The organism is Acidovorax sp. 62 (assembly GCF_002754495.1).
Classification (GTDB): Bacteria; Pseudomonadota; Gammaproteobacteria; order Burkholderiales; family Burkholderiaceae_C; genus Acidovorax.
On record NZ_PEFJ01000001.1, the window covers coordinates 680,414 to 734,152 of the forward strand.

Below are 53,739 nucleotides of genomic sequence, written 5' to 3' on the forward strand. Positions count from 1 at the left end.
TGCTGCCCTTCTGATTGAAGCCATGAACACAACTGCCATTCGCAACCGTTTCGACAGCGCAAAGAATGTCGATTCCATCGCCTTCCGGCAAGACCGCGTGCTGCAGTCTGCCGAGCTGAACGAAGTGCAATCCCTCTTTGCCCATCGCCTGCGCGGCCTGGGCGATTCCTTGTTCAAAAACGGCGACGTGCTGCGCGGCGCCCGCATCATCGTCAACCCCACCACCGGCGAGACCGTGGCCGAGGACGGCGCCATCTGGCTGGCCGGTGCGCTGCGCGGCGTGCCCCCGGCATCCTTTGCCGTGCCTGTGGTGGGCGTGGTGCATGTGGGCGTGTACCTGCAGTCGCGCCTTGTCACCGAGCTGGAAGACCCCACGCTGCTGAACCCCGCCGCTGGCACGCCAAGCTACCAAGAACCTGGCGCCGCCCGTTACGTCATCGACCCGCTGTGGGGCACAGCTGGCGACGGCAAGGCCGGGGACTTCTACCCCGTGTGGGTGGTGGAGAACGGCTACGTGCGCGCCAAAGAAGCGCCGCCCAACATTGACGCGGTTTCTCGCGCCCTGCAGCAGTACGACATCGACAGCACCGGGGGCAGCTACGTTGTGCAAGGCCTGGAAGTGGCCATGGCCGCCGACCTGGCCAGCGGCGAGCAGGTGTACACCGTCACCGAGGGGCGCGCCCGCGTGCGTGGCGTGGGCATCGAGCTGCAGGCATCGCGCCGCCTGGTGTACGCCACCGGCCCCGACCTGCTGACAATTGACAGTGAACCCCACCTGTCCACCACCGAAGGGGCGCAGCGCATCAACATTGGCCGCCCCCCATGCAAGGGCGTGCCTCAGGTGCGCATCACGGCCCGCCGCACCGTCACGCTGGTGCATGGCGGCTATGGTGGCGCGTCTGATCCATTGCCCAGCGCCAGCGTGGTCCAGCTGGAGAAGGTCAAGCAAGGCGGCACCACCTACACCCAGGGCACCGACTTCAAGCTGACGGCGAGCCAGGTGGACTGGAGCCCGGCCGGTGCCGAGGTTGCGCCCGGCTCCAGCTATGACGTGACCTTCATCGAAATCGCCAACGTTGCGCCCACCGATGTGGACCCGCGCGGCTTCACCGTCACGGGCGCGGTGGTGGGTTCCACCACACTGGTGAGTTACGAGCAGCAGCTGCGCCGCATTGATCGCCTGTGCATGACCAGCGAGGGCGGGTTTGAATGGCTGCGCGGTACATCGAGCGCCTGGACGCCCACCGCCCCGGTGGTGCCCGACGACATGCTGCACCTGGCCAGCATCTACCAAAGCTGGGACGACACCCGCCGCGTGGTGCAAGACGCCGTGAAAACGGTCCCCATGCATGAGCTGGTGGGCGAGCGCAAGCGCGTGGACGCGGTGATGATGGACCTGGCCGAGCTGCGCCTGGCCTTGAACGCCCAGGGCATGGATTCCGGCGTCAAAAAAGGCATCTTTGCCGACCCGTTCCTGAGCGACAACCAGCGCGACGCAGGCCTGGCCCAAACGGCCGCCATCGTCAAAGGCGCCTTGCAACTGCCCCTCACGCCCACCGTGCACCAGCTGGGCAAGAACATCAGCGAGCGCCAGGCCCCCGCCCATGGCTACCGTGTGGTGCTGGCGCAGTCCATGCGCACGGGCTCCATGCTGGTCAACCCTTACCAAGCGTTTGACCCCATCCCGGCCGCCGTCACGCTCACGCCCAACGTGGACCGCTGGACCGAGACCAAGACCACCTGGGCCAGCGCCATCACCGAGCGGCTGTACACCGGCTCGGGCGCCATTCAGAACATCACGGGCGTGACCAACACCACCCGCACGCTGTCGGAAACCACCAGCGCGCTGGAATACCTGCGCCCCATCCCCGTGCGGTTTGACCTCAAGGGCTGGGGGCCGGGTGAGCCGCTGGGCGCCATCACGTTCGACGGCATCGCGGTGCCTGGCCAGGCGCTGCCAGGCGGCACCCTGCAAGGCACCCCCACGGGCGAGCTGTCGGGCACCTTCACCATCCCCGAGAACGTCACGGCGGGCACCAAAACCGTGCTGTTCACCGGCACCCTGGGCAGCACCGGCAGCCAGACCTTCATGGGCCAGGGCACGGCCGTACTGCGCACCCAGCAAAGCGTGCGCACCGAACAGTGGGTGCAATACGACCTGCCCGTGACGAATACGGGCAGCGGCGGCGCTGTGTTCGGGCCTGCCGGGGCTGGCAGCTCCACACCACAAAACAGCAGCCAGTGCAGCAAATGGCTGTACGAGGGCTACTACGACCCGCTGGCGCAAACCTTTGTACTGGACGTAGCCACGCAAACCGCTGGCATTGACCTGTGGTTCACCGCCAAGGGCGGCCCGGTGGTGGTGCAGATTCGTGAAACCAGCAACGGCGTGCCCACGTCCACCGTCGTGGTGGAGCAGCGCGTGCCGCTGGACGCCATCCAGCTGGGCCAGTTCACCCGCGTGACGTGGGTTCCGGCGATGCTGCAGGCCAAGCGGGAATACGCCGTGGTGGTGCTGTGCGACGACGCCACCACGGCGCTGGCCGTGGCCGAGCTGGGCAAGCAAGACCCTACCCAGGGCTATGTGACCAGCCAGCCCTACCAAGTGGGTGTGCTGCTGTCGTCGTCCAACGCCAGCACCTGGACCGCGCACCAAGACCGCGACCTGACGTTCCGCCTTTTGGCAGCGCAGTACACCGAAACCGAGCGGGTGATCGACCTGGGCACCGCTGATCTGGTGGACGCCACCGACCTGATGATCCTGGGCTTTGCCGAGCGGCCCTCCGCTGCTGCAAACCTCACGTTCGATCTGGAGTTCCCGCCCGCGCTCAACAGCGAGGTGGTGCGCCTCACGGATGGCCAGGTGATCTGGTTGGCCGCGCCGTTCACCGGCCAGGTCAAGGTGCGCGCCCGCATCACCGGCGACGCCACGGCCGCCGCCATCCTGGGGCCAGGCGTGCAGCTGATCGCCGCCAAGATCGAGCCCAGCGCCAACTACATCACCCGCACCGTGGCCGCCTCGGGCAACAACCGGGTGCTGGCGGTGTACGAGGGCGACATTCCCGGCGGTTCGTCCGTGCAAGTGCATGCCCAGGCCAACGCAGCGGGCGCCCCCTGGGTGCCCGTGCCCTACCTGAGCGCCAGCACCAACACCGCAGGCGTGCGCGAGATTACGCACGAGCTGACCGGCTTTGCCGCCGCCACCGGCTTGCGCGTGCGCCTCACGCTCACCGGCAGCACCACCGCGCGCCCCTACGTGGGCAACCTGCGGGTTGTCGTTTTGTAAGGGGGAGCCATGACATTGCTGGGACAACCCATTGACGAACGCACCGCCGCACTGGCGCTGCCACTGCCGCACATCGCCAACTACCAAGAAGACGACGTGCCGCGTATCCGGGCCGCGTTTGAGCTGATCGACACCGCCATGCAGCTGCTGGGGCTGGACATGGACAGCCGCGACGACGCCCTGGCCGCCCGCGCTGCGCTGCTGGAGTACGCCGCAGCCCGCCCCAGCGCCGTGGTGTATGGCTACGACGCCCAGGGGCGCGTGGCCACAGCCACCGCCACCGTGGGCGGGGTGGCCCGTGTCACCACTTACACCTACGACGCGCAGGGCCGCGTGGCCACCGTGGCCTACCCGGTGGCCGGTGGCCTGGTACGCACCGAAACATTCAACTACGACGCCCAGGGCCGCGCCAGCGGTGCCACGGCAGTGGAGAGCACCCCATGAACCTCGACCCAGTCATCCTGGCCGAACTGCAGCGCGGTGGACCACCACCGTGGGTATCTGGCCGCACCTACCTCAAGGGCTGGGAAGTGCGCAGCCTGGTCAATTTGCAGCGCTACGTGCGCAAGGTGGCAGGCGCAGGCGACACCGACCCAAGCGCCGACGCAGCCAACTGGGAGCCCTGGTCCAAGACCGTGGACACCACGCTGGCCGCCCTGGGCACCAGCGTTGCCAACGTCAAGGCGGTGGCCGATGCATTGGCGGTCACGCTGGCCAATGTCAAAGGCACCGCGGACACGATCAACGCCACGCCCAGGGGGATAAAGAGCATTCAGCGCGGGGTTACCACAGTGACTGGCGGCGCCACGTCCATCAACGTGACCATTGCAGCCGTGAACCTTGCCAAGTCTCGCCTGAGCCTGCTTTCTAGCTTCGCCTGGAATGCTGACAACGCCGTCTATTCAAAAGCCAGCCTTGCGTTTGTCAACGCCACCACGATCAAGGTGGAGGGCTTCTACTTTGTGAGCGGCATCGGGCCCTATGCGGAGTCTGTGTCCTGGGAACTGATCGAGGAATATTGAAATGCAAGCCCATTACTACGCCCAGGTGAGCGCTGCCTCTATCGTTTTTGCTGTCACGCAAGTAGCCGCAGAGATTGAGGCGCCCGACATGGTGCCCATCGAATCGTTAGATGCCTCATTGATCGGCCAACGCTGGAACCCTGCGGCTCAAGCTTTTGAGCCCGGCCCACCACCGGCAGAAACCACAGAGCGCAACGTTTCGCGCAAGGCTTTCCTGTCCCGTTTCACCGACGCCGAGGCCATCGACATTGATCTGGCATCCATCGGCGCCACACGGGAAGCCGCGACGGTGCGCCGCTACCTGTCCAAAGTGAACGCGGCCCAGCACATCGACCTGGCCGACGACGAAACCCGCACAGGCGTGCAAGCGCTGGAGGCGGCCGGGCTGCTGCAGCCTGGCCGGGCGCTGGCCATCCTCGACGCCCCCATCGAGCCCAAAGAGCTGCCCTGAGCCACCACCAACCCACCACCCATCACCCAACCACTGGAGCCATACATGTCCCTTGCCAGCTTTCACCACGGCGTGCGCGTCACCGAAATCAACGACGGCGTGCAAACCCTGCGCGTGCCTTCCACGTCCATCATCGGCCTGATCGCAACCGCCCCCGATGCCGACGAAGCAGCCTTCCCGCTGAACAAGGCGGTGCTGTTCACCAAGATCGACGCCGCCATCGGCAAGGCAGGCACCCAGGGCACGCTGGCCCGCGCACTGACCGCCATCAAAGACCAAGCCCGGCCTGTTGTTGTTGTCGTTCGCGTGAATGAAGGCATTGGCGCCGATGAACAGGCCAAAGAAGAAGACCAGTCTGCCAATGTGATCGGCACCACCGCGGGCAGCCACTACACCGGCATGCAGGCCTTGCTGGCAGCGCAGCAGCACCTGGGCGTGAAGCCGCGCATTCTGGGCGCCCCAGGCCTGGACACCGAAGCCGTCACCACGGCCCTGGTGGCGGTGGCGCAGAAGCTGCGCGCGTTCGTGTACGCAGGGGCCAAGGGTGACAACATCAGCCAGGCCGTGGCCTACCGCGACAAGTTCGGCGCCCGCGAGCTGATGCTGCTGTGGCCCAACTGGAAAGCGCTGGACGTGAACGGCGCGGGCGTGGTGGAAGTGCCCGCCGCCGCCTACGCCATGGGCCTGCGCGCGCGCATCGACACCGAGCAGGGCTGGCACAAGAGCCTGTCGAATGTGACCATCAACGGCGTGGTGGGCGCAAGCAAGGATGTGTTCTGGGACTTGCAGAGCCCAGACACTGACGCGGGCATCCTGAACGAAGCCCACGTCACCACGCTGATCCAGTCCACCGGCTACCGCTTCTGGGGCAACCGCACGGCAGAGAAGGACGGCCAGTTCTATTTTGAGACCGCCACCCGCACCGCCCAGGTGATCGCGGACACCATGGCCGAGGGCCACATGTGGGCCGCAGACAAGCCGCTGACGCCCGGCCTCATCAAAGACATCCTCGAAGGCATCAACGCCAAGTTCCGCGAGCTGAAAGCGCTGGGCCACATCCTCGACGGCAAGGCCTGGTACAGCGAAGACGTGAACGAAACCGCCACCTTGAAGATCGGCAAGCTGGTGCTGGACTACGACTACACGCCCGTGCCGCCCCTGGAGGATCTGGGATTCCGCCAGCGCATCACCGACCGCTACTTCGCTGACTTCGCCTTGCGCGTGGGCACCACCCAGTAAGCGCCACCCGCCCCACCCGTTAACTATTGGAGATCAACATGGGATTGCCCCGCAAACTGAAAAACTTTGCGCTGTTCAACAACGGCGTGGCCCACGTGGGCGAAGTGCCCGAAGTCAACCTGCCCAAGCTGTCGCGCAAGATGGAGGATTACCGATCCGGCGGCATGAGCGGCACCATCAAGCTGGACTTCGGCATGGAAGCCATGGAAATGGAATGGACCGCCGCTGGCTACATGAAGGAACTGTTCACCGCCTGGGGCACGCTGCGCCACGACGGTGTGTTGCTGCGCTTTGCGGGCGCGCTGCAGGCTGACGACTCCGAAAGCGTGGACACGCTGGAAGTGGTGGTGCGCGGCCGTCACGCTGAAATCGACCCCGGCAAGTCCAAGGCCGGGGACAACACAGAAATCAAGATCAAGAGCGCCATCAGCTACTACAAGCTGACGATGAACGGCACCACGCTGCTGGAGATCGACCCCGTGAACCTGATCGAGATGGTGGACGGCGTAGACCGATTGGCCGAAGTGCGCCAGGCCCTGGGCATCTGATCGCCCGGCAACACCAGCCATCCCACAGCGGCCCCAGCGGCCGCCCTCCCTCATTGCCTTTGAAGACCGAGACCTGAACCATGCAAACGAATCAACCCACCACCGCCATCACATCCACCGAAGCCGCTGCAGTGGCCGAAGCCGTGGCCCATCGCGACCCCAACACCGTGACGCTGGATACCCCCGTCAAGCGCGGCAACGGGTTCATCACCGAGGTGACCCTGCGCAAGCCCAACGCGGGCGAGCTGCGCGGCGTGTCCCTGGCCGAGCTGCTGCAGATGAAGGTGGACGCGCTGCAAACCGTGCTGCCCCGCATCACCAACCCCATCCTGCACAAGCAAGACATGGCCACGCTGGACCCCGCCGACCTGGTGAACATGGGGACGGTGGTGGTGGGTTTTTTGCTGACGAAGGAAACGAAGCGGGACTTTGTGACCGAGTAGAGGACGCCGTGGCCGACCTGGCCCTGGTCTTCCACTGGACGCCCGCCGATGTGGCCGAGATGACAGTCACCGAGCTGATGGAGTGGCGCGAACGTGCCCGCGAACGCTACGAGCAACGGGGCCAGGAATGAACAGCGGGGCGCCTGGTGCGCCCCGCCCTTTTGGGGGATATGCAACAATGAACCATGATCTTTACAGCCCTGTCGTACCTGCTGATCGGCGCACTGGCCATCATGGCCCTGGGCGCGCTGCTGCTGCCCGTGTACGTGTGGATGCTGGCGCGCGACAAAGCACAAGCGGCCGACCTGGCCAACGCCCGGCAGCTGCTGGGCGCAGACTTTCCCAGCTGAATAGCCGCGTAGCCATTGGCGCCCCAGTCCAAGGGGGCCGTCATGGCTGACAACCTGCGCCTGCGCGTGGTGCTGGACCTGGCCGAGCGCGTGCTGGCCCCCATGAAGCGCATCAGCTCCAGCAGCAGCGATGCCGCCCGCGCCCTCAAGGCCGCCAAAGACCGGCTCAAAGAACTGAACGCCCAGCAGGCCCAGGTGGGCGAGTTCCGCACCCTCAAAACCAACCTGCAGGAAACCGCCGCCAAGCTGACCGAGGCACAGACCAAGGTGGGCACCCTGGCCCGCGCGTTCGGCCAGGCGGGGCCACCCACCCGCGCCATGGAGCGCGCCCTGGCCAGCGCCAAGCGCGAGGCCGCCGCCCTGGGCGTGCAGCACACCCAGCAGCAAGAAAAGCTACAGCAGCTGCGCACCCGCCTGAGCGCTGCGGGCATCAGCACGCGCGAGCTGGGCACGCAATCGCAGCGGCTGCGGGGCGACATTGCCGCCACCAACGCGGCCATCACCGAACAAACGGCCAAGCTGCGCGCCAATGCCGAGCAGCAAAAGCAGCTGGCCAAGCTGCGCGACCAGCACGCCAAGAGCATGGTGCACACCGGCATGGCTGTGGCAGGCAGCGCGGCCCTTATGGCTGGAGGCAACAAGCTAGCGGGGCCACTGCGTTCGGTGGTGGGTGCATTCGTGCCCGCCGAAAACTCAGAGACCCAGCTGCGCGCGTCCATGATGACGAACACGGGCGCGGTGGGGCCTGAATACAAACAGATTCTGGACCTGGCCACGCGCTTGGGTGATCGCCTGCCAGGCACCACCGCCGACTTCATCGACATGATGACGATGTTGCGCCGCCAGGGCATGACATCGCAGGCCATCCTGGGCGGCCTGGGAGAGTCGGCCGCCTACCTGGGCATCCAGCTGCGCATGCCTGTCACGGCGGCCGCAGAGTTTGCGGCCAAGATGCAGGACGCAACCCAGACGGCAGAGCGCGACATGATGGGCCTGATGGACACCATCCAGCGCGCCTATTACCTGGGCGTGGACCCCACCAACATGCTGCAGGGCTTCAAGAACATGGGCGCCGTGATGCCCTACCTTGGAAAAAAGGGGCTGGAAGCGAGCCAACAGCTGGCGCCGCTGCTGGTCATGATGGATCAGGCAGGCATGGCTGGCGAGGCTTCAGGCAATGCCATTCGCAAGGTGGTGCAGCTGTCGCTGGATTCCGAGAAGCTGGCCAAGACCAACCGCATGCTGGCAGGCGAAGGCGTAGAGCTGAACTTTGCAACCAAGGGCGGCAAGTTCGCCGGGCTGGACAACCTGTTCGCGCAACTTGACAAACTCAAGGGCATTGACAGCGATGTGAAGCGCATCGCAGCGATGAAGAAGCTGTTCGGGGATGACTCGGAAACCCATCAGGTGTTGAACACCATGATGGAAAAGGGCATCGACGGCTACCGCGAAGTGGTGGCCAAGATGCAGGCCCAGGCCGACCTGCGCAAGCGTGTGGACGAGCAGTTAAAGACGGTAAGCGCCGCAGCAGAGGCCGCGCAGGGCAGCTTTACCAACATGCTCAAGGACATGGGCGCCACTATCGCGCCCGATCTGGTGCTGATCCTGAACAAGCTGGGCGAGCTGGCCAACGGCATCGGCGCATGGACGCGCGAGAACCAAGCGGTGGTGAAGTGGGGCCTGCGCCTGGTGGGCGTAGTATCTGTGCTGGCCGTGGGTGTGGGGGCGCTGGGCCTGTCCATTGCATCCGTGCTGGGGCCGCTGATGATTACGCGCTTTCTGATGGCCCGCCTGGCGCTGAGCATGGGCGCTGCCAGAACGGCAGCAGCTGCGGCAGGGCCTGCCCTGGGTGTTCTGGGGCGCATGGCCGCCTGGGTGGGCCGCGTGTTTGGCTTTGTGCCCGTAGTGCTGGGCTACGTGTGGCGGGCGCTGCTGGTGCTGGGGCGGGTGCTGATGCTCACCCCCTGGGGCCGCGCCTTGGGCCTGCTGGCCACTGCGGCCGTGATGATCTACCAGAACTGGGACGGCATCAAAGGCGGACTGATCGCTATCTGGGAGCAGCTGTCGGGCGCCACAGCCGCGTGGTGGAACAGCACCATCGCGGGCGCGGCGGCGCTGTGGCAAACGCTGGTGTCGCTCAAAGACCGGTTCTTTACCGCTGGCGGCGACCTGATGGACGGGCTTGTCAATGGCATCACCAGCCGGGTGCAGATGGTGCGCGATGCCATCGGCGGTGTGGCCGACGATGTGGGCGCCTGGTTCCGCGAGAAGCTGGGCATTGCCTCACCGTCCAAGGTGTTCATGCAGTACGGCGGCTGGATCAGCGAAGGCGCCGCCCTGGGCATTCAAGGCGGCCAGGGCGCGGTGCGCACTGCGGCGCTGGCCATGGCCACGGCGGCCACCAGCGCTGTGCCGATGGCGGCCGGTGCAGCAGCCCTGGGGCCAGATGGCCAGCCACCGCTGCAAGCCCAGGCCCTGCGCCTGGATACCCGCCCACCCCTCATGGCGCCAGCAATGGGGCCGCGTGCAGGCGGTGGCGGTGGGGGCAGCACCTACAACATCACGATCAACGCAGCGCCGGGCATGGACCCCAAGGAAGTGGCGCGGCTTGTTTCCGCAGAGATGGACCGCCGCGAGAACAAACAGAAGTCGCGCGTGCTGTCGTCCATGAGCGATATCGACTGAGAGGCACAACATGCAACAAATGATGGCTTTGGGGCAGTTCGTGTTCAGCCTGCCCACCCTGGCTTACAACGAATTCAAGCGCACCAGCAACTGGCGCCACCCCAGCAACTCGCGCGTGGGGGCACGCCCTGCGCGCCAGTCGCTCGGGCCTGGTGACGACACCATCACCCTGTCGGGGGTGCTGGCGCCCGAGTTCAAGGGCGACCCGCGCGCCATTGAGCAGCTGCGCGCGATGGGCGACAAGGGCAACGCCTACGCGCTGGTGTCGGGCCGGGGCGAAGTGTTCGGGGCCTGGGCCATTGAATCGGTGAACGAAACCGGCACCCTTCACATGGACAACGGTGCGCCCCGGCGCGTGGAGTTCGACCTGCAGCTGGTGCGCGTGGACGATGCCACGGCCGACGCCACAGGCGGCACGCCGGGCACGCCCGGTGTGCCTGCAACAGACGACGGCTGGGAGTGGTGGTTGTGAACACGTTCAAAGAACAGGCCTACGCAAAGCCCGACTACCAGCTGACGGTGAACGGCCGCAACATCACCCGCGCCATCAAGTCGCAGGCGCGGTTGATCTCCCTCACCCTCACCGAGTCGCGCGGGGACGAAGCCGACACACTGGACATTGAACTGGACGACAGCGACGGCGCGCTGGACATGCCCAAGAAAGGCGAAGAACTGGCCCTGCGCCTGGGCTGGGAAGGCCTGGGGCTTGTTGACAAAGGCACGTTTGAGGTGGACGAGGTGGAACACGACGGCGCGCCCGACCGCATCAGCATCCGGGCCAGGGCTGCAGAGATGCGCCGCGAGATGCGCACCCGAAGGGAAAAGAGCTGGCACGACACCACCATCGGCGCCATCGTGCAGGCCATTGCCAAGCAAAACAACCTCACCCCCCGCGTGGACCCAGACCTGGCCGCCATCAAGGTGGAACACATCGACCAAACCGGGGAAAGCGACCTGCACTTTCTGACGCGCCTGGCCAAGAAGCACGACGCCGTGGCCACGGTGAAGAAGGGGCACCTGGTGTTCTTGCCCATCAACGGCACCAAGAGCAGCAGCGGGCAAGAGCTGGGCGCCATCACCATCACCCGCGCAGCGGGCGACCGGCACCGGTACCACAGCGCAGACCGCAACGCCTACAGCGGCGTGCGCGCGTATTGGCACGACAAGAACGGGGCCGAGAAAAAGAGCGTGCTGGTCGGCACCGAGGAAAACGAGAAGCGCCTGAAAGACACCTACGGCAGCGAATCCGATGCCATGGCCGCCGCCCGTGCCGAACAAGGCCGGGTGGAGCGCGGCAAGGCCACCATGGAGCTGACGCTAGCCCTGGCCCAGCCCGAGCTGATGCCGCAAACGGGCGTGACGCTGGCCGGGTTCAAACGCGAGATTGACGCCACGCCCTGGCTGGTGGTGACGCTGACGCACAGCATGGGCGATCAAGGGTTCACCACCCGGCTGGAGCTGGAGACCAATTTGATGTCACGTCTTGACATGTAAACAAAAATGTGTACACTTCGATTTGCTGGTGATTGAAATTTACGAATCTCAAAAACCAGCAAATTTAGACTTTAGACCTATCAGTAATTAAGGAAAAACCATGGACTCAAGATTAACGCCGGCTGCGAGTGGGCAGTCTTTATCACAGGATTGGTATGAAAAATTCGGAATTTCGCCGCAAACTAGCGGCACTTGGCGCCCAATTTAAGGAGGGGAAAAAACACACCAAAATATATTTAAACGGCGCCCAAAGCATTCTTCCAAGGCACACAGATGATCTTGGCACGGGATTGGTTAAGGCAGTTTTGAAACAGCTAAAAATATAGGAGTTAATTCAATAATGTTCAAATACCCGGCAGATATTGCTCGGGATAGTTCAGGGTATATGGTCTCCTTTCCTGATGTTCCAGAAGCGATTACATCAGGAGGGACCAAGGAAGAAGCCGTTGCAATGGGGCGCGATGCGTTGACCACTGCATTGGAGTTCTATTTTGAAGATCGTCGCCGCGTCCCCTTGCCATCGTCTTTGAAACCGGGACAGACTGAGATAGAGTTACCCACAAGTGTCGCAGTCAAGGTGCTGCTACTGAATGAGATGGTCTTACAAAATATTCGCCCTGCTGAGCTTGCGCGAAAGATGAATGTACGTCCTCAAGAGGTTACGCGCATTTTGGATCTTCACCATGCCACCAAGATAGACACGGTAGCAACCGCACTTGCGGCAATGGGCCAAATGCTCGAACTTCGCTTAGAGCCTATTTGATAGCTAGAGAGCGTCGAAAACTGACGCTGTAAATCGGTTCTTTGGACCGTTTTGGGCCATGAGCGACTCATTGTGTTGTTTGATTAATGGCTTCATCAAGAAGGAATGGGGCTTATTGAGGCTTTTTGGTTGCTTGCCGCCAGCGCCATGGAGGAATTGGGTCGGCATTGCTCCACAAACCAATGTTGCCTGCTTGAGCAGTCGCCTGAATATTGAACAGTGCTGCATCGTGAGCGCTGTGGGCGTACCGCTCGTACACCCATGCCATACCAGATGACACCAAGGCGGTGGCGGCATCTGTGTTTCTGCAAGACACGTCGGCCACCACTCGGCCATATCTGTCGTTAGCGCGCGGGGTGATCGTGGCTTGCTGATCGAAGCACAAGGCAGCCAGCTTGCGTCGGCTCGCGTTGCCAAAGGGCTGGCGACTTTCGGGCGCGTCTATGGCAGCCAGCCTCACTGTGATTTGCTGGTAGTGCCCAGGCTCGCCGCATCGGGCTTTAAGGGTATCTCCGTCGGTGATGCTGACCACCAGGCAGAGCAATATGGATGCAGGCAATATTCAGTCCCCGGACCAGTTTGTTTGCTAAGCGGCTGCCTGAAGGTTTGACGCCCCACCTAGTGCAAACAAGGCGATGAGTGACGACAGGGGCAACATGCCCTGCAGCGACAGCGTGGGAAAGCTGGTCGGTGTCAGAGACGGTGACCCGCCATCTTCCAATTCCCAGTCATTTGAAATTCTGCAATGTGCCTATTTCAGAAACACCTTCTCCCGATGGAATTGGAGGTACGGCGCATGCCTTTCGGAGAACGGTGCGCATCCTGTAGCGCAGGCCTCGGCAAGTCCCAAGCGGGTCAAATCGTTGGGGTCTAGTCGCGGCGATACCAGCACCTGACCAGCTTCTGTGAAGCTGATGAACCCTTTGTCAAACAAGCGGTCCACATGAGGGGCGAGCAATAAGCCATTGGCGCCATCAAGCCGTTCAGCTGCCGTGCTGCAAGATCTCCACGGCTTGATATGGCTTGCTATGAGCAGTGCCGGTGTACGCACATGGGTCAGTCTGCACGACTGCTCCAGCCCAAACACGCGAGAGCGGAATAAGCCCTGACCGTTGCGAGCGAGGACAACCTGCTGTTTTGTGGTGGCATCCAGTCCCGGGTCTTGAAGGACTTGGGTTGCAATGGAGTCATCAATGCTTGCAAGTGCTTTGGTTGTGCTGGCTTGGAGCACTGACTGAGGGGCTTCTGCCAGTATTTGCCCGGTCAGCTTTTCGAAAAGGGCTGCACTGATTTCTGCCAAATAGGCTTTTTGGTTTCCATTGCCTGATTCCGGGTGGATCGGGGAGTATTTGGCTGGAAGCAATGGAGCCAGTTCTTCAATGATCTGCTTTGGGCTGATGGCCGCCGGCAGCTCTTCCCACGCCACAGGAAGGAGCCAACCACTGGCGCTCCAATAGTCGCCGACGGCCCCGAAGCTATCGGGCTTGGGAGCCGGGCTGGCGAAATCGGCTACGCGGCCAAGATGCCGGATGACGCCGCCTGAAAACGACAACACAGCATCACCTGGCGTGGCGATTCTCATGTTGTCGTAGAACTGGCTACGCGCGCCGCTGGCCTCACGTATGGGCGACCACAGGTAGCCGCCCCCCAGCTCTTGTTTCGACGTTTGTTTGTGATTGACCCACCAATAGCGCATGCCCTCGACTATGCCAGCAACAGGATCTGGTGGCCGGCAAAGATGCGGTGGGGGAGGGCACGCCTGGAAGTCCCAAACAAGCTTCGCAAGCGCCTGCGCTGTGTTGATGAGTTGTTAGCTCAGAGCCGTATGCGATGCTCGAGTGCCTGTTGGCCAAAGGCCACATTGCGCTGGCCAAGGTTGAGCTCTTTCCCTACAATGGCGTACTTCTGAAAAGTACTGGGAATAATTACATGGGTTTGCGCGTTGTGTCTCTCTTCTCGGGAGCAGGTGGAATGGACTTTGGCGCGCATGCGGCGGGGTTTCGTACGGTGCTTGCGCTTGATAACTTCAAGGCCTCCACAGAGACGTTCGCTAAGCATTTCGGTGAAGGCATCGTTCGGCACACGGGCATCTTTGAGTTCAATGCCTCCAAGCCGAACCCCTATCCAGCGGCGGATGTGGTCATGGGTGGGTATCCATGCCAGTCGTTCTCTATGGGTGGGTTGCGCAACCCTGACAAGGACGACCGCTCCAACCTCTTTCTGGGGTTTGCGGACGCGGTGAACAAGGTCAAGCCGAAGGTGTTCATTGCCGAGAACGTTTCGGGCCTCGCCAAGCTGCAAAACGGCGAGTGGTTCAAGAAGCAGATCGACGTTTATGAGAACCAACTGTCTGCCAAGTACCACGTGCACCACATGCTGCTCAACGCAGCGGACTATGGCGTGCCGCAGATGCGCAAGCGGGTCATCATCGTGGGCGTTCGGCACGATGTGAGCGACACTTTCGAGTTTCCCAATCAGACTCACGCAAAGCCCTCTCTCATCAAGAAGAGTGGCTTGCTGCCCTGGGCAAGCCACGGCGAGGCCATACGCCACCTGCCGCCGAACCCTGTGGGCGAGTACTACGAGCGCCCGCACGACCCTGAGGGTAACTTTGCCTGGTACTTCATGTCGCGCAACCGCCGGCACCGCTGGGATAGCCCTGCATTTACGGTGGTGGCGAATTTCCGCCACGTCACGCTGCACCCAGCTTCGCCAGTGATGGAGCTGGAGTGGAGCGATTTGGCGAACGGCTGGAAGCAGAAGTGGCGCTTCACAGACCAGTACGACCACCTGGAGTTTGCGCCGGAGTTTCCTCGCCTTGATCCGCCCCGCCGCTTGTCATGGCGCGAAGCGGCCGCTATTCAGACCTTTCCGGCGGACTTCGAGCCCGAAGGGGATTTGGCCGAAAAGTTTGAGCAAATCGGAAATGCAGTGCCTCCGTTCCTGATGGAACAGATCATGAAGAAAGTGCGGAAGCTGCTCTAACCCTCGAACATCTTCGACGACTTTGCACGCAGCGTTTCAACAGCTGGCTTTGGCAGTGTGAACAATCCGGTGCCGTGCAGCCGCGAAGCGAGCTTGGGAAAGTACTTGAATTGACTGCCAGATAGGCCGTACCACTCGTAGAGGGCCCCGCCGTCTTCGTCATATCCGACGAGAGAACGCTCGGTGCGAAATTCCCATCGCACCGGTGGCGGCAGATTGATGGGGAATGCCGAGACCATCCACTGGCGTTCGCCATCCTTCTTGCGAGGCGGCGTGTACAGCACGGAGATGAAGATCGATTCCTTCGTGATGAAAGTTCTCTTCACGTCGGCGTCTTGTTGGGTGACGTAGTTTGTCTCCGCCTGCTCGCGGTCTGCAATTTGCCGCTCCAGGATAAGCCGCCCAAAAGTTGCCGCATGCTGCGCATCGCCAAAATCTCTCTGGCTCAGCCCATGCGCAGCGCATAGCTTCCAATCTTTCGAGTTCGAGTTGGAAATCTCCAGGTGCGCACGCATAGCTTTGCCCGCGTCCAAGCTATCTGCATCCAGCTCCAACTGCTTCGACTTGATAGATGCGCCACGGACCGCAATGCCGCCGCTCTCGTTCGACTCGATGACAAAGTCATAGAACGATTTGTTCTCGGTCGTCCTGCCGTACAGCAGCTCTGCCAAGCAACGCTCGATCTGACGCGAGTCCGCACGGGAACTGCCGTCGGCCTCACGCTGCCCGCCTGAGCCATCCCGGTAAGTTGCCAAAAAGCGTCTCAGAGATAAAAGCTCCGAATCATTCGGTGCCCGAGTAAAAAATGCTCGCTCCATAAAATCGCACCCCTTTTCTAATTTTTATTGAATCACTTCAAGCGTTAATTGTCTGGATTTACGTATTGAGTGGCATCCGTTACATAAGGCATTGCCGGGAAATCCTTCAAAGAATTGAATTGTTTTGCTAGTCGCAGAATTCGAAGGCGATCAACGATAATTGCCTGACCAATATCAGATTTTTTTGCAAAATCCCCATCCGATCGACGCAAATCAAGAGGCATAAAATAGTATGTAGCCCATGGATGCATTACGGGGAGATGGCGAATGTGCTTTGCAGGATGGGCCTCGATTTGTTTGAATGTCCAATCTGATTTTGAGCATCCGCATTGGGCAAAAGAGATTGGCATGCCATCGCGTTCATCAGACATTGGATGCCATGCAATTAAATCAATACCACCATCCCCCGTGTCTCGCTCATCGAAATCTTCGACCTTGAAATTGGCTGTACATCGAAGATCATTTGCGATGGCAAGCATCTTTTCATACAACTTGCCTTGGTAGACTGCGCCAGCCCCGGCTCCAGCCCAAGTTGCTCGAACTTCAGCTCCAACGGGCTGAAGGCCTTTAAAAACTTCAAGCGAGGCCTCTTCAAACTGTCGGGCAATGCGATGCAGTATTTCTTTCGACACTAGTCGCAACGATGAGGCAATGAGAAGCCCCACATAGGCATGGTGCTCAGGCGTTGCATTGAATTTGAAACTCAAAGTATCCTGATCATCAGAGATTTCAAATGGATAAAATTCTCCAAACGCAACTCTTCTAGTGCTTGAGAAATTTATAACATCCCTCCAAAGCTGCTCATAGTCAATATTTCTTTTTGTTGATGTCAACAGCCTTCTTGCCAATCCACTTAAATCCCCTTTGCAATAACAACGATCCGGGTGCGTGAGTGCTAGTATTTCTATGTAATCGGACCAAAGAAAAATATCTTTGCCATCAGGAGGATTTTCTAGGGATGTAAACATCCTATTGGTCCTCCAATTTGTCACGAATGGAATTGCGCAACGTTTTGCCATGGTCGAAAATTTCATTCGCCAAGTCTTCGTGGGAGGAAGTCAGATGTTTAGCATCAGGCACCATGCGCCAAGCTATCTGTATTTTTGCCAATGCCTCCTGTAGCGACTTCTCTAGAGCTTCATTTGGACCATCGGTATAGAGGTATGCGGTGCTAATACTCCCGGTTTCCTCAAGCGCAGCTATCGCCTTTTCGCTGGTAACAATTGCGGCCAAGTCACTGATATTCCGCGACTCGCCGATAATCGTTCTTCCGTGTTGGTCCTTGGCGAAAAACCAGCTGAACAATTTCCCTAAATTGCCCATCTTCAGATCTGGCATCTCCACATCCTTTGGAGTGGCGAGACCAAGCCATTCGGGAATATTTTTATAACCCAATGCTGTTGTGATATACGAAAATTCAATATCCGCTGGATCTATTCGAAGGCCATGAAAATTATTGTTATCTTTGGATTTCTCATAGAGATTAAGAGCTGTAAGTAATTTTGCTACATAATCTGCCTTGCTTCCGATGTCTTTCGCAAGATTTTTGAATTGTTCTGCCTCGTCGATGTTTGGATAGAATTCATCCCGAAGTTCTTTAAGATATCTTGCCTTGGACAGCGCATCCCACTCTTGAATTCCGGTAATATGCCGATATCCAAGATATCGCAATACATCGCGCCTATTTTCGTACACAAGGCATGGGAGTTCCGTTGGTGCAGGCTCGATGGCCTCACCTTGAATAATGGCTACGGAACGCTGACGTTTTTTTGGGGGAACAATTTCTCCATTGAGCAGCTTGACTGCGGCCAGACGCCTATTCCCCTCCACGACTGTAAATGCCTCTCCCTTCTTTTTGGGTGAGATCACCAATAAAGGCTCACCTGCAAAATAGCCTTTTTGCCCAATAGAGAGCATTAGATCTTGCGCCCCCTCTTGATCAAGCATATCTTCGATGATATTTTCTACCATCGAATGCTGGGAGTTGAGTCTGTAGAATCTTGGATTCTCGGGATCAAATATCAATTCTGTCGTCTTGATATTTACAACACTTGCAGGGGCCGGAGCCTTGGATTTTGTAACCATAAATCTCTAGCGATGTATTTAGATAATATGCAATAAGAATCAAACCTGTAGGGGCATCAAAACCGTCGCCCATTCCATCCATAAACCACCCGCCCGCAAATCCGCACCTGCTGGCTACCGTCGAGCACATCGACCGTGCGCACGCTCGGGTTGTCACTGGTGATGACATGGGCGCCATCAATGCGGCGAGTCACGCGCTTGATGAATAGCTGGCCGTTGGCCTGGAGCACGTAAACCCCGTCGATGTCGGCGACCTTGCAGTCGGTGTCCACGATGGCGAAGTCGCCTGAATTGAGGGTGCCTTGCATGCTGTCGCCGTAGGCGTGGACCAGTTGCAGTGCCTCGGGCCGGGAGCGGGGCACGTTGAGCGCCAGCCAGTGGCGCGAGACTGGTATTTCACCCATCAGCACGTCCTCTGTGATGAGGTCATTGCCTTTGCCCATGCTGCCTGTGGCGCTGAACAGGGGGATGCGGATAGTGTCTGCGCCTCCTGCTGGGGCGGGTGCTGGCCCTGTCAGAGGGCTGGCAGTGCGGCGGCCGGTGATGATGAAGTTCACATCAAGGCCCAACTCCTCCACGTCCGCGAAGAACTCTGCCGTTGGGGTGGTACGTCCTGCTTCCCAGTTGCTGACCGTGCGCGCTGACCAATCACCCAACCGGAAATAATCTTCCTGCTTCAGGCCGAGGCGCTCGCGCTCTATCCTCAGGCGCTGCCCTATGCCTGTGCGAATCGCATCGTTGGAAATTTTTTTCTGTGTCATGCAGCAATTCGGCTTGCAACCGGAAAATATTTACCGTAAGATTCGGCGCACTAACAGGTAACGCCATCTTCCAAGATGGTACACGCGCCCCTCGGGGCGGGGAGCTATGGCAATGGCTATTCATCGTGAAGTGCGGCGGGCCGCCCGCAGGGTGCAAAGCGGCAAGGCCTTGATGGAGCTGCGCAAGCTGGACGTGGCCACACGCCTGCACCAGATTGCAGGCGCTGGGCCTTGCGCTGCCAGCGGCCAGCGCTATTGGCTGGCGCAGAACGTGGGCCGCAGTGGCGCGCCGCTGTGGGTGCATTTGAGTGTGGTGGCCGAGCAGCCGGGCCAGCTGGTGTTTTGCGGCAACCGCAAGCCGCTGGAGTTCTCGGAGCGCGAGGCCCTGGAGCTGGCGCCGCAGCTGGGGGCGTTTTTGGGCGAGGTGGAGTTTCAGCCCGTGGCGGGAGGGCTGCAGCATGGCTGACCCATACCGCTGGGGCGGCATGACCCCGCCAGCCGTTGCCCTGCTGAAAAAACGGCGGGTGCAGCAAGGCAACCGCATGCGCCACCAAGCCGCCAGCCGGGGCGATGCGCAAACTGGGTTGCAAAGCCCTTGCGCGGGCTGCGCGCAGGTGGTGGCGAAGGCTGTGTGTGCGGAGCAGGGGCGCCAGGAGCGCGCGCACCTTGCCATCAGCGCCCGGATTGGTGACGTTTGACTGAAACAGAAAGTTAACAAATGGCATACGACAACAAGGAACAGCGCCGCGTTTACCGGCACACCGTGCGCTTCAAAAAGGCTGACGATGTTTTGTTGGCCGTGCTGGCGGATCGCCTGGGCGTGCAGAAGGCGACGCTGATCCAGAACATGGCGTTGCTGGCCGCTGAAAAGGAGCTGCAGAAGCTGGGTCTGGGCGGCATGGCGCAGCAGGCCACGCAGGGCGCCTTGGGCGCGGCGGCGCGCTGCTGACGCCATGGAGGGCGTGCATGCAGACCACAGAAATCCAGGTGGAGGTCTCCGCCGAAATGGAGCACCACCTGGAGTGGCTGCGGCAGGCCTACAGGCTGCCCAGCACCACGGCGGTGCTTGAGCTGCTAATCAGCGCGCAGATAGACCGCAGTGTTTATGAGATGACGGGTATCAAGCCGGGCCCAAAGCTGGCGATCGACAACACCAAAGGATGACGAAGATGCAGACCGCAAAGCAACCCGCACACAGCTTTAAGGCCCTGGTGGCTGCCAACCGTGCGGCGGGCCGTCTGGCCGAGCCCGTAGCGCCTGTGCCCCGCAAGAAGATGGAGCAGACGGGCATGCGCCTGTGGCCCGAGGAGCTGACGCTGGCCCGTGAGCTGGCCGCCAAAGAGGACCGCAGCGCGGCCAGCTTTATGCGTCGCATTTACCTGCGCGGGCTGGAGGGCTACATGGCCGAGCAGGGTGCCGGGCGTGGCACCGATATGGCAGCGCAGTGAGGGGCTGCAAATAGCTGCTCAAAAGCTGCTCAAAAGCGACTCGATAGCCGCAACCAGATGACCACAGGGGAACGCATGTTGCACACCAATGCAGAGCACGATGCGCTGCTGGCGGCCAAGCCTGCGCGCCAGCAAAGGCTGCACCAGGGCATGAAGGTGCGCTATGAGGGCACGCGCATGGAGTGCCCGCACTGCGGCGCCCAGTGCGTGATACGGCATGGCAGCAAGGTGAGCATGACGATGCGCAAGCTGGTGTACAGCTGCACCAATGCGGAGTGCGGGGCGAACTACGAAGCCATGACGGAGTTCACCAAGATGCTGAGCGTGCCTGCGCGGCCGAACCCGAAGGTGAGTATTCCGCTGTCGCAGCATGTGCGGCGGGAGATGCTGCGTGTGCTGCTGGACAACTCGCTAGAGGCGGCGCACGTGCCTATCACCCCCATCGAGCCCACCACGGGCGACCTGTTTGCCGGGGACACCAACACGTCGTAGCTGGCGCCCTGAGCCGCTGATTAGCAGCGGCACCCATCACCCACCAATCCCTGATTTTTTGCAAGGCGGTAACGCCGGGCGGGGATTTCTTTTGCCCAAAAAACCTGAGAGGACGGTATGAGCCTGTACGCCATGACCTATCGCGCGGCCAATGGGCAGCGCATTACGCAGCACCTGTTGGCCGCTGACAGGCAGGCCGCCACGCGGCTGGCGTTTGACCTTGCGGAGCGTTTGACGGGTGGCCGCTGCGGCTTTGGTATTGCGCCCTTCACGGCACCCACTAAGTCGGCACCCCGTAAGGCGGCCACGCCTTGTGCGGGTGCGTTGGCGCTGAATGTGGCTGGGTGAGCATGTCGGACGTTTCGCCCTCTGGCCCTGTGCTGTCGCCCGTTGGGCAGGCGAACTACCAGCGCCTGTTTGGTGTGGGCAATGGTTCGCTGCGCGACGAGTTTGTGACGATTGCAAGCCAGAAGCGGTGGTCTGATGCCGAGTCGCGCGAGTGGGCGCGCATGCCTGAGGCGCACCGCATGGCGCTGATGCTGCTGGCTGGGGTGGATGGCGACCTTGGCGCGCTGGCGCAGCGCAGCTGGCGCGAGCTGCCCGAGCCTGAGCGGTTGGCATTGAAGGCTGAGGCCCGGTTTGCGCGCCAGGAGTTTGCGCAGCTGCACGCACTGACGGGGCGGTGGTGATGGCCAAGCGCAATCAGTTCCAAGACTGGGGTCTGGTGGAGCGCTGGCAGGCCAACACGCTGGCGGCCAGGCTGGTGGCCACCTTGCCCAGCCAGTGGGCTGAGGGTGTGGCCGAGCTGCGCCGACCAACACAGGACACCCCCGTGTGGATGCGCAACAGTGCGTGGCTGGAGCGGCTGCTGGCGTTTAAAGACCAGCATGGCGATGCGCTGCACTGGAGCATGAGCGACGCCGATATTTGCGAGCGTGCGCAAGCGGTGGCCGAGGGCATTGCACGCCTGATGGACCTGTGGCACGAACCGGCCACTGCGGCCGAGCCTGTGCTGCTGACCGAGCAGCGCAAGAAGACACTGACCGAGGCAGAGCACGCGGCCCTGGTGGCTGACCTGCGGCACAAGCCGCTGACGGAGGCGGAGCAGGTGGCGCTGGTGCGTGCATCTTGCAGGCTGCTGGATGTGGACCCGCCCGAGGCGGACACGCCCAAGGGGGTGATTGGCAAGGGGCAGGATGTGGCGTTTTGGCGCAAGCGCCTGCGCCAGAAGGTGGCGCGTGTGCGTGAGCTGGGCGCCATCAAGCTGGGCGTGGTGAACCACCAGCGCGGCGGTTACTGCAGCAACGCCGCGGTGGAGAACCGCCAGCAGCAGCTGGAGCGGGCTGCGGCCATGATGGACAACACCCTGGTGCGCAATGAGGCGGGGCAGGTGTACCGCCTGGGCGAGCTGGCAAGGCTGGGGGTGTCTGACCGCGATGTGCGCCGGGGCGAGCTGATGGTGCGCATTCGCGGTTGTGAGGAGTACGCAGACGCGGCGGGCCATGTGGGCCTGTTCTTTACGCTGACGCTGCCAAGCCGCTTCCACGCCATGCTGGCGCCGCCCAAGGGCACGCGCCTGCCGTCGCGCAAGAACCCACGGTATGACGGATCGAGCCCGCGCGAGGGGCAGGCCTGGCTGTGCAGGCGCTGGGCCGATGCGCGTGCCGCGCTGGACAAGGCGGGCATCCGCCTATATGGCTTTCGGGTGGCGGAGCCGCACCACGATGGGTGCCCGCACTGGCATTCGCTGTTCTGGTTTCAGTCGCGCGAAGAGGCGCAGTTGGCTGTGGGCATCATCAAGCAGCATTGGCTCAAGCCTGAGGACGATGAGTTCCCTGAGGTGAAGTGCAAGCAGACCCGTGCGCGCCTGCAGACGCGCCAGCCAGGGGCCCGCAAGAACCGGGTGAATGTGAAGTGGCTGGAGGCTGGTGGGGCTGCGGCCTATATCGCCAAGTATGTGGCGAAGAACGTGGGCGGGTCGTACCAGATCAACCATCTGGACGGCGAGGCCGATGGCCATGCGCAGGGCCAGCTGTTTGATGTGGATGCGGGCGAGGTGCCGGGTTATGTGCGGGTGGATGCCTGGGCCGCGACCTGGGGCATTCGCCAGTTTCAGCCCATTGGGCAGCCTAGCGTGGTGGCGTGGCGCGAGATGCGCCGGGTGAGCCACGATCAGGTGGAGCAGGCCCGCATAGAGGGCGACACCATCGCGTGGCGCATTTATGGCGCTGTGCACAAGGTCGGCAACATCAAGGCCGACTGGCGCCGGTTTATGGAGCTGATGGGCGGGCCCTGCCGCAAGCGCGGCGAGTGGGCCATGTCTGTGGCGCACCGCCAGACCGAGACCACCAACCGCTATGGCGAGACGGTGGAAAAGAAGGTGGCCGTGGGCCTGGAGCTGAGGTCTGGCCGGTGGCTGGTTTCGCGCCGACAGGCGTGGAACCGGGTGGCCGATGGCCGCCAGGAGCCCGGTGCCCGCGCCGCGAAGGCGGCGCCTTGGACTTGTTTCAATAACTGTAGAGCCCGCCTTACTGGCGAGCTGCGCAGAGCCTTTTTAGGCCGAGGCGACCACGAAAAAGAGGACTGGTGCACACCCGAGGTGGTGGCCCATTTCCGCGCGATGCGCTCCCAACGATCTGCGGAGGCATTGCGGTGCTGAAAAAACAAGCACCCCAACACACAACCGCCCCCGAGGCGCGCAGCCGCATGGCCGAAACAGGCCGCAACCACGCGCTGCTGCAGGCCCTGGCGCTGCTGGCCTGCCTGCTGGCCACCGTTTTCACCGTGCGCGTGACACGCGCCGACCTTTGCCCACCGGACCACCACCCAACGAAAGGAGTGCAACCCATGAACGCCAAGCGAACCGAGCCGCGCGTGCATTGCTACCAGCGCCCGCTGCATGGCGGCTATGTGCCCCACGCAGCAACCACGCCCGAGCACCTGCGCGCAGTTTTTGAAGCCGAGCGCCAGCGCCTGGCCGATGCCGCCAAGCCACGCCGCAAGCGCCGCACCCCGGCTGCGCCTGCCGTGAACCCCAGGCAGGCGCAGCTGCAGCTGGTGGCCTGACGCAGTGCCAACACGAACACCACCACAAACACCATCACCAAAAGGAGAAACGAGAACATGCAACCCATTTACAACGTGCAGCCCATGCACAGCTACCGCGCCACGCTGTACCCCCCAGGCGCCCATCTGTCTGATGTGGAGGATCTGGCCGACGCGAAGCTGCTGCCCACCATCCGGCTGAAAGCCGCGACCGCGGAGCAGGCCGAGGCCAATGCCCACATCACCACGGGCAAGAACGTGTTGCGCGTGGAGCGCGTGGAAGAGAGCAGGGGGGCTGAGCGATGAGCACGAAAAAGAACGCTGCGGCGCTGGCCCAGCCTGTTGCGCCATCGCGCTGGGCGCAGATCAGGGAAGCGGAGCGGGTGGGCTACGGCACTGCCCAGCCCGTGCGCATGAGCTGGCAGACCGGGGGCACTTACCTGTGCCCCGAGCTGCGCCACCGCAGCAGCACCAACCAGCCGCCCAGCATCGTGCTGGGCAAGCGTGTGGACCGATGAGGGGCGGGGCAATGCGAATCTATGTTGCGGGCCCCATGACGGGCTACCCCGAGCTGAACTTTCCGGCGTTCCACGCCGCAGCCGCAGCGCTGCGCGCGCAAGGCCACCACGTGGAGAACCCGGCAGAAATCAATGCCGACCCCAAGGCGCAGTGGCTGGACTGCATGCGCATGGACATTGCGCGGCTGGTGACGTGCGATGCCGTGTACCTGCTGCCGGGCTGGGAGAAGTCGCGCGGGGCCAAGGTGGAGCACGGGCTGGCGCTGGGCCTGGGCTTTCAGATCATCCACGCACAGGAGGGCTGACCCATGGGCCAGATCATTTTGAACAAGGCCCAGCTGCTGGAGGAGCTGGACATTGTGGAGAACACGCTGCGGGCGCTGATTGAGCAGCGCGGCTTTCCGCCACCCCGGAAGATGGGGGCGAAGCTGTTCTGGCTGGTGGATGAGGTGGTGGCGTGGCTGCAGGGGTGCCCGAGGGCTTGGGGGGCGAATGTTGGGCCGGAGCCGGATTAACATCGCAACACGCTGGCCGCTGTCGGCCATGTCCAGCCCTCAAGAATCAGGTGCTGGTCTCCTCACTTTCGAGAAAAAGAATGGAAGCAAGTTTTGGAATCCGCCTCAACGCCTGACTCCGGCGAAACAGCAGGACAATTGTGGGCGCGTCATGACTCGATGGAGGCTGAGGCTGCCTCTCTACTAGGACAGATGCTTTTCGCGTTCTCGCGCATCGATGTGAACCTGGGACTCTGCCTAGCTTGGATGGATGATGGCAAGAGATTGGAAGCTCTATCAAAGTCAATCGAAGGGCAGACCGTCCACGCCAAGCTCCAAGCGCTTTCGAAGCAAGTTGCGGAGAAGTTTCCTGCGGGTTCTAAACGTCGCGCGGCCTATGAGCGTTGGATTGAGCGTGTGCACGCTGCTCGTGAACAGCGCAATCAGATGGTCCACGGACGATGGGGCATAGAGGCTCGGCGTAACAAGGTCGTCAACGTCGTTGGACTGCCCACCGGAACGCAACAAAGTATTGAATACACGCTTGCGGAGTTGACCGCATTCAATGACGAGTTGGGCGCGTTGGCGCGGGAGCTATCCAGGCTGAGAGAGCACTGGCCTATATAAGTGACTCACTCACTTGCCACTTGCGGCGGATGGACCGTCTCGTTTGGGCCCAAAGCGGAATTTCAGTCTCTTACCCGCCCGAGGCCTGTTGAAACGCGATCAGATACCCATTGCAATCGGTGACGGCAAATTCTCTGCTTCCATAAGGCATGTCTTGTAGAGGCCATGCAACTGACGTTTTGTCTTTGATGACAGAAAAATATCGGTCTACATCCGCGACTGCGAGGTAAATCGTTCCTGAAAAGATGGGATTCGTGCTCCACAAATCTCGGTCCGTGAAAATAAGGCGGGCGTCATACTTTGAGACGGTGATCGTGCTGTCGGCAGTCGAGGCGGTGCTGAAACCGAGCACAGATTCGTAGAAATTTCTGGTCTGCTCGATGTCAAAGCATCGCAACAAAATAGACAAACTCATGTTCACTCCAAAAGTAGTGTCGGTTGTTGGCCGGTTGCAGCCGGATGACGGCTGCGTTCTTCCCTCTGCCGGGTTAATTCGCAGTCCTACTAACCTTAGCAGCTCCGGACTGGGCATGCATGATCGGCCCATTCCTGCATGATGGCAGCGCGTTTTTCAAGCATGTCACCACGCCGGTAAGCCGCCTCTGTCTTCGTGTCGATGGAGTGGGCTAGGCATAGCTCCACGGCATCGCGCGGGTGATGCGTCGTTTCACCAGCCCAGTCCCGAAAGCTTGAGCGGAACCCGTGGGGCACGGCTGTCAGCTCGTGGCGCCGCATCAAGGCGGTGAGCGCCATATCGGACAGGGGCCCTTTTCTGTTGGACGGGAAAACATGCTCTACGTGTTCCTCTCGCGTTTGCTCCATCAGCAATTGCACAGCCTGACGTGACAGAGGCACCCGGTGCTCTTTTTTCCCCTTCATCCTGGCTGCCGGAACGATCCAAAGCGCTGCATCCAGATCGACTTCGTTCCAGACCATGCCACGCACCTCACCGGAGCGCGCTGCGGTGAGGATCAGGAAGCACAGCGCCCGCGCGCTCTGGCCCGGTATTGCCGCAATTTGCTGATACACCGCAGGCAGGTTTGCAAAGGGCACGGCCTCGTGGTGCTTGACGGGTGCCACCTTGTCCGGGTCCGCCAGGATGTGCTCCAGCTGCCCGCGCCAGCGTGCCGGGTTGGGGCCGGTGCGGTGGCCGTGGGCGGTGGCCCAGTCCAGCACTTGTTCAATGCGCCCGCGCAGGCGTGAAGCGGTTTCAGTCTTTGTCTTCCAGATAGGCGACAGGGCACGCAGCACCAGCGCCTGATCAATATCGGAGACGGGCACCTTGCCGAAATGCGGTGATGCATAAGTGGCCAGCGTGTTGCGCCACTGCTGCACGTGCTTGAGGTTGCGCCAAGTGCTTTCATGCTCTGAAATGAAGGACTCGGCGGCCGCGTCAAATTCCAGTCGCTGGGCTGCGGCCAGCCGGGCGGCCTCCCGTTCATCCCGGCGTGACTTGATGGGGTCCGTGCCAGCATCTCGCAGCCCAATCGCAGCCCGGGCCGCCTCCCGCGCAGCCGCCAGCGTCACCCCAGGGTAGCTGCCCAGCCCCATGCGCCGACGCTGGCGCATGTGCACATACCGCAGCACCCAGGTGCGTGAACCGCCTTCAATCCGCAGATACAAGCCACTGACCCCGCCCACCGCGTGCGAGCCTTCCACCCGAAGCCTGGAAACCTCCAGCGCCGTCATTTCAAGAATTCGCTTCGGCATGGCTCAATTTCTGTAGGCCATCCCGTAGGCCATAAAGTGCTGAATTGAGCATGAAAACCAGTTGGACAACGTTTGCATAAATACTGTATAAAACATCAGTATTTATAGCGTAACACGTTGTTTTATATGGGTCAACGCCAGGGTGCAGACGAAAAAAAAGCACCCTGTGCAGGGTGCTTTTTTGCGATCTGGCGGAGACTGTGAGATTCGAACTCACGGACGGTTGCCCGTCGGCAGTTTTCAAGACTGCTGGTTTAAACCACTCACCCAAGTCTCCGGGTTTGGAAGCCGCGTATTCTAGCTGGTTGCGCGAGCGGTTTTGGTGAGCATGCCGCGCGTCTCGATGAACTGGATGACTTCGGCCAGGCCTTCCAGGGTTTTGAGGTTGGTCATGGCAAAGGGTTTGAGGCCCTGGGCGGTGGTGCGCATGCGGGTGGTGTCGGCGCGCATCACGTCTAGGTTGGCGCCCACGTGGGGGGCTAGGTCGGTCTTGTTGATGACGAACAGGTCGCTTTTGGTGATGCCGGGGCCGCCCTTGCGGGGGATTTTTTCGCCGGCGGCCACGTCGATGACGTAGATGGTGAGGTCGCTCAGTTCGGGGCTGAAGGTGGCGGCCAGGTTGTCGCCGCCGCTTTCGACGAACACGATGTCGGCGTTGGGGAACTCGCCCAGCATGCGGTCGATGGCTTCGAGGTTGATAGAGCAGTCTTCGCGGATGGCGGTGTGGGGGCAGCCGCCGGTCTCTACGCCCAGGATGCGCTCTGCGGGCAGGGCGCCGCTCACGGTGAGCAGGCGCTGGTCTTCCTTGGTGTAGATGTCGTTGGTGATGGCGATGAGGTCGTAGTCATCGCGCATGGCCTTGCACAGCATTTCCAGCAGCGTGGTCTTGCCGGAGCCTACGGGGCCGCCGATGCCCACGCGCAGGGGGGGCAGGTTTTTGGTGCGGTTCGGGATGTGGTGCAGTGCGGTGGTCATGGTGTCGGTGATGACGTAATTTGCTATTAAATGGATAGCTGCTTGCGCTTGCATTGCTTGCGCTAGGAGCGGAAAAGTCTTGAATATTGCACTTCATGCTGGGCGCTCAGGATGGCCAGCATGGGCGAAAAAGCCTGGCGCTCGCTGTCCATCAGTTGCGCCGCGTGATCGGCGGCAGGCGGAATCGCATCGGCCAGCCGGGCCAGGATGCGCTGGCCTGCGCTTTGGCCCAATTGCATGGACTTGAGTGCGGCCTGCACCATGTTCTCTGCCCAGCCAAAGGCGTAGGCCAGCAGCACTTCGCGCACCGGGGCTTGGGTGACGGAGGCGGCCAGCGCAAACGCCACGGGGTAGGTGGGGGGCAAGGCGGCCAAGTGGCGCACGGCGGGCATCAGGGCCTCATCGCCCTGGTGCTGGTTGCGCAGCCAGTCGGCCATGGAGCGGCCCATTTGCTCGGTTTGCAGGCGCAGCTCGCTGGTTTCGCGGGTGTGCAGCACCCAGTCGTTGAGTTCGCGCACATGCGCCCAGTCTGCGCGCCGCCAGGCGCCCACGGCCTTGGCGATGAGGGCCATGTCGCCGCGCGCCTGGGTGATGTGAAGCTGGTCCAGCAGCCAGTCGCCCACGGCGGCTTCGCTGGCCAGGCCCGCGTTTTCAATGGCGCTTTCCAGCCCTTCGGAATACGAGAACCCGCCCACAGGCAGCGCGGGGGAGGCGAGCCACATCAGCTGCAAAAAGCTGGCGGCGGGCAGGGGGGCGGGGCGGTCGATGCGCATGGCGGCGATGGGTCAGCCCAGTGGCTGCGCGTGCGGGGGCCTGTGGGGCATGCGGCACGCCTTGGCTTCGACAGGCTCAGCCCGAGCGGTGAGGGGTTTGCGTTGCAGGCGGCCCATCGCCATTTCAGTGGTCGTGGTTGCAGTGGGGGCCGTGCACATGCCCTTGGGCGACCACCGGGATGGACACGGTGCGCCCACGGGTGGGGGCTGCGGTGGTTGCTGCGGGAGGGCTTGCATGGCTGTGGTCGTGGCTATGCCCGTGGTCGTGCGAATGGGCATCGGGGTGGTCGTGGTCATGACCGTGCTCATGTCCGTGCCCATGCCCTCCATGGTGGTGCCCACCGCCATGGCCTGCAGCGTAAGCACCGCCTTCGGGCTCAAACGGCAGGCTTTGCTCGGTCACGATGAGGTGCATGGCGCGCAGCATGTCGGCCAGCACATGGTCGGGCTCGATCTTGAGGTGGTCGGGCTGCAGCTCGATGGGCACGTGGCGGTTGCCCAGGTGGTAGGCGGCGCGGGTCAGGTCAAACGGTGTGCCGTGGTGTTGGCAGTGGGTGATGACCAGCACCGGCTGCGGCGCTGCGATCACGCGGACCATGGAGCCGTCTTCGGCCACCAGCACATCGCCGCCGCGCACCAGGGTGCCACGGGGCAGAAAGATGCCCAGCTCGCGCCCGACCGAGTCGGTGGTGGCGAAGCGGCTTTTTTGGCGCACGTCCCAGTCGAGCTCGACGGTGGAGGCGCGCTTGAGCAGCACGGGGGCCAGGCCGTGGCCTTGGGAGAGGATTTTGGAAACCTGGATCATGGTGACGAAGTAAGTAGAAGCCAGCCCGCACGGTGGGGCAAAGCTACATTGTGGCGCTACAGCGCTCTTGTCATGAAGCGGCTGTGCGGGTCTGGGCGATAGCTGCCAAACGGTGCGCAGTCGGCAAAGCCATAGCGCAGGTACAGCTGCCAGGCCGGTTCAAAAAACGGCTGGCTGCCCGTCTCCAGGCTGATGCGCTGGTAGCCCAGGTCCACGGCCTGGCCCAGGATGTGTTCCAGCACGGCACGGCCTACGCCCTGGCCGCGCACGGTGGCGGCTGTGCGCATGGATTTAAGTTCGGCATGCCCGTCATCCAGGTGCTTGAGGGCCCCTGTGCCTACCAGCCGACCGGGGGCGGGCTGGGTGGCGTCGGGTAGCCAGGCGGTCCAGAAGCGGATCTCGGGCTGACGCAGCCGGGCCATGTCCAGCGCGTGCACGCTTTCCGGGGGCGATGTGGCGCGCATGTCCCGCAGGTGCTCTTCCATGAAGGCCTCGATGCGCGGGTCGCTCAGGTCGTCCAGGCGGATGTGCAGCGGCATGGGTCGGGCGGCCTGCGTTGCTCAGAACAAAAAGTAGCGCTGCGCCATGGGCAGCACGGTGGCGGGCTCGCAGGTGAGCAGCTGGCCATCGGCGCGCACGGTGTAGGTCTGCGCGTCCACCTCCATCTTGGGCGTGTAGCTGTTGTGCACCATGTGCTGCTTGCGCACGCCGCGAATGTTGCGCACCGCGCTCAAGGTCTTGCGCAGACCAAAGCGCTCGCCAATACCCGCATTGAGGCCCGCCTGCGACACGAAGGTGAGCGAGGTCTTGGCAATGGCCCCGCCGAACGCGCCGAACATGGGGCGGTAGTGCACGGGCTGAGGCGTGGGGATGGAGGCGTTTGGGTCGCCCATGGCGGCCATGGCGATGAGCCCGCCCTTCAAGATGAGCGCAGGCTTCACGCCAAAGAACGCAGGCTTCCAGATCACGAGGTCGGCCCATTTGCCCACTTCGAGCGACCCCACCTCATGGGCAATGCCGTGCGCAATGGCGGGGTTGATCGTGTACTTGGCCACGTAGCGCTTGATGCGGAAGTTGTCGTTGCGCTGCAGGATTTCGGCCAGCTCATCGCGGCCCGCAGTGGGGGCCAGCCAGCCGCGCTGCACCTTCATCTTGTGCGCGGTCTGCCAGGTGCGCAGGATGACCTCGCCCACGCGGCCCATGGCCTGGCTGTCGCTGCTCATCATGCTGATGGCGCCCAGGTCGTGCAGGATGTCTTCGGCAGCGATGGTTTCTTTGCGGATGCGGCTTTCGGCGAAGGCCAGGTCCTCGGCGATGCTCGCGTCCAGGTGGTGGCACACCATGAGCATGTCCACATGCTCGTCCAGCGTGTTCTGGGTGTAGGGCATGGTGGGGTTGGTGGACGATGGCAAGAAGTTGTCCTCGCCCACCACGCGCAGGATGTCGGGCGCATGGCCGCCGCCCGCGCCTTCGGTGTGGAAGGCGCAGATGCCGCGCCCGCCCACGGCGGCGATGGTGTTCTCCACAAAGCCCGATTCGTTGAGCGTGTCGCTGTGGATGGCGACCTGCGTGTCGGTGGCCTCGGCCACGTCCAGGCAGTTGCTGATGGCTGCCGGTGTGGTGCCCCAGTCTTCGTGCAGCTTGAGGCCAATGGCGCCCGCGCTGATCTGCTCGTGCAGCGCATCAGGCAGGCTGGCGTTGCCCTTGCCGAGGAAGCCCAGGTTCATGGGGAAGGCGTCGGCCGCTTGCAGCATGCGCTCCAGATTGAAGGGGCCCGACGTGCAGGTGGTGGCCAGCGTGCCCGTGGCGGGGCCGGTGCCGCCGCCCAGCATGGTGGTCACGCCGCTGGCCAGGGCCTCTTCGATCTGCTGCGGGCAGATGAAGTGGATGTGGCTGTCGATGCCGCCTGCGGTGACGATGTTGCCCTCGCAGCTGATGACCTCGGTGCCAGGGCCGATGACGATGTCCACGCCGGGCTGCACATCGGGGTTGCCTGCCTTGCCGATGGCGGCGATGCGGCCCGCGCGCAGGCCGATATCGGCCTTGAAGATGCCGGTGTGGTCAATGACGAGGGCGTTGGTCAGCACTGTATCCACCGCCCCTTGTGCATTGGTGCGCTGGCTTTGCGCCATGCCGTCGCGGATGGTTTTGCCGCCGCCAAACTTCACCTCTTCGCCGTAGCTGCCTGCGCGCAGTGTGTAGTCGGCCTCGACTTCGATAAGGAGTTCGGTGTCGGCCAGGCGCACGCGGTCGCCCACGGTGGGGCCGAACATTTCGGCGTAGGCGCGTCGTCCAATGGTTGCCATGGGGGTGTGCTCCGCGAGAACGGTTAACTATACTTTTGATAGCTTCTAGCGCTTATCTATCAAGCGCTAGAGGCTGTTTTTGCTTGAAATTGCTACAGCGCGCCGTGTGTCAGGCCTTGAAAGCCAAACACCTTACGCTCGCCCGCGTAGTCCACCAGCTCTACCGTGCGCTCCTGGCCGGGCTCAAAGCGCACGGCGGTGCCGGACGCAATGTTCAGCCGCATGCCGCGCGCGGCGGCGCGGTCAAAGCCCAGAGCGTTGTTGGTTTCTGCAAAGTGGTAGTGCGAGCCGACCTGGATGGGCCGGTCGGCCATGTTGCGCACCACCAGAGTGAGGGTGCGGCGGCCGGTGTTGAGCAGGTGCTCGCCGGGTTCGGTGATGAGTTCGCCAGGGATCATGGGGGCTCCAGATCAAATGAAGGCTTAGGCCATTTGCGCCAGCAGCGCGCCACCCATCAGGGCCACGGCCACGCCAGCGGCGCGGCTGATCCACACGGTACGCTGGCGCAGCGCCCAGCCTGTCGCCAGGCCTGCGCCATGCAGCAGCACGGTGGCGGCCAGCATGCCTGCCAGGGTTTGCCAGGCGCTGCTGCTGCCTGCCAACTCCACGCCATGGGCCACGCCATGGAACACAGCAAACACGCCCGCGCCCAGCGCGGCCACGATGCCCGGCACGCGCAGGCGGGATACGACGAGCAGGCCCGTGGCCAGCAGCGACGCCGCAATCATCGGCTCCACCGCAGGCACGGCCACGCCTTGCAAGCCCAGCACGGCACCCGCCAGCAGCATGGCCGCAAAGCCCATGGGGCCCCACAGCAGTTCGCGACCAGCGCCGCGCGCGGCCAGCGCGCTCCACAGACCCACGGCCACCATGGCGGCCAGGTGGTCCAGGCCGAACAAGGGGTGCACAAAGCCGCTGATGAAACCGCTGTGGCTGTGGGCTTCCACCCCTGTATGGGCGCTAGCACTCATGGATAAAGCGCTGGCAGCTATCAGAAAGAGAGCGGATTTGGTGCGAGTGGAAAGCATGGGTGAATCTCCAAAAAAGAGGGCGGGCCGTGTCAGCGCTCTGGCTGCGGGCGGGTCGCTGTGGTGCGAGGCGCGCGGGATTGCGCCAGTGCCACCGTGGAACTGGCTTTGCCAGGCCACCGGTGGCGTCCCCCTTGAGGGGGAAGGCGCGAAGCGACGCAGGGGGTGTTCATAGGATCGGCTGGTGCACGGTGACCAGCTTGGTGCCATCGGGAAAGGTGGCCTCGACCTGGATGTCCGGGATCATCTCGGCGATGCCATCCATCACGTCGGCGCGGGTCAGCACGGTGCGGCCCTCGCTCATGAGTTGCGCCACGGTCTTGCCGTCGCGCGCGCCCTCCATCACGGCAGCACTGATCAGGGCCATGGCCTCGGGGTAGTTGAGCTTCAGGCCCCGGGCCTTGCGACGCTCGGCCAGCAGGGCGGCGGTGAAGATCAAGAGCTTGTCTTTTTCGCGAGGTGTCAGTTCCATGTCGTTTCACTCAATACTGGGGTCAATGGCTCGCCCGACCGCTGGTGCGGCCGAACGCGAGGTGTCAGTTCCATTTCGTTTTGCTCAGCCTATCTACAGTGGGTCTCATGCGAGTGGGCATGTCGCGCACGACGCAAGGCCATTTCATGGTGCACTAGCGCCGATGAATGTGGCAAGTATGTGGATAGTGGCCAGCAAGCCCCGTGCCCGCAATACGCCGTTTGGCCCACGCGGACGCGGTACGTCGCGGTGCGTGCTGCCGTGGCATGGAATCTGCACCCTGGCTCACCCATGTCCACGCCCCCCGCAACCCCTGCCGATCCTGGTCAGCCACCGCAGCAGGTCGTCAAGGTGCGCCGCGACTACAACAGCTGGGTGGCCACCGAGACCATGGAGGACTACGCGCTGCGCTACGCCCCGCAGCGCTTTCGCAAGTGGTCGGAATGGCGTGTGGCCAACACCGCGTTTGGGGCGGCTTCGTTCCTGATCCTGGAGGCCGTGGGCGCCACGCTGCTGGTGCAGTACGGTTTCATCAATGCCTTCTGGGCCATCGTGGCCACGGGGCTCATCATCTTTTTGGCGGGCTTGCCCATCAGCGTGTATGCGGCACGCTATGGGGTGGACATGGATTTGCTCACGCGCGGCGCGGGCTTTGGCTACATCGGCTCCACGCTCACCTCGCTCATCTACGCCAGCTTCACCTTCATCTTCTTTGCGCTCGAAGCGGCTGTGATGGCCTATGCGCTGGAGCTGGCGCTCGACATTCCGCCGCGCTGGGGCTACCTGATTTGTGCGTTGGTGGTGATCCCGCTGGTCACACATGGCGTGTCGGCCATCAGCCGCCTGCAGGTATGGACGCAGCCGCTGTGGCTGGTGATGCTGGTGGTGCCGTTTGGGGTGGTGTTGATGCGCGATCCTGGTGCGTTTTCAGGAGTTGTGCACTACGGTGGTGAATCTGCACTGGGAAATCGCTTTCAATTGCCCATGTTTGGTGCAGCTCTCACGGTGGGCATTGCACTCATCACCCAGATGGGGGAGCAGGCTGACTACCTGCGCTTCATGCCCGCCCCCACCGCGGGCAAGCGGGGCCGATGGTGGCTGGGCGTGCTGGTGGGCGGGCCGGGCTGGGTGGTGCTGGGCGTGCTCAAGATGCTGGGCGGGGCGCTGCTGGCCTATTTGGCGCTCACCCACATGGTGCCGGTGGAGCGCGCGGTCGACCCGAACCAGATGTACCTGGCGGCGTACGAGTATGTGTTTCCGAACTACGGCTGGGCGGTGGCGGCCACGGCGCTGTTTGTGGTGGTGTCGCAGCTCAAGATCAACGTGACCAATGCCTACGCGGGGTCGCTCGCGTGGTCCAACTTCTTCTCGCGCCTCACGCACAGCCACCCGGGGCGGGTGGTGTGGGTGGTGTTCAACACGCTGATTGCCTTCATGCTGATGGAGATGAACGTGTTCCGCGCCATGGGCGAGGTGCTGGGGCTGTACTCCAACATCGCCATCGCCTGGATGATGTCGGTGGTGGCCGACCTCGTCATCAACAAGCCGCTGGGCCTGTCGCCCAAGGGCATCGAGTTCAAGCGTGCGCACCTGTACGACATCAACCCGGTGGGCGTGGGGGCGATGGCGCTGGCATCTGTCGTCTCCATCAGCGCGCACCTGGGGCTGTTTGGCCCGCTGCCGCAGGCGTTCTCGGCGGTGATTGCCATGGCGGTGGCTTTTGTCACCGCGCCGCTCATTGCCTGGGCCACGGGCGGCAAGTACTACATTGCCCGCCAAAGCGAGCCGGTGGCCGTGCCCATGCACGGCCCGGTGTCCGGGGCAAGGGCCAGCGATACGGTGGCCGACCTGGGCAGCTACCAGCGCCTGGTGGTGCAGCGCTGCGTGGTGTGCGAGCGCGAATACGAAGCCCCCGACATGGCCCAGTGCCCCGCCTACCGGGGCGCGATCTGCTCGCTGTGCTGCACGCTGGATGCGCGCTGTGGCGACCTGTGCAAGCCCCACGCCAGCATGGCGGTGCAATGGTCTGCCGCGCTGCGCTGGGTGCTGCCGCGCGCGGTGTGGCGCTATCTGGACACGGGCCTGGGGCACTTTTTGCTGCTGATGCTGGTGATTGCCCCGCTGCTGGCCGCCGTGATGGGGCTGCTGTACCACCAGGAGCTCAACACCATCGCCCAGGCCATGACGGACACCGATGTGCTGGCCGCGCCCGAGGTGGCCTTGCGCTCAGGCTTGCTCAAGGCGTACCTCGCGCTGCTGGTCATCTCGGGCATCGTGGCCTGGTGGCTGGTGCTGGCGCACAAAAGCCGCCAGGTGGCGCAAGAGGAATCGAATCGCCAAACGGGCCTGCTGGTGCGCGAGATTGAACTGCACCGCCAGACCGACGAGGCCCTGCAAACCGCCCGCAGCGTGGCCGAGCAAGCGCGCCAGCAGGCCGAAGATGCACGGGCCCTGGCCGACCAGGCCAACCAGGCCAAGAGCCGCTACATCAGCGCCATCAGCCACGAGATCCGTACGCCGCTCAACTCCATCCTGGGCTATGCGCAGCTCATGGGCGAGGACCCCGCCGTGCCCGCGCACCGCAAACAGGCGGTGCACGTCATCCGGCGCGGCGGCGAGCATCTGCTCTCGCTTATCGAGGGCACGCTGGACATCGCCCGCATCGAGTCGGGCAAGCTCACGCTCGATGTCGCCCCCATGCGCTTTGCCGATGGCCTGCACGAAATGGCGGGCCTGTTCGAGCTGCAGGCCGCCGCCAAGGGGCTGGCGTTTCAGTTCGATGTGCAGGGCGTGATCCCCGAGGTGGTGCGGGCCGACGACAAGCGCCTGCGGCAAATCCTCATCAACCTGCTGGGCAACGCCATCAAGTTCACCGCGCGCGGCACTGTCACGCTGCGGGTGCGCTACGCCCGCGAGATGGCCCGCATCGACGTGCAAGACACCGGGCCGGGGCTGACGCCGCAAGAGATCGAGCGCATTTTTGAGCCCTTCACCCGAGGGGGCTCGGCGGCTGGGGCCAGCGCCACGGGGGCCCCCGGCGCCGGGCTGGGCCTGACCATTGCCAAGATGCTCACCGCGCTGATGGGCGGCGAGCTGACGGTGACCAGCCAGCCCGGCGTGGGCTCGGTCTTTCACGTCAAACTCTTTTTGCCCGAGGTGCATGCCGACGCCTTGGGCAAGGCCGGGGCGGCAGCCTTGCCGCGCCCCGCCAGGGCCCGCACCGGCTACGTGGGCGAGCGCCGCCGCATCCTGGTGGTGGACAACGAAGAGCCCGACCGCGAGCTGCTGCGCCAGTTGCTGGAGCCCTTGGGCTTTGAGCTGCGCCAGGCCGCCAGCGGCCACGATGCGCTGGACCTGCTGGCCACCGGCTACCGGCCCCACGCCATCTTCATGGACCTTGCCATGCCCGGCATTGACGGGTGGGAGACCATTCGCCGCATCCGCGCGCAGGGCTGGGCTGCAGAGGCTGCGGTGGTTGGCGAGGGCGGCACGGACAGGGAAGGCGCCTGCATCGCCGTGGTGTCGGCCAACGCGTTTGACAAGACGCTGGAGAACGACGCAGGCATCCGCCCTGAAGACTTCATCGTCAAGCCCGTGCGCCACACCGAGCTGCTGGACTGGCTGGAGCGCCGGCTGGAGCTGGTGTGGCTGGAGGCGCCTGCGGCTGCACCACAGCCCGCAACGTTGCCTGCCCCTGTCTCCGCCACCGCCCTGCAGTCCGTTGACGCCGCCCCGGTGGTGGCGCCTGCTGCGGCCCCGGGGGCGGCCATCGCCTGCCCCCCCGCTGCCTTGTTGGGCGACCTGGCCCAGTCGGTATCCTTGGGCTACTACCGGGGCATCTTGAATGCCCTGGCCGACATCGAGCGCCAGCACCCCGAGTACGCGCCCTTTGTGCTGCACATGCGGCAATTGGCGCAGCAATTCCAATTCGATGCCATGGGCCAGATCCTGGAGCACACCCCACCATGAATGCGCCTTCCCCCGCATCCACCGCCCCCGTGACCCCAACAGGCATGCTCGACCGCACCGACAGCGATGTGGTGCTGATCGTGGACGACGTGCCCGACAACCTGGCCGTGCTGCACGACGCACTCGACGAATCGGGCTACACCGTGCTGGTGGCCATGCATGGCGAAGCCGCGCTGCAGCGTGCCGCACAGGCGTTGCCCGACATCGTGCTGCTCGACGCCATGATGCCTGGCATGGACGGCTTTGAAGTTGCCCGCCGCCTCAAAGCATCGCCCGCCACAGCACACATCCCTATCATCTTCATGACCGGCCTGACCGAGACCGAGCACCTGGTGGCTGCGCTGGAGGCCGGGGGCATCGACTACGTCACCAAGCCCATCAAGCCCCGCGAGGTGATGGCCCGCATGCAGGTGCACCTGGGCGCCGCCCGCAAGGCCCGGCAAGACGCCCGCCAGGCCCGCGAGGCCCGCAACGCGCTCGACGCCTTTGGCTACGCCAGCATCACGGTGCGCGCTGCCGATGGGCGCATCGTGTGGCAAACCCCGCTGGCGCGGGAGCTGCTGCAAAGCTACTTTGGAGAAGTGGGACCCGATGGCGCACCGACCGCTTACGGCCAATGGGCGCCCGAGCCCGTGCAAGCCTGGCTGCGCCGCCATGTGCTGGCCGACAACGCCGCCGAGCTGCTGGCCGCATCGCTGGCCGAGCCACCGCGCCTGGCGGTAGAGCAGGGCGCCCGCCGCCTCACCTTTCGCCTGCACCAGCAGGCGGGCGACAGCGCGGGCGGCGGCGACTGGCTGATCGTGATGCGCGAGGTGTCCGATGCCAAGATCATCGAATCCATGAGCCTGTCCTTCAAGCTCACCGCGCGCGAGGCCGAGGTGCTGTACTGGGTGGTGAAGGGCAAGATCAATCGCGACATTGGCGACATCCTGGGGGCCAGCCCCGCCACCGTCAAAAAGCACCTGGAGCGCGTGTTTGCCAAGCTGGGCGTGGAGACGCGCACGGCGGCAGCGGCGATGGCGATGAACCGCATCCGGCAGCTGCATCCGCAGTTTGAGGGGTGAGTGGGAACGAGGCGGCCGAGGCCGCCTTGTGTGCCATTGGGATACCCCCTGGGCGCTATGGCTTGGTGCAGCGAGAAGGGGTCACGAAGACAAAGGGTGCTTGGCACAGTCCGTAGTGGTATTCGGCCGAAGGATTGATGGAGCTCCCCTGAGTCTGTTTCCAGATCACGGCCTTGTACGAGAGCTGTTCATCCACCTCCATCTCTTCAGTCCAGAACGTGCCCGATGAAGACGAACTGGCCTGTTTGCAAGCAAAAGTGCCCTCGGCCTTGATGCCTCGGCCAGCGGGTTGATAGCGCCCTGAGTATTCACAGGTTTCCAGATCACCGTTGTACCGACTCATGTAGAAGTTGCCGTTCTCCAGTTTGAAGTTCACGGTGGCGGGCATCAGACTGCCGAAGGTGGCCAAGGCATAGGAGATGGCATAGCGCCCCTCGCGGTTGAAGCGGGCCGTGTGGTCTTCGTATTGAAACCGCGTCATTCTTGCCGGTGCTTCGCCGGGAAATGTCACGCTGGCCGTCGTGGCGCTGTCAAAGGCAATGGCGATATTGCCGACCACTTTGCGCACCTGGCCATCCCTGGCAGGGGCACCCAGCGCTTTTCCTCCCTGGAACTCGACCAGTTCAGCGGTGAATGTGCCGTCGTCCTGCCGGGGGCCGCTGGCCTGCAGGAACATGGACGAGCCATCTTCTCGATAGCCAAAGTACGTCACGATCAGATTGCGCCCGCCCTGAGCATCAATTTGCAGGCCACGCCCTGGCTTGCCGGTGACCTCTCCATTGACGGCCCACATGCCCGAATCTGGCTGGAGAGCCTGTGCCGTGATCGGTGCGAGCAAGGCGGCGCTTGCGGCAAGGAGAACTGCAATCGAGTGACGGGCTTTGAACATAAAGTTGTGGTGTTTGAACGCGCCAAAAAAGGGCTGTGAGGGTTGGGAAAGCGGCGCTGTGCCTGTGTCTCTCTGCCATATCAAGCTGAAGGCTGATGCGCATGAGGCGTCTTGCAAAGCCACGGTTGAATTGTCAAATGATTGTTTCACAAGGAGGCTTGATTGGCTACCTGGACCGTACTCGCTCCAGTTACGCATCGTTCATCTTCGATCGCCTTGCGGTGCCTTTTCACCTCGCGTCTTCATGCTGCGGTGTCTTAGCGCGACCTGGTGGCCCTTAGTGGGAGCGTTTGCTGCCGCGCACAGGGGCGGGAGTGTCTCGCCGCGAGAAGATTGTCTGTCTTTCCTATCTGTGTCTAAGGCCCGTCTATGAAACGCAATCAGCTATCTTTTTTATAGTGAACGACGATATTTCGCAAGGACGGAACGCTCCCAGGGCATGTGCCTTTGCTCCGCACAGAAGGGAAAAGGAGGCAACATGGGTTTCTGCCTCCTCAGCCGAATTACATTGGGGCCCTTGCCTCGCTTGATCCACCCACCGCCGACCGCTGAAGGACCCCGCTGCATGCGCCAAGTCATTGCCAACCTGGAAGCTTCCAAAATCCGTGAAATCGCCAACGCTGGCATGGGGCGTAAAGACGTGCTGGCCTTCTGGTTTGGCGAGAGCGATGAAGTCACCCCCGGCGTGATCCGCCGCGCCGCCATCGAGTCGCTGGAAAGCGGCGAAACCTTCTATTCGCAGAACTGCGGCCTGCCCGAGCTGCGCGAATCGCTGGCGCAATACATGGGGGAGTCGCACCCCACGGCAGGCGTGGATGCCGGCCGCATCGTGGTCACCTCGGGCGGGGTCAGCGCGCTCATGCTGGCGGTGCAGGCGCTGGTGGATGCGGGCGATGAGGTCGTCATCGTCACGCCCGTGTGGCCCAACCTGGTGGCGCAGCCCACCATCATGGGGGCGCAGGTGCGCTGCGTGCCGCTGCGGCCGCAGGGCGGCGCGTGGGGGTTGGATCTGCCCGCGCTGCTGGGCGCCATCACGGCGCGCACCAAGCTGCTCATCGTCAACGCGCCCAACAACCCCACGGGCTGGACGCTGACGCGCGACGAGCAGCAGAAGATCCTGGCGCATTGCCGCAGCACCGGCACCTGGATCCTGGCCGATGAGGTCTACGAAAAGCTCTACTACGAGCCCACGCCCCACGGCTGCGCGCCCAGCTTTCTGGACGTGGCCGCGCCCGACGATCGCCTGCTGGTGGCGCACAGCTTTTCCAAAAGCTTTTTGATGACCGGCTGGCGCCTGGGCTGGCTGGTGCTGCCCGAGGCGCTGGTCGATGCCATGGGCAAGCTGATCGAGTTCAACACCTCGTGCGCCAGTGTGTTCACCCAGCGCGCGGCGCTGGCCGCGCTGGCCTACCGCAAAGAGATCACGCCCCGCGTGGTGGAGCATTTCAAAACCTGCCGCGACACCCTGGTGCCCCTGCTGGCCGCCGTGCCCGGCGTGCAGGTGGCTGCGGCACATGGCGGCATGTACGCGTTTTTCCGGCTCGAAGGGTTTGAGGATTCCATGACCGTGGCCAAGCGCCTGGTGGCCGAGGCTGGCCTGGGCCTGGCCCCGGGCGATGCCTTTGCCCCTGAGGCCCAGGGCTGGTTGCGCTGGTGCTTTGCCTCCAAAGACCCCTCGCGCCTGGTCGAGGGTGTGCGCCGCTTGCGGGCGTGGCTGGAGCTGCAGCGGGCGCTTTGAAGTCGCTGCCGTCGGGCCGCCTTTCCTGTTTGCCACATAAGCGGTGCGCGCACGCGCTTGAGCGCGCCGCCACCTCCAAGTCCCCGCATGGGACCGCTTTGCCATGGGGTGTTGTCTGTAACAGAAAGTGAATAAACTCACAGCCTCTTCGTGCTTCGTGTGACTTGATGCCTTCCCTCGATCTGCGTTCGCTGGCTGCCATGTCCGGCATCATGGCTGTGGTGCTGGGCTTGGTGCTGCTCGGGGTGCGCGCGAATTTTCCTGCGTCCATCCGGGGCCTGCGCTATTGGGGGCTAGCGCCGCTGCTGTGTGCGTCGTCCACCGTGCTGTTCGTGCTCAGCGGCGTGCTGCCCAACTGGTTGTTGGTGCTGGCAGGCAATGGGTTGCTGATGGTGGGGTTTGCCTTCTTTTTGTTTGGCAGCCAGCGCTTTTTTGGCCAGCCCGTGGCGTGGCGGCGGTGGGGCATGGTGGCCGCAGGCGCGCTGTCCCTCATGGCGGTGTTTTTGTGGGTGCAGCCCGACTACCGCTTGCGTGTGCTGGTGTTCACCAGCACCTTGGCGCTGGTGTGCGTGGTGCATGTGCGCCTGCTGTTGCGCCACGGCCAGGGGTTTTCCAGCCGTCTGGCGGCCGGGGTGCTGGCGGCCCAGGTGCTGGTGCTGGTGGGGCGCGGCGTGTCTTCTCTGTGGCTGGACAGCGCGGATTCAGACCGCTTTGCGCCCTCGTTGGCGCAGACGGCCTACCTGGGGGCTTTCAGCTTTTCGGTGTTGCTCGTCAGCGTGGGGGTGCTGCTGATGGCCAGCGAGCGGGTGCGCTCAGAGTTTGAGCACCTGGCCACGCACGACAGCTTGACCGGTGCGCTGGCGCGCCGTGCTTTGCTGGAGCTGGCCGCCATGGAGATGCAGCGCTGGCAGCGTTACCAGCAGCCGTTTGCGGTGTTCATGCTGGATGTGGACCACTTCAAGCAAATCAACGACACGCACGGCCACCTGGTGGGGGATGCTGTGCTGCGCGATTTGGTCACCCAGGTGCGTGCCGCTCTGCGCGGCGCAGACAGGCTGGGGCGCTATGGGGGCGAAGAGTTTCTGGTGCTGATGCCGGGCACCGATCTGGCCGCTGCCCAGGTGGTGGCCGAGCGGGTGGCCGCCACCGTGCGCAGCGCTGCGCCCCAGGCCCCAGCCCCCCACTGCACCGTCAGCATCGGGGTGGCTGCCGTGCAGGCGGGCGATGCCACGTTTGAGCTGCTGCTGGCCCGTGCCGATGCGGCCTTGTACCAGGCCAAATCCAGCGGGCGCGACCGGGTGGCGGTGGCCCCGGCAGATGTGGTGCTTTTTTAAGCCAAATGGGCCTGTAGCGCTTTGAAATAAAGCGCTGGCAGCTATAAAAAATATAGCTGCCAGTGTTTCTAGGGTGGTGTGTGCGATGCGCCGATGCCAGGGCGTTTGCGCCCCAGCCAGCGCCTTGCCACCCACGCCGCTGCGCCCGCCACCATGCCTGCCACGCACAGCCCGTGCAGGGTAGACAGCGACACCCAGGCGTACAGGCCATTGGCGTCAGACCATGGCGCCCAGGGCGTGATGTCGGCGTGCATCACGCTGTCCAGCACCACATGCGACCAGGTGCCTGCCAGGGCGCTGAGCAACACCGTACCTGGCCGCCACTGCTCGGCTTCGCTCAGCCATGCCACGCGGTGGTGCTGCACCTCCAGGTTCCAGCGCCGCAGCAAAGGGCGGCACAGCCAGGGCGCCAGCACGGCCGTGGCCAGCGCGATGGGCACCGCGCCCAGGTAGGTGTGCGTGGGGCCATGCAGCACGGCCGCGCCGCGCAGCATGCCCACCAGCGGCTCAATGTCCATCGCCACCTGGGCAATGCCGAAGGTGAGCACGCTGAAGTGGCGCCCGGCCACGGCCTTGAGGGCCAGGCCTGCGCCCATGTGAAAAGGGGTGAAGGGCATGGGGTTGCAGGGGTGAAGGGATGCCGTCAGACGGCGGTGGGCCACTGCAGCCCATGGGGCAGGGCGGTGGGGCCAAACACAAAATGCAGCACGCGCCTGCGGCCTGTGCCCGTGGATTTGGACGATGCGTGCACCAGCAGCGGGCGCATCAGCAGCGCAGTCCCTGCGGGTGCGGTGCACACTGCCTCGGTGCCTTGCTGGCGTAGGGTGGCCATGGCGGTGGGCGAGAGGTGGCCGTGGGTGTGCGTGCCGGGCAGCACGCGCAGCGGCCCGTCGCTGGGCCCGCAGTCATCCAGGTGCAGCCGCACGGCCACCATGTGCGCCAGCCACGCGGCGGGTGGCTGCACAAACCAGTGCCCCTCTTTGGCCGACCAGCCCTGCCAGCCGGGTGCGGCCACCTGCTGGGCCACGGGCACGCTCAGGTCCTGGTGCGGGGCCACCAGCCAGTTGCGGTGGGCGGTCTTTTCAAAATAGGTGCACTGCACGGCCCGCGCATCGGCGGGCAGGCAGGCGGCAATGTTGGGGTGGGCGCGCAGCTGTTGGGCCAGGGCGGCGCACCAGGGCTGCGCCAGCATGTTGCGCGTGCCGCCCGAAAGGGTGTGGGCGGTTGCCTCGTCTCGGCTTGCCATCGCGGCCAGTGCCTGGCATTGCGGGGCTGGCACGGCGTCTTCCACCAAGGCATACCCGTGGGCCCCAAACGCCTGGGCGGCAGCGCCGCAGCCCGGCGTGCCCAGGCCCTGCTTACTTGGGCTGCCCGCCATCCGAAATCCGCCGTGCATACACCGCCAGCACGATGCGCTCGGAATGCACCAGGTACTCGTTGAGCGCGGCAGACGCCTCTTGCAGCTTGCCTGCCTCGAACAGCTCCAGGATGTTCACGTTCATCTCCACATACGGCATGTGCAGAAACTCCGGGTCGTTGAGCAGGCCAAAGGCCAGCCGCAGCTCGGCCAGCAGGTGCGAGAAGACCACGTTCAGGCGCTCGCTGTCGGCCAGCTCCACGATGGCCATGTGGAACTCCATGTTGGCCGTGCCCACGCCCTGCCAGTCGCCTGTATCGCGGCAGCGCAGGGCCATTTCCACGGCGTCGCGCAGGTGCTTTTTGGCGGGGTGGCGGGGGTAGGCCTGGGCCAGTGCCTGGCACTCAATGAGCCGGCGCACGCGGTAGATGTCGATGATGGACGCGATGCTGGGGATGGCCACAAACACGCCCCGGTTGGGCTCGTGCTTGAGCAGCCCTTCTTTGGTCAGCAGGCGGAACACCTCGCGCAGGGTGTTGCGCGATATCTCCAGGCTCTCGCTCAGGGCCGCTTCGGACAGGCGCTGGCCCGGCGTGAACTCCCCGTGCACGATCTTCTGGCGGATCAGCTCCGCCATGCGGTCATTCAGTGTTTGGGGGTTGCTCAGTTCTGACTTCATGCCCGGATGGTAAGGGGAAAGAAGCCCCGCCCCCGCACACTTTGGGGGCGCCCTTGGGCGCATTCGCAGGGCCCCTGCGGCACCCGCCGGGCGGGCCGGTCAGAGGCGCGCGCAGCGGTTGCTGGCATCCCAAACCCCACAGTTTGTGCGGAAACCGAGGGTTTTTACTGAGGGTATGGGTGCTGCTTTGTTGGGCAGAATCGACGAATCGTAAAACAACTGAATATTTTTTGTTCAACAAAAATTATTCGATTGCCACTCAATGGTGCATGTTTTGTTCGTTGATATGGCATGCAAGTTGCATGGCGAGAGGCAGCTGGCTGCGTGCCGAGGACTTTGGGGTCTGCACGCAGCGGCAGAGGAAAAGCGCGCTCAGCGGTGCCTGTGCCCTGGTTCAGGGGGCAGGCACCGCTGAGCGGGGTGTTTGTGTGTCTGTGTGCTCAATGAAGGATCAACATGCTTAGTGACGTCAATCTGTGGCCGCTCATCGGAGTGGCCATCATCATCGTGGGCTTTGTCCTGCGGTTTAACCCCATGCTGGTCGTGATCGTCACGGCCGTGGGCACCGCCCTGGCAGCCGGGTTTCCCATCGACAAAATCCTCGCCACCATCGGCACGGGCTTTATCAAGACGCGCAACCTGCCGCTCATCATCTTGCTGCCCCTGGCGGTGATTGGCCTGCTCGAGCGCCACGGCCTGCGCCAGCATGCGCAAAACTGGATCAGTTCCATCAAGTCGGCCACCGCAGGCCGCCTGCTCATCGTGTACCTGGCTGCGCGCCAGCTCACCGCTGCCATTGGCCTGACCAGCCTGGGCGGCCACCCGCAAATGGTGCGCCCGCTGCTGGCGCCCATGGCCGAAGGTGCTACTGAAGCCCGCTACGGCACGCTGCCTGAGCGCATTCGCCACAAGCTGCGCGCCTTCTCGGCCGCGACAGACAACGTGGGCCTGTTCTTTGGCGAGGACATCTTCGTCGCCTTTGGCGCCATCGTGTTGATGACCACCTTCTTGCACGAAGCGGGCATTGATGTAGAGCCGCTGCACGTCGCGTTCTGGGGCATCCCCACCGCCATCTGCGCGTTTGCCATCCACGCATGGCGCCTGTACCGCCTGGACGGCGTGCTGGCCCGCGAGCTGAAGGCTGAAGGCATTGAGCCCTTGTCCGCTGCTGCGGCTTCTTCCAACAAAGCCGCCTGAGGAGCGCCGCCATGATTCTCTCCATCCAATACCTGTACTACCTGGTGGGCGCCGTGCTGGCCCTCACGTCCATTGCCACCTTCACCGATGGCAGCAACCCCAAGCGCGTGAGCAGCGGCTTGTTCTGGGGCCTGTATGCCCTGGTGTTCTTGGTGGGCGACCAGTTGCCCCCGCTGTGGGTGGGCGTGGGCGCCGTGGCCATGGCGCTGATTGCGGGCTTTGGCGGTGTGGCCGGTGGCCAGCACAAAAGCCCCAGCGTGGCCGAATACGCGGCCAGCGCCAAGCGCCTGGGCAACAAGCTGTTTGCCCCAGCCCTGGCGATTCCGCTGGTCACCATGATCGGTACCTTGTCGGCCAAGCACCTGTCGGTGGGCGGCGTGCCACTGCTGGACCCCAAGAACACCACGCTGGTGAGCTTGGGCGTGGGCTGCGTGCTGTCGCTGGCGCTGGTGTGCTGGCTGACGCGTGAAACCCCTGCACAAGGCATGCGCGAATCGCGCCGCCTGACCGACGCCCTGGGCTGGGCCCTGGTGCTGCCGCAAATGCTGGGCATGCTGGGCCTGGTGTTCTCGGACGCGGGTGTGGGCAAGGCCGTGGCCTACGTCACCACCACCTACATCAACATGGACCTGCGTTTTGTGGCCGTGGCCGTGTATGTAATTGGCATGGCGCTGTTCACCATCATCATGGGCAACGGCTTTGCCGCCTTCCCGGTGATGACGGGCGGCGTGGGCGTGCCGGTGCTGGTGGGCGTGTACCACGGTGACCCCGCAGTGATGGCGGCCATTGGCATGCTGTCGGGCTATTGCGGCACACTGCTGACGCCCATGGCGGCCAACTTCAACATCGTGCCTGCTGCGCTGCTGGAGCTGCCGGACAAGAACGCCGTCATCCGCGCCCAGGTGCCCACGGCCCTGGCACTGCTCACGGCCAACGTGTTTTTGCTGTACTTCCTGATGTTCCGCTAACCCTAGTTAATCCCCATTAACTCCAAGGAAACACCATGACGCAGAACGTGCTGCTCACCGGCTTTGAGCCGTTTGACAAAGACCCGCTCAACCCCTCGTGGGAAGTGGCCCGCGCGCTGGACAGCTGGCAACCAGCTGCACCGGCATCCGCCGGTGGTGTCTACACCGTGCGCGCTGTGCAGCTGCCCTGCGTCTTTGGCGATGCCATAGCCCGCCTGCAGCAGGCGGTTGCGCAGTGGCAGCCCACGCTGGTGATCTGTCTGGGCCTGGCCGGTGGGCGCACCGAGATCACCCCCGAGCGCGTGGCCATCAATGTGGACGACGCCCGCATCCCCGACAACGCTGGGCGCCAGCCGGTGGACACGGCAGTGCACACCGATGGCCCGGCCGCGTACTTCGCCACCTTGCCCATCAAGGCCATGGTGCGCGACATGCGCGCCCAGGGCGTGCCCGCTGCGGTGTCCAACACCGCAGGCACCTTTGTGTGCAACCACATCTTCTATGCGCTGATGCACCACTTGGCCACGGGGACAGGGGGCGTACGCGGTGGCTTTATCCATGTGCCCACCTTGCCTGAGCTGGCGGCATTGCACCCCGGCATGCCCAGCATGGCCTTGGCCACACAGGTACGCGGCTTGCAAGTGGCCATTGAAACCGCATTGGCCCACCAGACCGATGTGCGCGAAGTCGGTGGCGCGCTGCATTGACATTGGGTCCGCATTTTTTGACGAAGCTGGCCGCGCGCAAGGCACGCGGCAGCACCAGGAGAACACGATGACAACGATGGACCTCAACAGCGACCTGGGCGAAAGCCTGGGCGCCTGGACGATGGGCGATGACGCCGCCATGCTGGAGATTGTCAGCAGCGCCAATGTGGCCTGCGGCTTTCATGCGGGAGACCCTGTCGGCATATTGCAAACCCTGCGCGCCGCCGCAGCGCGCGGCGTGGTGGTGGGCGCCCACGTGGCCTACCCAGACCTCAAGGGCTTTGGCCGTCGCAGCATGGACATCTCCAGCGCTGAGCTGGTGGCCGATGTGATCTACCAGATTGGTGCCCTGCAAGGGCTGGCGGCGGCTGCGGGCACTGCGGTGCGCTACGTCAAGCCGCACGGCGCGCTCTACAACACCATTGCCCAAGATGCCCGCCAGGCCAAGGACGTGATCACCGCCCTTCGCACCATCAACCCGCAGTTAACCCTGGTGGCCCTGGCCGGATCGCCCCTGGTGCAGTGGGCCCGCGATGCGGGCCTGCGCGTGGTGTCCGAAGCCTTTGCCGACCGCGCCTACACCCCGCAGGGCGCGCTGGTGTCGCGCCGCGAAAAAGGCGCCGTGCTGCACGACCCCGAAGTGATTGCCCAGCGCATGGTGCGCCTGGTGCGCGAGAGCGTGGTCGAAGCCATTGACGGCAGCACTGTGCGCATCGAGGCCGACTCGATCTGCGTGCACGGCGACAGCCCCGACGCCGTGGGCATTGCGCGAGAGCTGCGCAAGCGCTTTGAGGCCGATGGCATCAAGATCGCTTCGTTCATGGCCCCTTCCATGGCCGCTGTCCAGGGGTAAGGCGGCATGCGTTTCTTGCCCGTCACCCTCAATTCGCTGCTCGTCGAGCTGGCCGACCTGGACGAAACCCTGGCGCTGCTGGCCTCGCTGCAGCACACCCCGCTGGCCGGTGTGGAAGAACTGGTCCCCGCTGCGCGGACCATCCTGGTGCGCTACCGCCCCTCGGCCACCAGCGCCGCCGTGTTGGTGCAGCACATTGCGCTGCGCGACCTGTCCCAGCGCGCCGAGCGCAGCGATACCTTGGTCGAAATCCCGGTGCACTACCACGGCGAAGACCTGGCCGAGGTGGCGCAGATCCTGGGCATCACTGCGGATGAAGTAGTGCAGCGCCACACGGGCAGCGAGTACACCGTGGCCTTCACCGGCTTTGCGCCCGGCTTTGCGTACCTGAGCGGCGGCCACCCCAGCCTGAACGTACCCCGCCGCAGCACGCCGCGCACCCGCCTGCCTGCGGGCTCTGTGGGGTTGGCAGGCACCTTCAGCGGCGTGTACCCGCAGGCCAGCCCGGGCGGGTGGCAAATCATTGGCACCACCCCCGTGGCCATGTGGGACATTGCCCGCGCACAGCCCGCCTTGCTGCAGCCTGGCTATCGCGTGCGGTTTGTCGATATTGCTACTAAATCAATAGCTGCTAGCGCTTATTCAGAGAGCGCTACAGGCCAAAAAGACCTTAAACCCTCTGGCCGCACGCAGCCCAGCCTTGCCGCAGGGCAGGCCGCGTTGCAGGTGCGTGCCACCGGGCTGCTCACCGTCTTTCAGGACCTGGGCCGCCACGGCCAGGCTGGGCAGGGCGTGTCGGCATCGGGTGCGATGGACCAGGCCGCCCTCAAGGCTGCCAACCGCCTGGTGGGCAACCCCAGCCACCTGGCTGCGCTGGAGACCGTGGGCGGAGGCCTGCAGCTGCGCAGCGTGGGCGAGAACGTGGTGGCCGTCACCGGTGCCGATGCCGTGCTGATGCTGACCACGGCCTCTGGGCAGCGCTGGCCCATGTCGCGCTACGCGCCTGTGGCCCTGGCCGATGGCGACACCCTGGCCGTGGGCCAACCCCTTGCCGGCGCGCGCTGCTATGTGGCCGTGCGCGGCGGCTTTGCTGAAGCCCCGGTGATGGGCAGCTGCGCCACCGACACCCTGGCCCATGTGGGCCCCGTCCCCGTGGCCGTGGGCGACTGGCTGGCCGTGCTGTCCGCCCCGGCTACCTGCGTGGTGGCCGCGCCAGAGCTGCCGCCTGCTGATTTGCCCACGCTGGAGCGTGACGTGGTGCTGGACGTGGTGATGGGCCCGCGCACCGACTGGTTCACGCCCGAGGCCATTGCCCGCTTTGCCGCCCAGCGCTGGCAGGTCACGCCCCAGTCCAACCGCGTGGGCCTGCGCCTGGCGGGCGAGGTGCCCCTGGACCGCGCCGTCACCGGCGAGCTGCCCAGCGAAGGCACGGCATTGGGCGCCTTGCAGGTGCCGCCCAGCGGCCAGCCCGTGCTGTTTTTGGCCGACCACCCGCTCACCGGCGGCTACCCGGTCATCGGCTGCGTGGCGCCGTACCACCTCGACCGCGCAGGGCAGATCCCTGTGGGCGCGTGGCTGCGGTTCAACCCGATCCAGCCGTTTGCAGAGCTTGCGCCTTGATTGTTCGTGCCGTTGGTTGCACTTTCAAAGAACACCGGAACATTGATATGAAAAAAGTCCTGATTGCTAATCGCGGAGAGATCGCCGTCCGCATCGCCCGCGCCTGTGCCGACTACGGCGTGCAGTCCGTCGCCGTGTACGCCAATGCCGACATCGATGCCCTGCACACCCGCATGGCCGATGAGGCCTATGGTCTGGACGGCGACCGCCCCGCAGACACCTACCTCAACGTCGAAAAGCTCCTGGCCATTGCCAAAAAGAGCGGTGCCGACGCCGTGCACCCCGGCTACGGATTCCTGTCGGAAAACGCCGCCTTTGCCCAGGCCGTGATCGATGCAGGCCTGGCCTGGATTGGCCCTCGCCCTGCCACCATTGCCCAACTGGGCGACAAGGTGTCTGCACGCAAGATTGCACTGCAAGTGGGTGCGCCGCTGGTGGTGGGCACGCCCGACCCGGTGAAGGACGCGAGCGAGGTACTGGCCTTTGCCGAGCAAAACGGCCTGCCCATCATCATCAAGGCAGCCTTTGGTGGCGGCGGGCGCGGCATGAAGATCGCATGGCGCATGGACGAAGTGGCCGAGCTGTATGAATCCGCCGTGCGCGAAGCCGTCACCGCCTTTGGCCGGGGCGAGTGCTTTGTGGAGCAGTTCCTCGACAAGCCCCGCCACATCGAGGCCCAGGTGCTGGCCGACACCCACGGCAATGTGGTGGTGCTGGGCACGCGCGACTGCTCGCTGCAGCGGCGCAACCAGAAGCTGGTGGAAGAGGCCCCTGCGCCATTTTTGAGCGACGCACAGCGTGAACGCATCCACACCGCCGCACGCGACATCTGCGCCGCTGCAGGCTATGTGAGCGCGGGCACGGTGGAATTTTTGCTGAGCCAAAGCGGCGCCATCTCGTTCCTGGAGGTCAACACCCGCCTGCAGGTGGAGCACCCCGTGACTGAGCAAACCACGGGCGTGGACCTGGTGGTGGAGCAACTGCGCGTGGCCGACGGCCTGCCGCTGTCCCTCACACAAACGCCTGTGCCGCTGGGCCACTCCATCGAGTTCCGCATCAATGCCGAAGACGTGGGCCGAGGCTTCTTGCCCACCCCCGGCCCGGTGCAGCGCTTTGACGCTCCCTCCGGCCCCGGCGTGCGGCTGGACACCGGTGTGCAGACGGGCTCCGTGGTGCCCGGCTCGTTCGATTCGCTCATGGCCAAGCTCATCGTCACCGGCGCCACCCGCGAGCAGGCCCTGGCCCGCGCCCGCCGTGCGCTGCGCGAGTTCCAGATCGAAGGCGTGGCTTCAGTGCTGCCCTTTCACCGTGCCGTCATCGACCACCCCGACTTTGTGGGGGCTGATGGCTTCAAGGTGCACACCCGCTGGATCGAGTCCGACTTTGCCACCCCGCTGGCCGCCGCCGTGCGCGCTGCGCCAGCAGCCGACACCAGCTTGCTGCGCACCGCCATCGAGATCGATGGCCGCCGCGTGCAGCTGGGCCTGCCTGCCGTGCTGCTGCAAGGCTTGGCGGCAGCAGGCGGGCAGGGCGCTGGTGCCGCCGCACCGGCAGAGGCGGCATTGGATGCCGCCGCCGTCACCTCGCCCATCGCCGGCAATCTGCACGCCTGGAAGGTGGCCGATGGCGACACGGTGCAAGAGGGCGATGTGATCGCCGTGATGGAAGCCATGAAGATGGAGATGCAGGTGACAGCGCACCGCGCGGGGCGTGTTACGTTGGCTGCACAGACTGGTACCGCACAGGCGCTGGGTGCAGTCATTGCCCGCATCGCCTGAAAGACCTGGGCTCGGGTCTGGCTCAGGTTTGAGGGCAGGCCACAAAGGCGGGCAGTTGCTCTGCCGCAGCAGAGTAGGCGGCCAGTGCAGGGTGCCTGGACTCTGGCACACACCCAGGTAACAGCAACTGCGTGAAGCTCCAGGCCACGGCGCAGGCGATGCGCCCGTGGGTGAGTGACTCTGACCCTGCTTGCATCGGCATGCGTTGCAGCTCGGCTTCCAGCAGCTCAAAGGCGGTATTGCGCTGGCGCTCGACGCGTTCCAGCCAGGGGGCGTGCTGCTTCTCGGCAGGGCGCAGTTGCTGCTCGTACACGGTTTGTACGGTTTTCTCGCAAGCGGCCAGTGCCAGCCCGGCGAGGCGCAGGTCGTGCAACTGGTCTGCGCTGGCGCAGGGTGTCAAGCTGCGCCCGGTGTTCCCAGACCGCAGAGCACACAGTTCGATCCACTGCAGGATGAGGGTCGAGTCCATGAGGACGACGCCCTCGTCCGTTACGAGGGTAGGGGCTTTGACGATGGGGTTGGTGTGAGCAAAGTCATCGAACTGGCGAAACACCGATACGGGCTGGTGTTCGAAAGTGATATCCAGTGCGTGCAGGGCCACGGCGACGCGGCGGACGTAAGGAGAGTCGAGCATTCCAATGAGCTGCATGGCAGGGGTGTAGTAGGACAAAACAGAGCCTCAGCGTAGACACGCTGCCCCGTGCTGTACAGGGTCAGTCATCGGAATGGAGGGGCCTAAACCGATGGGGCATTGGCCCAGCCCATGGCGGTATGTAAAACAATAGGAGCTGTCTCCCTTTGAACCGTCCTTTCCTTGCGCACACCATGACACTCGATAAAAAAGACTGGCTTATCCTTCAGGCCCTGCAGACCGATGCGCGCCAAAGCCTGGCAGCGCTGGGCAAGCGCATTGGCCTCTCTCAGCCCGCCATGAGTGAGCGCGTGCGCAAGCTGGAAGAGGCTGGCGTGATCGAGGGCTACAGCGCCCGCGTCAACTTGCGTGCGATTGGAGTCGGGTTGGTCGCCATCATCCGCGTGCAGACAGACCACCGTGGTATTGCGCCGTACGTTGCATTGTTTGAAAGCATGCCTGAGGTGCTCTCTGCCGACCGTGTCACTGGAGAGGATTGCTTCATTGTGCGTTGCGCGATTCCTGCGCCGTCTCACTTGGAGCGGGTGGTGGATGCGCTGGCCCAGTACGGGGCCGTCACCACGTCACTGGTACTCTCCAGTCCTGTGCACAAGCATGTGACAGTGGAGACTCTGGCGATGCCTGAGCGTTGATCGCAGCGTTGTATCCGTCTCCGCCTGCAACGTGCATCAAAGGGCCATCTTGGGCGCATGTGGGCTGCGTGCAGGCCTGCACCTCTTTGGGGCTTTTGCTATCAAAAGACCTGGGGCGGGCACCATTTGGGTGCCATCCTGGGTTTACATCAGTTCCGCATGGAAAATTGCACCAATTGGACTCCCAATTTCCTGATTTAGATCGCAATTCCGTTTAAAGCCGGGGTATCACCCTGTAACTATTCGGTTGACATTGGCCCGCTCTCGCATATCGTCCCATGTTTACAAATGTATCAAGGGACAAGAGATGGGGGCTATGAGCTACGGCTTGACGGATTTGAAGGACATTGCCAGCGGTGCCGCAATTTTGGCAAGCGGTGGCGGGGGCAGTTTCAGTGATGCTTGCGCCATCCTGGCGGAGCTGGCTGCTCAGCCGGGCCCGGTCAGCGTCACTGTGCAGGACTACGATGGCAGCACCAATGCCTGCGTGCTTGCCATCATGGGCTCGCCCGACGCTGCAGAGGGGCTGACGCTCTCGACCATCACCCAGTCGGTGCAAAACACTGTGAATGTGATGCAGGCGAGCCTGGGAGCGTCCCTCGGAGCTTTTGTGCCGGTGGAGATCGGCCCGATCAATTCGCTGGTGCCTTTGCTGGGAGCCATGCTCTACCCCGGCGCA

At 63.5% G+C, this 53,739-nt stretch carries 64 protein-coding genes and 1 tRNA gene (2 of these 65 only partly in view); 43 read left to right on the forward strand and 22 right to left on the reverse strand.

Annotated features, from left to right (window positions below):
• The 15 genes from CLU86_RS03090 to CLU86_RS03150 form a co-directional block, all read left to right on the forward strand.
• Positions 1–14 carry the 3' portion of a hypothetical protein gene (locus CLU86_RS03090; RefSeq protein ID WP_099740576.1) on the forward strand. The gene continues 472 nt to the left of window position 1, outside the view, so the window shows 14 of its 486 coding nt (coding positions 473–486); the start codon falls outside the window, past its left edge; its stop codon occupies positions 12–14.
• 8 nt (positions 15–22) lie between these two features.
• Positions 23–3,286 (forward strand): DUF4815 domain-containing protein, encoded by a 3,264-nt coding sequence (locus tag CLU86_RS03095; RefSeq protein ID WP_099740577.1) that lies wholly within the window; start codon positions 23–25, stop codon positions 3,284–3,286.
• Positions 3,287–3,295: 9 nt separating this feature from the next.
• The gene (locus tag CLU86_RS03100; RefSeq protein WP_099740578.1) at positions 3,296–3,730 is read left to right on the forward strand and encodes an RHS repeat domain-containing protein; all 435 of its coding nucleotides are present in this window, start codon (positions 3,296–3,298) and stop codon (positions 3,728–3,730) included.
• Entirely contained in the window at positions 3,727–4,308 is a 582-nt protein-coding gene (locus tag CLU86_RS03105; protein WP_099740579.1) for a hypothetical protein, read from the forward strand. Before CLU86_RS03100 ends, CLU86_RS03105 begins: the two co-directional genes overlap by 4 nt.
• A 1-nt stretch (position 4,309) precedes the next feature.
• The gene (locus tag CLU86_RS03110) at positions 4,310–4,759 is read left to right on the forward strand and encodes a hypothetical protein (protein ID WP_099740580.1); all 450 of its coding nucleotides are present in this window, start codon (positions 4,310–4,312) and stop codon (positions 4,757–4,759) included.
• A gap of 45 nt (positions 4,760–4,804) precedes the next feature.
• Positions 4,805–5,998, forward strand: a complete 1,194-nt coding sequence (locus CLU86_RS03115) for a phage tail sheath subtilisin-like domain-containing protein (protein WP_099740581.1) — start codon at positions 4,805–4,807, stop codon at positions 5,996–5,998.
• Between the two features lie 38 nt (positions 5,999–6,036).
• A complete protein-coding gene (locus tag CLU86_RS03120; RefSeq protein ID WP_099743242.1) occupies positions 6,037–6,546 on the forward strand; it encodes a phage major tail tube protein in 510 nt (169 codons plus the stop codon).
• Between the two features lie 80 nt (positions 6,547–6,626).
• Positions 6,627–6,989 carry a phage tail assembly protein gene (locus tag CLU86_RS03125; protein WP_099740582.1) on the forward strand — a complete coding sequence of 121 codons (363 nt, stop codon included), beginning with the start codon at positions 6,627–6,629 and terminating at the stop codon, positions 6,987–6,989.
• A gap of 8 nt (positions 6,990–6,997) precedes the next feature.
• On the forward strand, positions 6,998–7,120 hold the full coding sequence (locus CLU86_RS03130) for a GpE family phage tail protein (protein WP_099740583.1): 123 nt from the start codon (positions 6,998–7,000) through the stop codon (positions 7,118–7,120).
• A 54-nt stretch (positions 7,121–7,174) separates the two neighbouring features.
• On the forward strand, positions 7,175–7,339 hold the full coding sequence (locus CLU86_RS22770) for a hypothetical protein (protein WP_158236296.1): 165 nt from the start codon (positions 7,175–7,177) through the stop codon (positions 7,337–7,339).
• A gap of 42 nt (positions 7,340–7,381) precedes the next feature.
• The gene (locus CLU86_RS03135) at positions 7,382–10,024 is read left to right on the forward strand and encodes a phage tail tape measure protein (protein ID WP_143226645.1); all 2,643 of its coding nucleotides are present in this window, start codon (positions 7,382–7,384) and stop codon (positions 10,022–10,024) included.
• A gap of 10 nt (positions 10,025–10,034) precedes the next feature.
• The gene (locus tag CLU86_RS03140) at positions 10,035–10,496 is read left to right on the forward strand and encodes a phage tail protein (RefSeq protein WP_233194759.1); all 462 of its coding nucleotides are present in this window, start codon (positions 10,035–10,037) and stop codon (positions 10,494–10,496) included.
• Positions 10,493–11,518 (forward strand): phage late control D family protein, encoded by a 1,026-nt coding sequence (locus CLU86_RS03145; protein ID WP_099743244.1) that lies wholly within the window; start codon positions 10,493–10,495, stop codon positions 11,516–11,518. Before CLU86_RS03140 ends, CLU86_RS03145 begins: the two co-directional genes overlap by 4 nt.
• 155 nt (positions 11,519–11,673) lie before the next feature.
• The gene (locus tag CLU86_RS22520; RefSeq protein WP_143226646.1) at positions 11,674–11,844 is read left to right on the forward strand and encodes a type II toxin-antitoxin system HicA family toxin; all 171 of its coding nucleotides are present in this window, start codon (positions 11,674–11,676) and stop codon (positions 11,842–11,844) included.
• A gap of 14 nt (positions 11,845–11,858) precedes the next feature.
• A complete protein-coding gene (locus tag CLU86_RS03150) occupies positions 11,859–12,281 on the forward strand; it encodes a type II toxin-antitoxin system HicB family antitoxin (protein ID WP_099740585.1) in 423 nt (140 codons plus the stop codon).
• A gap of 112 nt (positions 12,282–12,393) precedes the next feature.
• Here CLU86_RS03150 and CLU86_RS03155 read toward each other — a convergent pair whose 3' ends face one another.
• Positions 12,394–12,840, reverse strand: coding sequence for a thermonuclease family protein (locus tag CLU86_RS03155; RefSeq protein ID WP_099740586.1), 447 nt, complete (start codon positions 12,838–12,840; stop codon positions 12,394–12,396).
• Between the two features lie 192 nt (positions 12,841–13,032).
• Positions 13,033–13,977 (reverse strand): HNH endonuclease, encoded by a 945-nt coding sequence (locus CLU86_RS03160; RefSeq protein WP_099740587.1) that lies wholly within the window; start codon positions 13,975–13,977, stop codon positions 13,033–13,035.
• A 149-nt stretch (positions 13,978–14,126) separates the two neighbouring features.
• Between CLU86_RS03160 and CLU86_RS03165 the strand changes: the two genes are divergently transcribed.
• The gene (locus tag CLU86_RS03165) at positions 14,127–15,266 is read left to right on the forward strand and encodes a DNA cytosine methyltransferase (protein ID WP_199175079.1); all 1,140 of its coding nucleotides are present in this window, start codon (positions 14,127–14,129) and stop codon (positions 15,264–15,266) included.
• Here CLU86_RS03165 and CLU86_RS03170 read toward each other — a convergent pair.
• The 4 genes from CLU86_RS03170 to CLU86_RS03185 are packed head-to-tail and all read right to left on the reverse strand — an operon-like array spanning position 15,263 to position 18,930.
• Positions 15,263–16,084, reverse strand: coding sequence for a hypothetical protein (locus tag CLU86_RS03170; protein ID WP_233194761.1), 822 nt, complete (start codon positions 16,082–16,084; stop codon positions 15,263–15,265). The genes CLU86_RS03165 and CLU86_RS03170 overlap by 4 nt on opposite strands.
• A 44-nt stretch (positions 16,085–16,128) precedes the next feature.
• Positions 16,129–17,052 carry a hypothetical protein gene (locus CLU86_RS22525; protein ID WP_143226647.1) on the reverse strand — a complete coding sequence of 308 codons (924 nt, stop codon included), beginning with the start codon at positions 17,050–17,052 and terminating at the stop codon, positions 16,129–16,131.
• Position 17,053: 1 nt separating this feature from the next.
• A complete protein-coding gene (locus CLU86_RS03180; RefSeq protein ID WP_099740590.1) occupies positions 17,054–18,169 on the reverse strand; it encodes a hypothetical protein in 1,116 nt (371 codons plus the stop codon).
• Positions 18,170–18,225: 56 nt separating this feature from the next.
• Positions 18,226–18,930: an XRE family transcriptional regulator gene (locus tag CLU86_RS03185; RefSeq protein ID WP_099740591.1), complete on the reverse strand. Its 705-nt coding sequence runs from the start codon at positions 18,928–18,930 to the stop codon at positions 18,226–18,228.
• A gap of 112 nt (positions 18,931–19,042) precedes the next feature.
• Between CLU86_RS03185 and CLU86_RS22775 the strand changes: the two genes are divergently transcribed.
• From CLU86_RS22775 to CLU86_RS03255, 15 genes are all read left to right on the forward strand, one after another.
• Positions 19,043–19,396 (forward strand): hypothetical protein, encoded by a 354-nt coding sequence (locus tag CLU86_RS22775; protein ID WP_158236298.1) that lies wholly within the window; start codon positions 19,043–19,045, stop codon positions 19,394–19,396.
• Positions 19,389–19,628, forward strand: coding sequence for a hypothetical protein (locus CLU86_RS22780; RefSeq protein WP_158236299.1), 240 nt, complete (start codon positions 19,389–19,391; stop codon positions 19,626–19,628). Before CLU86_RS22775 ends, CLU86_RS22780 begins: the two co-directional genes overlap by 8 nt.
• Positions 19,629–19,648: 20 nt before the next feature.
• Positions 19,649–19,879 carry a hypothetical protein gene (locus tag CLU86_RS03195; RefSeq protein ID WP_099740593.1) on the forward strand — a complete coding sequence of 77 codons (231 nt, stop codon included), beginning with the start codon at positions 19,649–19,651 and terminating at the stop codon, positions 19,877–19,879.
• A 17-nt stretch (positions 19,880–19,896) separates the two neighbouring features.
• Positions 19,897–20,094 carry a hypothetical protein gene (locus CLU86_RS03200; protein WP_099740594.1) on the forward strand — a complete coding sequence of 66 codons (198 nt, stop codon included), beginning with the start codon at positions 19,897–19,899 and terminating at the stop codon, positions 20,092–20,094.
• A gap of 5 nt (positions 20,095–20,099) precedes the next feature.
• On the forward strand, positions 20,100–20,378 hold the full coding sequence (locus CLU86_RS03205; RefSeq protein WP_143226649.1) for a hypothetical protein: 279 nt from the start codon (positions 20,100–20,102) through the stop codon (positions 20,376–20,378).
• 75 nt (positions 20,379–20,453) lie between these two features.
• On the forward strand, positions 20,454–20,870 hold the full coding sequence (locus CLU86_RS03210; protein ID WP_099743246.1) for an ogr/Delta-like zinc finger family protein: 417 nt from the start codon (positions 20,454–20,456) through the stop codon (positions 20,868–20,870).
• 117 nt (positions 20,871–20,987) lie between these two features.
• The gene (locus CLU86_RS03215; RefSeq protein ID WP_099740596.1) at positions 20,988–21,218 is read left to right on the forward strand and encodes a hypothetical protein; all 231 of its coding nucleotides are present in this window, start codon (positions 20,988–20,990) and stop codon (positions 21,216–21,218) included.
• Between the two features lie 2 nt (positions 21,219–21,220).
• Positions 21,221–21,559 carry a hypothetical protein gene (locus CLU86_RS03220; protein WP_099740597.1) on the forward strand — a complete coding sequence of 113 codons (339 nt, stop codon included), beginning with the start codon at positions 21,221–21,223 and terminating at the stop codon, positions 21,557–21,559.
• Positions 21,559–23,529, forward strand: coding sequence for a replication endonuclease (locus tag CLU86_RS03225; RefSeq protein WP_099740598.1), 1,971 nt, complete (start codon positions 21,559–21,561; stop codon positions 23,527–23,529). The genes CLU86_RS03220 and CLU86_RS03225 overlap by 1 nt, the downstream gene beginning before the upstream one ends.
• Positions 23,523–23,936 (forward strand): hypothetical protein, encoded by a 414-nt coding sequence (locus CLU86_RS22985; protein ID WP_233194763.1) that lies wholly within the window; start codon positions 23,523–23,525, stop codon positions 23,934–23,936. Before CLU86_RS03225 ends, CLU86_RS22985 begins: the two co-directional genes overlap by 7 nt.
• Positions 23,937–23,993: 57 nt before the next feature.
• Positions 23,994–24,221 carry a hypothetical protein gene (locus CLU86_RS03235; RefSeq protein WP_099740599.1) on the forward strand — a complete coding sequence of 76 codons (228 nt, stop codon included), beginning with the start codon at positions 23,994–23,996 and terminating at the stop codon, positions 24,219–24,221.
• Complete coding sequence (locus CLU86_RS03240) at positions 24,218–24,433, forward strand: hypothetical protein (RefSeq protein ID WP_099740600.1); 216 nt, start codon at positions 24,218–24,220, stop codon at positions 24,431–24,433. Before CLU86_RS03235 ends, CLU86_RS03240 begins: the two co-directional genes overlap by 4 nt.
• An 11-nt stretch (positions 24,434–24,444) precedes the next feature.
• A complete protein-coding gene (locus tag CLU86_RS03245; protein WP_199175080.1) occupies positions 24,445–24,738 on the forward strand; it encodes a DUF4406 domain-containing protein in 294 nt (97 codons plus the stop codon).
• Positions 24,739–24,741: 3 nt separating this feature from the next.
• On the forward strand, positions 24,742–24,948 hold the full coding sequence (locus CLU86_RS03250) for an AlpA family transcriptional regulator (protein ID WP_099740602.1): 207 nt from the start codon (positions 24,742–24,744) through the stop codon (positions 24,946–24,948).
• Positions 24,949–25,041: 93 nt separating this feature from the next.
• Positions 25,042–25,554, forward strand: a complete 513-nt coding sequence (locus CLU86_RS03255) for a hypothetical protein (RefSeq protein WP_143226650.1) — start codon at positions 25,042–25,044, stop codon at positions 25,552–25,554.
• A 70-nt stretch (positions 25,555–25,624) separates the two neighbouring features.
• Here the strand turns inward: CLU86_RS03255 and CLU86_RS03260 are convergent, their stop codons facing one another.
• From CLU86_RS03260 to CLU86_RS03310, 11 genes are all read right to left on the reverse strand, one after another.
• The gene (locus tag CLU86_RS03260; protein ID WP_099740604.1) at positions 25,625–25,969 is read right to left on the reverse strand and encodes a VOC family protein; all 345 of its coding nucleotides are present in this window, start codon (positions 25,967–25,969) and stop codon (positions 25,625–25,627) included.
• Between the two features lie 95 nt (positions 25,970–26,064).
• The gene (locus CLU86_RS03265) at positions 26,065–27,264 is read right to left on the reverse strand and encodes a site-specific integrase (protein ID WP_099740605.1); all 1,200 of its coding nucleotides are present in this window, start codon (positions 27,262–27,264) and stop codon (positions 26,065–26,067) included.
• A gap of 189 nt (positions 27,265–27,453) precedes the next feature.
• Positions 27,454–27,541 (reverse strand) — tRNA-Ser (locus CLU86_RS03270).
• A 20-nt stretch (positions 27,542–27,561) separates the two neighbouring features.
• Positions 27,562–28,239: an urease accessory protein UreG gene (gene ureG, locus CLU86_RS03275; protein WP_099740606.1), complete on the reverse strand. Its 678-nt coding sequence runs from the start codon at positions 28,237–28,239 to the stop codon at positions 27,562–27,564.
• A 62-nt stretch (positions 28,240–28,301) separates the two neighbouring features.
• Complete coding sequence (locus tag CLU86_RS03280; RefSeq protein WP_099740607.1) at positions 28,302–29,012, reverse strand: urease accessory protein UreF; 711 nt, start codon at positions 29,010–29,012, stop codon at positions 28,302–28,304.
• 124 nt (positions 29,013–29,136) lie between these two features.
• Positions 29,137–29,817 carry an urease accessory protein UreE gene (gene ureE / locus CLU86_RS03285; RefSeq protein ID WP_099740608.1) on the reverse strand — a complete coding sequence of 227 codons (681 nt, stop codon included), beginning with the start codon at positions 29,815–29,817 and terminating at the stop codon, positions 29,137–29,139.
• A 56-nt stretch (positions 29,818–29,873) separates the two neighbouring features.
• Positions 29,874–30,356 carry a GNAT family N-acetyltransferase gene (locus CLU86_RS03290; protein WP_099740609.1) on the reverse strand — a complete coding sequence of 161 codons (483 nt, stop codon included), beginning with the start codon at positions 30,354–30,356 and terminating at the stop codon, positions 29,874–29,876.
• Between the two features lie 21 nt (positions 30,357–30,377).
• Positions 30,378–32,123, reverse strand: a complete 1,746-nt coding sequence (gene ureC, locus CLU86_RS03295; protein ID WP_099740610.1) for an urease subunit alpha — start codon at positions 32,121–32,123, stop codon at positions 30,378–30,380.
• Between the two features lie 92 nt (positions 32,124–32,215).
• A complete protein-coding gene (locus CLU86_RS03300) occupies positions 32,216–32,521 on the reverse strand; it encodes an urease subunit beta (protein ID WP_099654828.1) in 306 nt (101 codons plus the stop codon).
• A gap of 24 nt (positions 32,522–32,545) precedes the next feature.
• Positions 32,546–33,151 carry a HupE/UreJ family protein gene (locus CLU86_RS03305; protein WP_099740611.1) on the reverse strand — a complete coding sequence of 202 codons (606 nt, stop codon included), beginning with the start codon at positions 33,149–33,151 and terminating at the stop codon, positions 32,546–32,548.
• A 169-nt stretch (positions 33,152–33,320) separates the two neighbouring features.
• A complete protein-coding gene (locus CLU86_RS03310) occupies positions 33,321–33,623 on the reverse strand; it encodes an urease subunit gamma (protein WP_099654830.1) in 303 nt (100 codons plus the stop codon).
• A 291-nt stretch (positions 33,624–33,914) separates the two neighbouring features.
• On the opposite strand from CLU86_RS03310, the gene CLU86_RS03315 reads away from it, so the two are divergent.
• Positions 33,915–37,592: an ATP-binding protein gene (locus CLU86_RS03315; RefSeq protein ID WP_099740612.1), complete on the forward strand. Its 3,678-nt coding sequence runs from the start codon at positions 33,915–33,917 to the stop codon at positions 37,590–37,592.
• Positions 37,589–38,656: a response regulator gene (locus CLU86_RS03320; protein WP_099654832.1), complete on the forward strand. Its 1,068-nt coding sequence runs from the start codon at positions 37,589–37,591 to the stop codon at positions 38,654–38,656. Before CLU86_RS03315 ends, CLU86_RS03320 begins: the two co-directional genes overlap by 4 nt.
• Before the next feature lie 55 nt (positions 38,657–38,711).
• Here the strand turns inward: CLU86_RS03320 and CLU86_RS03325 are convergent, their stop codons facing one another.
• Entirely contained in the window at positions 38,712–39,545 is an 834-nt protein-coding gene (locus CLU86_RS03325) for a hypothetical protein (protein WP_099740613.1), read from the reverse strand.
• A gap of 565 nt (positions 39,546–40,110) precedes the next feature.
• Between CLU86_RS03325 and CLU86_RS03330 the strand changes: the two genes are divergently transcribed.
• Positions 40,111–41,283: a pyridoxal phosphate-dependent aminotransferase gene (locus tag CLU86_RS03330; RefSeq protein ID WP_099740614.1), complete on the forward strand. Its 1,173-nt coding sequence runs from the start codon at positions 40,111–40,113 to the stop codon at positions 41,281–41,283.
• 167 nt (positions 41,284–41,450) lie between these two features.
• Entirely contained in the window at positions 41,451–42,617 is a 1,167-nt protein-coding gene (locus CLU86_RS03335) for a GGDEF domain-containing protein (protein ID WP_099740615.1), read from the forward strand.
• Between the two features lie 68 nt (positions 42,618–42,685).
• Here the strand turns inward: CLU86_RS03335 and CLU86_RS03340 are convergent, their stop codons facing one another.
• From CLU86_RS03340 to CLU86_RS03350, 3 genes are read right to left on the reverse strand one after another with little or no spacing between them, the layout of a single operon-like run.
• Positions 42,686–43,234 carry a DUF4184 family protein gene (locus CLU86_RS03340; RefSeq protein WP_099740616.1) on the reverse strand — a complete coding sequence of 183 codons (549 nt, stop codon included), beginning with the start codon at positions 43,232–43,234 and terminating at the stop codon, positions 42,686–42,688.
• A gap of 26 nt (positions 43,235–43,260) precedes the next feature.
• Positions 43,261–43,995: a phytanoyl-CoA dioxygenase family protein gene (locus tag CLU86_RS03345; RefSeq protein ID WP_099740617.1), complete on the reverse strand. Its 735-nt coding sequence runs from the start codon at positions 43,993–43,995 to the stop codon at positions 43,261–43,263.
• Positions 43,976–44,653, reverse strand: a complete 678-nt coding sequence (locus CLU86_RS03350; RefSeq protein ID WP_099740618.1) for a GntR family transcriptional regulator — start codon at positions 44,651–44,653, stop codon at positions 43,976–43,978. Before CLU86_RS03350 ends, CLU86_RS03345 begins: the two co-directional genes overlap by 20 nt.
• A 456-nt stretch (positions 44,654–45,109) precedes the next feature.
• On the opposite strand from CLU86_RS03350, the gene CLU86_RS03355 reads away from it, so the two are divergent.
• The 6 genes from CLU86_RS03355 (at position 45,110) to CLU86_RS03380 (ending at position 51,776) form a co-directional block, all read left to right on the forward strand.
• Positions 45,110–45,850: a DUF969 domain-containing protein gene (locus tag CLU86_RS03355; protein ID WP_099654838.1), complete on the forward strand. Its 741-nt coding sequence runs from the start codon at positions 45,110–45,112 to the stop codon at positions 45,848–45,850.
• Between the two features lie 11 nt (positions 45,851–45,861).
• On the forward strand, positions 45,862–46,818 hold the full coding sequence (locus CLU86_RS03360; RefSeq protein WP_099740619.1) for a DUF979 domain-containing protein: 957 nt from the start codon (positions 45,862–45,864) through the stop codon (positions 46,816–46,818).
• 35 nt (positions 46,819–46,853) lie between these two features.
• Positions 46,854–47,525: a pyroglutamyl-peptidase I gene (gene pcp / locus CLU86_RS03365; RefSeq protein WP_099740620.1), complete on the forward strand. Its 672-nt coding sequence runs from the start codon at positions 46,854–46,856 to the stop codon at positions 47,523–47,525.
• Positions 47,526–47,592: 67 nt separating this feature from the next.
• Positions 47,593–48,378 carry a LamB/YcsF family protein gene (locus CLU86_RS03370; protein ID WP_099743248.1) on the forward strand — a complete coding sequence of 262 codons (786 nt, stop codon included), beginning with the start codon at positions 47,593–47,595 and terminating at the stop codon, positions 48,376–48,378.
• Positions 48,379–48,384: 6 nt separating this feature from the next.
• Positions 48,385–49,998: a 5-oxoprolinase subunit PxpB gene (gene pxpB, locus CLU86_RS03375; RefSeq protein WP_099740621.1), complete on the forward strand. Its 1,614-nt coding sequence runs from the start codon at positions 48,385–48,387 to the stop codon at positions 49,996–49,998.
• 47 nt (positions 49,999–50,045) lie between these two features.
• The gene (locus tag CLU86_RS03380; RefSeq protein ID WP_099740622.1) at positions 50,046–51,776 is read left to right on the forward strand and encodes a biotin carboxylase N-terminal domain-containing protein; all 1,731 of its coding nucleotides are present in this window, start codon (positions 50,046–50,048) and stop codon (positions 51,774–51,776) included.
• A 22-nt stretch (positions 51,777–51,798) separates the two neighbouring features.
• On the opposite strand, the gene CLU86_RS03385 is transcribed toward CLU86_RS03380, so the two are convergent.
• Positions 51,799–52,425: a glutathione S-transferase gene (locus tag CLU86_RS03385; protein WP_099743249.1), complete on the reverse strand. Its 627-nt coding sequence runs from the start codon at positions 52,423–52,425 to the stop codon at positions 51,799–51,801.
• 176 nt (positions 52,426–52,601) lie between these two features.
• Between CLU86_RS03385 and CLU86_RS03390 the strand changes: the two genes are divergently transcribed.
• Both CLU86_RS03390 and CLU86_RS03395 read left to right on the forward strand, forming a co-directional pair.
• Positions 52,602–53,060 carry an Lrp/AsnC family transcriptional regulator gene (locus CLU86_RS03390; RefSeq protein ID WP_099740623.1) on the forward strand — a complete coding sequence of 153 codons (459 nt, stop codon included), beginning with the start codon at positions 52,602–52,604 and terminating at the stop codon, positions 53,058–53,060.
• Between the two features lie 316 nt (positions 53,061–53,376).
• On the forward strand, positions 53,377–53,739 hold the beginning of the coding sequence (locus tag CLU86_RS03395; protein ID WP_233194767.1) for a DUF917 family protein. The gene runs 810 nt beyond the window's last position; the window shows 363 of its 1,173 coding nt (coding positions 1–363); its start codon is at positions 53,377–53,379; its stop codon lies beyond the right edge, outside the window.

What these genes read in the sequence shown, in the direction of transcription:
- CLU86_RS03095 (WP_099740577.1), top strand. Translation starts at nt 23, where the DNA reads ATGAACACAACTGCCATTCGCAACCGTTTCGACAGCGCAAAGAATGTC.
- CLU86_RS03100 (WP_099740578.1), top strand. Translation starts at nt 3,296, where the DNA reads ATGACATTGCTGGGACAACCCATTGACGAACGCACCGCCGCACTGGCG.
- CLU86_RS03105 (WP_099740579.1), top strand. Translation starts at nt 3,727, where the DNA reads ATGAACCTCGACCCAGTCATCCTGGCCGAACTGCAGCGCGGTGGACCA.
- CLU86_RS03110 (WP_099740580.1), top strand. Translation starts at nt 4,310, where the DNA reads ATGCAAGCCCATTACTACGCCCAGGTGAGCGCTGCCTCTATCGTTTTT.
- CLU86_RS03115 (WP_099740581.1), top strand. Translation starts at nt 4,805, where the DNA reads ATGTCCCTTGCCAGCTTTCACCACGGCGTGCGCGTCACCGAAATCAAC.
- CLU86_RS03120 (WP_099743242.1), top strand. Translation starts at nt 6,037, where the DNA reads ATGGGATTGCCCCGCAAACTGAAAAACTTTGCGCTGTTCAACAACGGC.
- CLU86_RS03125 (WP_099740582.1), top strand. Translation starts at nt 6,627, where the DNA reads ATGCAAACGAATCAACCCACCACCGCCATCACATCCACCGAAGCCGCT.
- CLU86_RS22770 (WP_158236296.1), top strand. Translation starts at nt 7,175, where the DNA reads ATGATCTTTACAGCCCTGTCGTACCTGCTGATCGGCGCACTGGCCATC.
- CLU86_RS03135 (WP_143226645.1), top strand. Translation starts at nt 7,382, where the DNA reads ATGGCTGACAACCTGCGCCTGCGCGTGGTGCTGGACCTGGCCGAGCGC.
- CLU86_RS03140 (WP_233194759.1), top strand. Translation starts at nt 10,035, where the DNA reads ATGCAACAAATGATGGCTTTGGGGCAGTTCGTGTTCAGCCTGCCCACC.
- CLU86_RS22520 (WP_143226646.1), top strand. Translation starts at nt 11,674, where the DNA reads ATGAAAAATTCGGAATTTCGCCGCAAACTAGCGGCACTTGGCGCCCAA.
- CLU86_RS03150 (WP_099740585.1), top strand. Translation starts at nt 11,859, where the DNA reads ATGTTCAAATACCCGGCAGATATTGCTCGGGATAGTTCAGGGTATATG.
- CLU86_RS03160 (WP_099740587.1), bottom strand. Translation starts at nt 13,977, where the DNA reads ATGCGCTATTGGTGGGTCAATCACAAACAAACGTCGAAACAAGAGCTG.
- CLU86_RS03170 (WP_233194761.1), bottom strand. Translation starts at nt 16,084, where the DNA reads ATGGAGCGAGCATTTTTTACTCGGGCACCGAATGATTCGGAGCTTTTA.
- CLU86_RS22525 (WP_143226647.1), bottom strand. Translation starts at nt 17,052, where the DNA reads ATGTTTACATCCCTAGAAAATCCTCCTGATGGCAAAGATATTTTTCTT.
- CLU86_RS03180 (WP_099740590.1), bottom strand. Translation starts at nt 18,169, where the DNA reads ATGGTTACAAAATCCAAGGCTCCGGCCCCTGCAAGTGTTGTAAATATC.
- CLU86_RS03185 (WP_099740591.1), bottom strand. Translation starts at nt 18,930, where the DNA reads ATGACACAGAAAAAAATTTCCAACGATGCGATTCGCACAGGCATAGGG.
- CLU86_RS22775 (WP_158236298.1), top strand. Translation starts at nt 19,043, where the DNA reads ATGGCTATTCATCGTGAAGTGCGGCGGGCCGCCCGCAGGGTGCAAAGC.
- CLU86_RS22780 (WP_158236299.1), top strand. Translation starts at nt 19,389, where the DNA reads ATGGCTGACCCATACCGCTGGGGCGGCATGACCCCGCCAGCCGTTGCC.
- CLU86_RS03195 (WP_099740593.1), top strand. Translation starts at nt 19,649, where the DNA reads ATGGCATACGACAACAAGGAACAGCGCCGCGTTTACCGGCACACCGTG.
- CLU86_RS03200 (WP_099740594.1), top strand. Translation starts at nt 19,897, where the DNA reads ATGCAGACCACAGAAATCCAGGTGGAGGTCTCCGCCGAAATGGAGCAC.
- CLU86_RS03205 (WP_143226649.1), top strand. Translation starts at nt 20,100, where the DNA reads ATGCAGACCGCAAAGCAACCCGCACACAGCTTTAAGGCCCTGGTGGCT.
- CLU86_RS03210 (WP_099743246.1), top strand. Translation starts at nt 20,454, where the DNA reads ATGTTGCACACCAATGCAGAGCACGATGCGCTGCTGGCGGCCAAGCCT.
- CLU86_RS03215 (WP_099740596.1), top strand. Translation starts at nt 20,988, where the DNA reads ATGAGCCTGTACGCCATGACCTATCGCGCGGCCAATGGGCAGCGCATT.
- CLU86_RS03220 (WP_099740597.1), top strand. Translation starts at nt 21,221, where the DNA reads ATGTCGGACGTTTCGCCCTCTGGCCCTGTGCTGTCGCCCGTTGGGCAG.
- CLU86_RS03225 (WP_099740598.1), top strand. Translation starts at nt 21,559, where the DNA reads ATGGCCAAGCGCAATCAGTTCCAAGACTGGGGTCTGGTGGAGCGCTGG.
- CLU86_RS03235 (WP_099740599.1), top strand. Translation starts at nt 23,994, where the DNA reads ATGCAACCCATTTACAACGTGCAGCCCATGCACAGCTACCGCGCCACG.
- CLU86_RS03240 (WP_099740600.1), top strand. Translation starts at nt 24,218, where the DNA reads ATGAGCACGAAAAAGAACGCTGCGGCGCTGGCCCAGCCTGTTGCGCCA.
- CLU86_RS03245 (WP_199175080.1), top strand. Translation starts at nt 24,445, where the DNA reads ATGCGAATCTATGTTGCGGGCCCCATGACGGGCTACCCCGAGCTGAAC.
- CLU86_RS03250 (WP_099740602.1), top strand. Translation starts at nt 24,742, where the DNA reads ATGGGCCAGATCATTTTGAACAAGGCCCAGCTGCTGGAGGAGCTGGAC.
- CLU86_RS03260 (WP_099740604.1), bottom strand. Translation starts at nt 25,969, where the DNA reads ATGAGTTTGTCTATTTTGTTGCGATGCTTTGACATCGAGCAGACCAGA.
- CLU86_RS03265 (WP_099740605.1), bottom strand. Translation starts at nt 27,264, where the DNA reads ATGCCGAAGCGAATTCTTGAAATGACGGCGCTGGAGGTTTCCAGGCTT.
- ureG (WP_099740606.1), bottom strand. Translation starts at nt 28,239, where the DNA reads ATGACCACCGCACTGCACCACATCCCGAACCGCACCAAAAACCTGCCC.
- CLU86_RS03280 (WP_099740607.1), bottom strand. Translation starts at nt 29,012, where the DNA reads ATGCGCATCGACCGCCCCGCCCCCCTGCCCGCCGCCAGCTTTTTGCAG.
- ureE (WP_099740608.1), bottom strand. Translation starts at nt 29,817, where the DNA reads ATGATCCAGGTTTCCAAAATCCTCTCCCAAGGCCACGGCCTGGCCCCC.
- CLU86_RS03290 (WP_099740609.1), bottom strand. Translation starts at nt 30,356, where the DNA reads ATGCCGCTGCACATCCGCCTGGACGACCTGAGCGACCCGCGCATCGAG.
- ureC (WP_099740610.1), bottom strand. Translation starts at nt 32,123, where the DNA reads ATGGCAACCATTGGACGACGCGCCTACGCCGAAATGTTCGGCCCCACC.
- CLU86_RS03300 (WP_099654828.1), bottom strand. Translation starts at nt 32,521, where the DNA reads ATGATCCCTGGCGAACTCATCACCGAACCCGGCGAGCACCTGCTCAAC.
- CLU86_RS03305 (WP_099740611.1), bottom strand. Translation starts at nt 33,151, where the DNA reads ATGCTTTCCACTCGCACCAAATCCGCTCTCTTTCTGATAGCTGCCAGC.
- CLU86_RS03310 (WP_099654830.1), bottom strand. Translation starts at nt 33,623, where the DNA reads ATGGAACTGACACCTCGCGAAAAAGACAAGCTCTTGATCTTCACCGCC.
- CLU86_RS03315 (WP_099740612.1), top strand. Translation starts at nt 33,915, where the DNA reads ATGTCCACGCCCCCCGCAACCCCTGCCGATCCTGGTCAGCCACCGCAG.
- CLU86_RS03320 (WP_099654832.1), top strand. Translation starts at nt 37,589, where the DNA reads ATGAATGCGCCTTCCCCCGCATCCACCGCCCCCGTGACCCCAACAGGC.
- CLU86_RS03325 (WP_099740613.1), bottom strand. Translation starts at nt 39,545, where the DNA reads ATGTTCAAAGCCCGTCACTCGATTGCAGTTCTCCTTGCCGCAAGCGCC.
- CLU86_RS03330 (WP_099740614.1), top strand. Translation starts at nt 40,111, where the DNA reads ATGCGCCAAGTCATTGCCAACCTGGAAGCTTCCAAAATCCGTGAAATC.
- CLU86_RS03335 (WP_099740615.1), top strand. Translation starts at nt 41,451, where the DNA reads ATGCCTTCCCTCGATCTGCGTTCGCTGGCTGCCATGTCCGGCATCATG.
- CLU86_RS03340 (WP_099740616.1), bottom strand. Translation starts at nt 43,234, where the DNA reads ATGCCCTTCACCCCTTTTCACATGGGCGCAGGCCTGGCCCTCAAGGCC.
- CLU86_RS03345 (WP_099740617.1), bottom strand. Translation starts at nt 43,995, where the DNA reads ATGGCGGGCAGCCCAAGTAAGCAGGGCCTGGGCACGCCGGGCTGCGGC.
- CLU86_RS03350 (WP_099740618.1), bottom strand. Translation starts at nt 44,653, where the DNA reads ATGAAGTCAGAACTGAGCAACCCCCAAACACTGAATGACCGCATGGCG.
- CLU86_RS03355 (WP_099654838.1), top strand. Translation starts at nt 45,110, where the DNA reads ATGCTTAGTGACGTCAATCTGTGGCCGCTCATCGGAGTGGCCATCATC.
- CLU86_RS03360 (WP_099740619.1), top strand. Translation starts at nt 45,862, where the DNA reads ATGATTCTCTCCATCCAATACCTGTACTACCTGGTGGGCGCCGTGCTG.
- pcp (WP_099740620.1), top strand. Translation starts at nt 46,854, where the DNA reads ATGACGCAGAACGTGCTGCTCACCGGCTTTGAGCCGTTTGACAAAGAC.
- CLU86_RS03370 (WP_099743248.1), top strand. Translation starts at nt 47,593, where the DNA reads ATGACAACGATGGACCTCAACAGCGACCTGGGCGAAAGCCTGGGCGCC.
- pxpB (WP_099740621.1), top strand. Translation starts at nt 48,385, where the DNA reads ATGCGTTTCTTGCCCGTCACCCTCAATTCGCTGCTCGTCGAGCTGGCC.
- CLU86_RS03380 (WP_099740622.1), top strand. Translation starts at nt 50,046, where the DNA reads ATGAAAAAAGTCCTGATTGCTAATCGCGGAGAGATCGCCGTCCGCATC.
- CLU86_RS03385 (WP_099743249.1), bottom strand. Translation starts at nt 52,425, where the DNA reads ATGCAGCTCATTGGAATGCTCGACTCTCCTTACGTCCGCCGCGTCGCC.
- CLU86_RS03390 (WP_099740623.1), top strand. Translation starts at nt 52,602, where the DNA reads ATGACACTCGATAAAAAAGACTGGCTTATCCTTCAGGCCCTGCAGACC.